The sequence below is a fragment of the uncultured Azohydromonas sp. genome, from assembly GCF_937926365.1.
Lineage (GTDB): Bacteria > Pseudomonadota > Gammaproteobacteria > Burkholderiales > Burkholderiaceae_C > Azohydromonas.
On the sequence record NZ_CALAOH010000252.1, the window covers coordinates 1 to 50,979 of the forward strand.

General features: G+C 66.6%; 34 protein-coding genes and 1 pseudogene. 10 read left to right on the forward strand and 25 right to left on the reverse strand.

Features of this window, described 5'->3' with window-relative positions; all coding sequences use genetic code 11:
* The 6 genes from Q0741_RS27855 to Q0741_RS27880 form a co-directional block, all read left to right on the forward strand.
* Positions 1 to 2,780: SdrD B-like domain-containing protein (locus Q0741_RS27855; RefSeq protein ID WP_298236450.1), on the forward strand; the 2,780-nt coding region annotated here is incomplete at its 5' end.
* A gap of 53 nt (positions 2,781 to 2,833) precedes the next feature.
* Positions 2,834 to 7,099 (forward strand): OmpA family protein, encoded by a 4,266-nt coding sequence (locus Q0741_RS27860; protein WP_298236451.1) that lies wholly within the window; start codon positions 2,834 to 2,836, stop codon positions 7,097 to 7,099.
* Between the two features lie 201 nt (positions 7,100 to 7,300).
* A complete protein-coding gene (locus Q0741_RS27865) occupies positions 7,301 to 8,083 on the forward strand; it encodes an SDR family oxidoreductase (protein ID WP_298236452.1) in 783 nt (260 codons plus the stop codon).
* Positions 8,084 to 8,421: 338 nt separating this feature from the next.
* Complete coding sequence (locus Q0741_RS27870) at positions 8,422 to 11,157, forward strand: calcium-binding protein (protein ID WP_298236453.1); 2,736 nt, start codon at positions 8,422 to 8,424, stop codon at positions 11,155 to 11,157.
* Positions 11,158 to 11,321: 164 nt separating this feature from the next.
* The gene (locus Q0741_RS27875; protein WP_298236454.1) at positions 11,322 to 13,163 is read left to right on the forward strand and encodes a type I secretion system permease/ATPase; all 1,842 of its coding nucleotides are present in this window, start codon (positions 11,322 to 11,324) and stop codon (positions 13,161 to 13,163) included.
* 13 nt (positions 13,164 to 13,176) lie between these two features.
* Entirely contained in the window at positions 13,177 to 14,505 is a 1,329-nt protein-coding gene (locus Q0741_RS27880) for an HlyD family type I secretion periplasmic adaptor subunit (RefSeq protein ID WP_298236455.1), read from the forward strand.
* A 41-nt stretch (positions 14,506 to 14,546) separates the two neighbouring features.
* On the opposite strand, the gene Q0741_RS27885 is transcribed toward Q0741_RS27880, so the two are convergent.
* Both Q0741_RS27885 and Q0741_RS27890 read right to left on the reverse strand, forming a co-directional pair.
* The gene (locus Q0741_RS27885) at positions 14,547 to 15,461 is read right to left on the reverse strand and encodes a DMT family transporter (protein WP_298236456.1); all 915 of its coding nucleotides are present in this window, start codon (positions 15,459 to 15,461) and stop codon (positions 14,547 to 14,549) included.
* The gene (locus Q0741_RS27890; protein ID WP_367184193.1) at positions 15,458 to 15,811 is read right to left on the reverse strand and encodes a DUF2007 domain-containing protein; all 354 of its coding nucleotides are present in this window, start codon (positions 15,809 to 15,811) and stop codon (positions 15,458 to 15,460) included. Before Q0741_RS27890 ends, Q0741_RS27885 begins: the two co-directional genes overlap by 4 nt.
* A 65-nt stretch (positions 15,812 to 15,876) precedes the next feature.
* On the opposite strand from Q0741_RS27890, the gene Q0741_RS27895 reads away from it, so the two are divergent.
* Both Q0741_RS27895 and Q0741_RS27900 read left to right on the forward strand, forming a co-directional pair.
* Positions 15,877 to 16,866 (forward strand): quinone oxidoreductase, encoded by a 990-nt coding sequence (locus tag Q0741_RS27895; protein ID WP_298236457.1) that lies wholly within the window; start codon positions 15,877 to 15,879, stop codon positions 16,864 to 16,866.
* Between the two features lie 119 nt (positions 16,867 to 16,985).
* Positions 16,986 to 17,441 (forward strand): GNAT family N-acetyltransferase, encoded by a 456-nt coding sequence (locus tag Q0741_RS27900; RefSeq protein ID WP_298236482.1) that lies wholly within the window; start codon positions 16,986 to 16,988, stop codon positions 17,439 to 17,441.
* On the opposite strand, the gene Q0741_RS27905 is transcribed toward Q0741_RS27900, so the two are convergent.
* The 3 genes from Q0741_RS27905 to Q0741_RS27915 form a co-directional block, all read right to left on the reverse strand.
* Positions 17,405 to 18,289 carry a DUF2189 domain-containing protein gene (locus Q0741_RS27905; RefSeq protein ID WP_298236458.1) on the reverse strand — a complete coding sequence of 295 codons (885 nt, stop codon included), beginning with the start codon at positions 18,287 to 18,289 and terminating at the stop codon, positions 17,405 to 17,407. The genes Q0741_RS27900 and Q0741_RS27905 overlap by 37 nt on opposite strands.
* A gap of 131 nt (positions 18,290 to 18,420) precedes the next feature.
* Positions 18,421 to 19,827 carry a capsular biosynthesis protein gene (locus Q0741_RS27910; protein ID WP_298236459.1) on the reverse strand — a complete coding sequence of 469 codons (1,407 nt, stop codon included), beginning with the start codon at positions 19,825 to 19,827 and terminating at the stop codon, positions 18,421 to 18,423.
* A 217-nt stretch (positions 19,828 to 20,044) separates the two neighbouring features.
* Complete coding sequence (locus tag Q0741_RS27915) at positions 20,045 to 22,072, reverse strand: capsular polysaccharide biosynthesis protein (protein WP_298236460.1); 2,028 nt, start codon at positions 22,070 to 22,072, stop codon at positions 20,045 to 20,047.
* Between the two features lie 361 nt (positions 22,073 to 22,433).
* Between Q0741_RS27915 and Q0741_RS27920 the strand changes: the two genes are divergently transcribed.
* Positions 22,434 to 23,336: an acyltransferase gene (locus tag Q0741_RS27920; RefSeq protein WP_298236461.1), complete on the forward strand. Its 903-nt coding sequence runs from the start codon at positions 22,434 to 22,436 to the stop codon at positions 23,334 to 23,336.
* Here the strand turns inward: Q0741_RS27920 and Q0741_RS27925 are convergent.
* From Q0741_RS27925 to Q0741_RS28010, 19 genes and pseudogenes are all read right to left on the reverse strand, one after another.
* Entirely contained in the window at positions 23,325 to 24,254 is a 930-nt protein-coding gene (locus tag Q0741_RS27925) for a CatB-related O-acetyltransferase (protein ID WP_298236462.1), read from the reverse strand. The two genes, Q0741_RS27920 and Q0741_RS27925, sit on opposite strands and share 12 nt — an antisense overlap.
* A 65-nt stretch (positions 24,255 to 24,319) precedes the next feature.
* Complete coding sequence (locus Q0741_RS27930) at positions 24,320 to 25,069, reverse strand: GDSL-type esterase/lipase family protein (protein WP_298236463.1); 750 nt, start codon at positions 25,067 to 25,069, stop codon at positions 24,320 to 24,322.
* 480 nt (positions 25,070 to 25,549) lie between these two features.
* Positions 25,550 to 27,040, reverse strand: coding sequence for a hypothetical protein (locus Q0741_RS27935; RefSeq protein WP_298236464.1), 1,491 nt, complete (start codon positions 27,038 to 27,040; stop codon positions 25,550 to 25,552).
* A gap of 179 nt (positions 27,041 to 27,219) precedes the next feature.
* Positions 27,220 to 28,743 carry a hypothetical protein gene (locus Q0741_RS27940; protein ID WP_298236465.1) on the reverse strand — a complete coding sequence of 508 codons (1,524 nt, stop codon included), beginning with the start codon at positions 28,741 to 28,743 and terminating at the stop codon, positions 27,220 to 27,222.
* Positions 28,740 to 29,801, reverse strand: coding sequence for a glycosyltransferase family 4 protein (locus Q0741_RS27945; RefSeq protein ID WP_298236466.1), 1,062 nt, complete (start codon positions 29,799 to 29,801; stop codon positions 28,740 to 28,742). The genes Q0741_RS27940 and Q0741_RS27945 overlap by 4 nt, the downstream gene beginning before the upstream one ends.
* Positions 29,802 to 30,100: 299 nt before the next feature.
* Positions 30,101 to 31,048, reverse strand: coding sequence for a KpsF/GutQ family sugar-phosphate isomerase (locus Q0741_RS27950; protein WP_298236467.1), 948 nt, complete (start codon positions 31,046 to 31,048; stop codon positions 30,101 to 30,103).
* Positions 31,049 to 31,079: 31 nt separating this feature from the next.
* Positions 31,080 to 31,649: a KdsC family phosphatase gene (locus tag Q0741_RS28940; protein ID WP_367184197.1), complete on the reverse strand. Its 570-nt coding sequence runs from the start codon at positions 31,647 to 31,649 to the stop codon at positions 31,080 to 31,082.
* A pseudogene (kdsB, locus tag Q0741_RS28945) lies at positions 31,650 to 32,360 on the reverse strand (3-deoxy-manno-octulosonate cytidylyltransferase); the annotation flags it as partial. It abuts the gene before it with no gap.
* Entirely contained in the window at positions 32,360 to 33,184 is an 825-nt protein-coding gene (gene kdsA, locus Q0741_RS27960) for a 3-deoxy-8-phosphooctulonate synthase (protein WP_298236469.1), read from the reverse strand. The pseudogene kdsB and the gene kdsA, both read right to left, overlap by 1 nt.
* 329 nt (positions 33,185 to 33,513) lie before the next feature.
* Positions 33,514 to 37,140, reverse strand: coding sequence for a hypothetical protein (locus Q0741_RS27965; protein ID WP_298236470.1), 3,627 nt, complete (start codon positions 37,138 to 37,140; stop codon positions 33,514 to 33,516).
* Positions 37,141 to 37,148: 8 nt separating this feature from the next.
* On the reverse strand, positions 37,149 to 38,246 hold the full coding sequence (locus Q0741_RS27970) for a right-handed parallel beta-helix repeat-containing protein (RefSeq protein ID WP_298236471.1): 1,098 nt from the start codon (positions 38,244 to 38,246) through the stop codon (positions 37,149 to 37,151).
* 14 nt (positions 38,247 to 38,260) lie between these two features.
* Positions 38,261 to 40,039, reverse strand: coding sequence for a polysaccharide biosynthesis/export family protein (locus Q0741_RS27975; protein WP_298236472.1), 1,779 nt, complete (start codon positions 40,037 to 40,039; stop codon positions 38,261 to 38,263).
* A 3-nt stretch (positions 40,040 to 40,042) separates the two neighbouring features.
* On the reverse strand, positions 40,043 to 41,152 hold the full coding sequence (locus Q0741_RS27980; RefSeq protein WP_298236473.1) for a capsular biosynthesis protein: 1,110 nt from the start codon (positions 41,150 to 41,152) through the stop codon (positions 40,043 to 40,045).
* On the reverse strand, positions 41,149 to 41,823 hold the full coding sequence (locus Q0741_RS27985; protein WP_298236474.1) for an ABC transporter ATP-binding protein: 675 nt from the start codon (positions 41,821 to 41,823) through the stop codon (positions 41,149 to 41,151). The genes Q0741_RS27980 and Q0741_RS27985 overlap by 4 nt, the downstream gene beginning before the upstream one ends.
* A gap of 7 nt (positions 41,824 to 41,830) precedes the next feature.
* A complete protein-coding gene (locus Q0741_RS27990; protein WP_298236475.1) occupies positions 41,831 to 42,631 on the reverse strand; it encodes an ABC transporter permease in 801 nt (266 codons plus the stop codon).
* Positions 42,632 to 42,892: 261 nt separating this feature from the next.
* Entirely contained in the window at positions 42,893 to 43,357 is a 465-nt protein-coding gene (gene lspA, locus Q0741_RS27995) for a signal peptidase II (protein WP_298236483.1), read from the reverse strand.
* A 92-nt stretch (positions 43,358 to 43,449) separates the two neighbouring features.
* On the reverse strand, positions 43,450 to 46,302 hold the full coding sequence (ileS, locus tag Q0741_RS28000; protein ID WP_298236476.1) for an isoleucine--tRNA ligase: 2,853 nt from the start codon (positions 46,300 to 46,302) through the stop codon (positions 43,450 to 43,452).
* A gap of 273 nt (positions 46,303 to 46,575) precedes the next feature.
* Complete coding sequence (locus tag Q0741_RS28005; RefSeq protein WP_298236477.1) at positions 46,576 to 47,685, reverse strand: J domain-containing protein; 1,110 nt, start codon at positions 47,683 to 47,685, stop codon at positions 46,576 to 46,578.
* A gap of 40 nt (positions 47,686 to 47,725) precedes the next feature.
* Positions 47,726 to 48,688, reverse strand: coding sequence for a bifunctional riboflavin kinase/FAD synthetase (locus Q0741_RS28010; RefSeq protein WP_298236478.1), 963 nt, complete (start codon positions 48,686 to 48,688; stop codon positions 47,726 to 47,728).
* Between the two features lie 129 nt (positions 48,689 to 48,817).
* Here Q0741_RS28010 and Q0741_RS28015 point away from each other — a divergent pair, with 129 nt between their 5' ends.
* Positions 48,818 to 50,017 (forward strand): nitrate/nitrite transporter, encoded by a 1,200-nt coding sequence (locus tag Q0741_RS28015; RefSeq protein WP_298236479.1) that lies wholly within the window; start codon positions 48,818 to 48,820, stop codon positions 50,015 to 50,017.
* A 35-nt stretch (positions 50,018 to 50,052) separates the two neighbouring features.
* On the opposite strand, the gene Q0741_RS28020 is transcribed toward Q0741_RS28015, so the two are convergent.
* On the reverse strand, positions 50,053 to 50,979 hold a 927-nt coding region (locus Q0741_RS28020), incomplete at its 5' end, for an alpha/beta hydrolase (protein ID WP_298236480.1).

Sequence of the window (50,979 nt, forward strand, 5' to 3'; positions counted from 1 at the left end):
AGCCCACGGCGTACCTGCCGGGCAAGGCTGGCAACAACGGGCTGCCTGGCGTGGCCCAGGCCAGCGGCAACCGCATCACCGGGGTGACGCTGAACAACGGCGCCACCACGGTGACGACGCAGGGCGACTACCTCTTCGGTGAGGTGGTGCGCCCGAACGCCACGGTGACGGTGCGCGTGTTCGAGGACCGGGACGACGACGGCGCGCTCGATGCGGGCGAAGCCGGCATCGGCGGCGTGGCGCTGCGGCTGACGGGCACGAGCCTGTACGGCGAGGCGGTGGACATCGCCGCCACGGCGGTGGCGGGCGACCTCGGCCGCTACAGCTTCGCCAACGTGCCGCCGTCCGACGCGGCGGGCTACACGATCACGGAGACGCAGCCCACGGCGTACCTGCCGGGCAAGGCCGGCGTCAACGGCCAGCCGGGCACGGCGCAGGCCGGGGGCAACCGCATCAGCGGGGTGACGCTGAACAACGGCGCCACCACGGTGACGACGCAGGGCGACTACCTCTTCGGTGAGGTGGTGCGCCCGAACGCCACGGTGACGGTGCGCGTGTTCGAGGACCGGGACGACGACGGCGCGCTCGATGCGGGCGAAGCCGGCATCGGCGGCGTGGCGCTGCGGCTGACGGGCACGAGCCTGTACGGCGAGGCGGTGGACATCGCCGCCACGGCGGTGGCGGGCGACCTCGGCCGCTACAGCTTCGCCAACGTGCCGCCGTCCGACGCGGCGGGCTACACCATCACGGAGACCCAGCCGGTAACGTACCTGCCGGGCAAGGCCAACGTGAACGGGCAGCCGGGCAAGGCGCAGCCTGACGGCAACGTCATCACCGGCGTGCTGGTGAACACCGGTGACACGGTGGTGACGACGCTGGGCGACTACCACTTCGGCGAGAAGCGCATCGAGCGCTCCACGCTCAGTGGCCGCGTCTGGCGCGACTCCAACCACAACCGCGTGTTCGAACCGAACGAGCCGGCCATGGGCGGCTGGACGGTGCAGTTGGTAGCCTGCGACGACGGCAGCACGAGTTGCACGTCCACGGGCTTCCTGGTGAAGGCCTCGACCATCACCGCGGCCGACGGCACCTACCGCCTGACGGACATTCCGCCGGGCAAGTACCAGCTGCGCTTCCGCAACCCGGCCGGGCTGATCGTCGGCGGCGTGTGGCCCACCGACCCGTACCTCAACACCGGTGCCAACGCACCCAAGGCGGGCATGGCCTGGATCGACCTCGACCAGGGCCTGCCGGTGGAGGTGATCAACCAGGACCTGCCGCTGGACCCGAGTGGCATCGTGTACGACAGCCGCACCGTTGACCCGGTGGCCGGCGCCACCGTGCGCTTCAGCGGCCCCGGTGGCTTCAATGCGGCCGCGCACCTGCTCGCGGGCACGGACACGGTGGTCACGGACGCCACGGGCCTCTACCAGTTCTTCTTCCTGCCGGGCGCGCCCGCAGGCACCTACACGCTCAGCGTCACGCCGCCGGCGGATTACCGGAACTCGGTGGATTACCCGGCCGAGGACGGGGCGCTGAACATGAGCGACTGCACCAACGCCAGGGGCGAGGTGGTGGACGCCAACACCGCGACGCCTTGCGAGGTGTCGCCGCAGCAGCAGCCCACGTCGCCCTTGCCCAGGTACTTCCTGAGCTTCGCGTACCCGGGTGTCGATGCCCAGGGCCAGCACATGGGGCAGGCGGTGGTGAACAACCACATCCCGCTGGACCCGCTGGTGTTGAACGACACGCTCATCGTGTTGAACAAGACCACGCCCAAGCTGACGGTGAAGAAGGGCGAGCCGGTGCCTTACAGCATCAGCGCCCGCTACACCGGGCCGATGCCGCTGGGCAGCGTGACGCTGGTGGACACCCTGCCGCCGGGCTTCAAGTACCTGGAGGGTTCGCTCACCGTGCAGCCGGTGGTCAACGGCCAGCCCGTGGGCACGCCGCAGCCGGCGCGCGCGGTGGTCCAGGGACGCCAGCTGCAGCTGCAGGACCAGGGTTTCACGGTCAACGAAACCAAGAAGATCCAGATGGTCCTGGCCGTGGGCATGGGTGTGGGCGAAGGGGAGTACGTCAACAGCGTCGTGGCGCGCCGCGGCAGCACCGACGTCTCCAACACCGCCACCGCCAGCGTGCGCGTGGTGCCCGACGCGCTGCTGGACTGCACGGACGTCATCGGCAAGGTCTACGACGACCGCAACGCCAACGGCGTGCAGGACGACGGCGAGCCCGGGCTGCCCAACGTGCGCATCGCCACGGTCAACGGCCTGCTGGTGAGCACCGACGCGGAAGGCCGCTACCACATCGCCTGCGTGGCGGTGCCCAAGGAGGGCACGGGCTCCAACCTGGTGCTCAAGCTCGACGAGCGCACGCTGCCCTCGGGCTACCGCGTCACGTCGGAGAACCCGGCGTCCGAGCGCATCACCCGCGGCAAGGCGGTGAAGGTGAACTTCGGCGCCACGGTGCACCGCGTGGTGCGGCTGGCGCTGCAGTCGGCGGCCTTCGCCGAGGGCGCGGCCACGCTCAAGGCCGAGCACGAGGCGCGGCTGGCGCAGGTGATCGAGGCGCTGGAGGCCCGGCCCTCCATCGTGCGCGTGGCCTACGAGGCCGCCGCCGGCGAGGACGCCGCGCTGGGCGAGGCGCGTGTGGCGGCCGTGCGCCAGGCCTTGCTGGAGCGCTGGAAGGCGCACGGCCGGGCCAAGGGCCTGGCCTTGTTCAACCTGGATGTCGAGGTCGAGCGCGTGCCGGCCTCCACCACGCCCACGCGGCGCTGAGCGGTGGAGCACACGCGATGAAAACCTTCCCTGGCTTCCGTCCCGCCCCTGGCATGACGACTGTTCTCCTGCGCCAAGCGGCGCTGCCCCTGGCCGTGGCCGGCGCCTGCCTGGCCATCGGCCTGGCGGCCCGGGCCGCCGAGGCCACCGAGGCCGATAGCGACAAGGAAAACTGCTCCGCGCAGTCGCGCGGCCGTTTCGAGGACCGCTGCGCCGCCGATGCGCGCGCCGTCGAGATCGACGCCCTGGACCACGTGCCCGCCTCCAGCGAGCGCGAGCTGCCCCGGCTCACCGTGATCCTGGGCGACGAGCGCGCGCCGCGGGTGCAGCGCACCGAGCGCGAGCGCACCGAGCCCGGCGCGCCCGTGCAGCGCAGTGCCCAGCACACGCCGCGCTTCGCCAGCGGCGAGGACCTGCTGCGCGAGGAGGACCGCGCGCGGCTGGACGCGATCGTGGCGCAGTTGCGCGGCCGCCCGGGACTGCGCTTCGAGATCGTCGGCCACACCGACGTGCAGCGCATCTCGCGCGAGCTGCGCCCCCGGTTCCCGGACAACTACGCGCTGGGCCTGTCGCGGGCGCGCCAGGTGGGCCGCTACCTGACGCAGCAGCTGGGACTGCCCGAGAGCGCCTACCAGGCCGCTTCCAGGGGTCCCGACGAGCCCGTGGCCACGCCGGCCGAGGACCGCGCCAACTGGGCGGCCAACCGCCGCGTCGAGGTGCGCGTGTACTGGGAGGAGGCTGCCGCTCCGGTCACCGTGAAGGTGGTGGAGGAAAAGCGCGTCGATCCCACCGTGTGCGGCGCGCTCACGGCCCCCGACGCGGCCGACGTGCCGCTGCGCATCACCGTGGACGGCGAGCCGCTGGACGCCGCCGGCATGTCCAGCGCCGACCACCAGCGCTGCGTGGACGTGCGCCTGGAGCGCGACCACCTGCGCCTGCAGTACGACAACCTCTCCGCGCCGCGCCGGCTCAACGCCACCGCCTGGCCCGCGCCGGTGGTGCCGGGCGAGACGGTGCACTTCGCCGGCTACAGCAACTACCGGCTCCATTTCGAGAAGGCGGAGCTGCGCATCTTCAGCGCCGACAGCGCGCTGCAGCCGCAGCTGCTGGCCACCGTGCCGCTGGACGCCGACCTGCGCGCGCAGTGGCAGGCGCCGGCGGATCTGCTCACGGCCGGCCGCGCCGCGCCGCGGCTGTTCTACCGGCTGCGCGTCTACGACCGCGCCGGCCGCTTCGACGAGACCGACGACATCGCGCTGACGCTGGCCGAGCGCCACGTGCCCAGCACCGAGCCCGAGCCCACGCTGGAGCAGCGGCTGCTGGCCGCCTACGGCGACTCGCGCCTGGCGGTGACCAACATCCCCGTGCGCGGCGGCACCGTCACCGCCAGCGGCGAGGGCATCCGCAAGGACCAGCGCGTGCGCGCGCTGGGCTTCGACGTGCCCGTGGACCTCGACGGCAAGTTCGCGCTGCAGCAGCTGGTGCCGCGGCAGGTCAGCAGCGGCGAGATCGCCGTGATCGACGCCGATGGCCGCGAGCAGGTCTACCGCCGCGACTTCGAGCTGCCCAAGTCGGACTTCTTCTTCGTCGGCCAGGCCGACCTCACGCTGGGCCGCGACCGCACCAGCGGCCCGGCGGCGCTGGTCACGGGCGAGAAGAACCGCTACCAGAACGACGTCTGGAGCGAGGGCCGCATCGCCTTCTACGGCAAGGGCGCGCTCGACGAGCGCTGGAACCTCACGGCCAGCGTCGATACCGAGGAGCGCGCGCTCAAGGACCTGTTCAAGAACCTCGACCGCAAGGACCCCGCCTCGCTGTTCCGCCGCATCGACCCGGTGGACAGCTGGGGCACCTTCGGCGACGACTCCACCACCATCGAGGACGCGCCCACCCAGGGCCGCATGTACCTGCGCGTGGACGACGGCCGCTCGCACGCGATGTGGGGCAACTACAAGCTCGCGCTGGGCCAGGAAACCACGCTGGCGCAGGTCAACCGCGGGCTCTACGGCCTGCACGGGCGCTTCGTGGGCGAGGACTCCACGGTGTTCGGCGAGGCCCGGGTGCGCGTGGACCTCTACGCCGCCGAGCCCGGCACGCTGGCCGCGCGCGAGGAGTTCCGCGGCACGGGCGGCTCGCTGTACTACCTGCGCCACCAGGACCTGAGCCGCGGCGCGGAGAAGGCCTACGTCGAGATCCGCGACCGCGACTCCGGGCTGGTGCTGCAGCGCCGCGCGCTCATCCCCGGCACCGACTACGAGGTGGACTACCTGCAGGGCCGGCTGCTGCTGACCTCGCCGCTGGCGAGCACGGCCGAGGCCGGCGCGCTGCTGGCCAGCGTGGGCGGCTACGCCGGCCAGCCGGTGTACCTGGTGGTGGACTACGAGTACGCGCCGCTGACCTCGCTGGACACGATGGCCGTGGGCGGCCGCGTGTCCTGGTGGGCCAATGACCACCTGCGCCTGGGCGTCACGGCCTCGCGCCAGGACCAGACCGGCGGCGACCAGCGCCTGGCCGGCGTGGACCTGACGCTGCGCAAGACCGAGCTGAGCTACGTCAAGGTCGAGGGCGCGCGCAGCAAGGGCCCGGGCACCATGACGCTGGAGTCGCTGGACGGCGGCTTCAGCTTCGGCGGCGCGGTGCTGCCCGACGGCACCGTGGGCGCCAACGCCTGGCGCGTGGAAGGCCAGGCCGAGCTGCGCGACTTCGACCTGGCCGCCGGCGGCCGGGTCGCGGCCTACGCGCAGCAGCGCGGCGCGGGCTTCTCCGCGCCGGGGCAGATCGCCACCAACGAGACGCGCCAGGCCGGCGTCAGTGTCACGGCGCCGGTGGGCGAGCGCACCGAGGTGCGCGTGAAGGCCGACCACAAGGACGAGGTGCGCGGCTACGACACCGACGCCGCCGAGGCGCAGGTGAGCCACCGCCTGGACGAGCACTGGACGCTCAGCGGCGGCGCGCGGCTGGACCGCAAGAGCACCGACGCGCTCAACACCTCGCCGCTGCTGCCCACCGTGGGCGTGGTGGAGGGCGAGCGCACCGACGCAGTGGTCAAGGTGGACTACGCCAGCACCGAGGGCTGGAGCCTCTACGGTTTCGCGCAGAAGACGCTCAAGGCCACCGGCACGCGGCTGGACAACGACCGCCTGGGCGTGGGCGCGAGCTACCAGGTCAACGACCGGCTCGGCCTCAAGGGCGAGGTGTCGGGCGGCGACGGCGGCACCGGGGGCCGCGCGGGCGTGGACTACCGGCTCGACGACCGCACCAACCTCTACATGACCTACGTGCGCGACACGGGCCGCACCGACGAGACCCTGGCCGCGCGCGGCGGGGTGCTGGTGGGCGGCGTGAAGTCGCGCGTGGCCGACGGGCTCAACGTGTACTCCGAGCAGCGCCAGACCACCGGCGCGCAGGCCGGGCTGGTCAGCGCCTACGGGCTGCAGTGGGCGCCCGACGAGCGCTGGACGCTGGGCGTCACGGCGGAGAAGGGCCGCCTGGAGTTGGAGAACGCCGGCGAGCTCAAGCGCGAGGCGCTGGGCATGACGGTGGGCTACGTGCGCGACGGCCTGCGCTACACCGGCGGCGCCGAGACCCGGCGCGACGCCAGCGGGCTGGAGACGCGGCGCAGCTGGCTGCTCAAGAACGCCTTCACGCTCAGGAACGGCACCGACGGGCGCTGGCTGGGCAAGCTCAACTGGGCCGACAGCGACAGCAGCACCGGCGCGCTGGCCGCCGCCAAGTACACCGAGGCGATGCTGGGCTACGCCTGGCGCCCGGTGGCCAACGACCGGCTCAACGTGCTGGCCAAGTACACCTGGCTGCACGACCTGTCCTCGCCCGGGCAGCTCAGCCCGTCCAGCGCCACGGCCGCCGGCACCACCGGCCCCGTCACCAGCATCGGCACGCTGCCCGTGGCCACCGGCTACGGCGTGGACTACCAGCAGCGCAGCCAGGTGGTGGCGGTGGACCTGACCTACGACCTCAGCGCGCGCTGGAGCGTGGGTGGCAAGCTCGCGCGCCGCGTGGGCGAGTTGCGCTCCAGCCGCGACGACAGCGCCGCCTGGTTCAAGAGCACGGCGGACCTGGCCATCCTGCGGGTGGACTGGAAGGTGGTGCGCCAGTGGGACTGGCTGGTGGAGCTGCGCACGCTGCGCGCCGCGGAGCTGTCCGAGCGCAAGAGCGGTTTCCTGACCGCCGGCTACTACCACGTCAACGAGAACCTGAAGGTGGGCGTCGGCTACAACTTCACGGACTTCTCCGACAACCTCACCGACCTGAGCTACCGCAGCCGCGGCGTGTTCCTCAACGTGCTGGGCAAGTTCTGAGGCCGGGCCGGACTCCCGTTTCGCGGAACAAACGGCGCTGAGCCGGCGCGGCGCTTGCGGCGCCGGCGGGCATGATCCGCCCGCCGACCACCCCCGCGGCGGGGGTGCCGGTCCTGGGTGAAGCTGTCACGCCGGGACCGGCCTCCGGCATGGCGCCGGGCGGGCCGGCATATGGCATCGCTCAACCGTTGGAAGTCACTCATGGATCTTGGAATTAGCGGACGCTGGGCGCTGGTGTGCGCCGCCAGCAAGGGCCTGGGCAAGGGCTGCGCGCAAGCGCTGGCGCGGGAGGGCGTCAATGTCGTCATCACCGCGCGCGGCGCCGAGGCACTGGAGCGCACGGCCGCGGAGCTGCGCGCGCTGGCGCCGGGCGTGGAGGTGCGCGCGGTGGCCGGGGACATCACCACGGCCGAGGGCCGCGCGGCGGCGCTGGCGGCCTGCCCGCAGGTGGACATCCTGGTCAACAACGCCGGCGGGCCGCCGCCGGGAGATTTCCGCGACTGGGACCGCGAAGCCTGGATCCGCGCGCTGGACGCCAACATGCTCACGCCCATCGAGCTGATGAAGGCGGTGGTGGACCCGATGATGGGGCGCGGCTGGGGCCGCGTCGTCAACATCACCTCCGCAGCGGTGAAGGCGCCCATCGACATCCTGGGCCTGTCCAACGGCGCGCGCAGCGGGCTCACCGGCTTCGTGGCCGGGCTGGCGCGCAAGACCGTGGCGCGCGGCGTGACCGTCAACAACCTGCTGCCCGGCCCCTTCGACACCGACCGGCTGCGCCAGACCATGCAGGGCGCCGCGGCACAGAGCGGGCGCGGCATCGAGGAGATCGCCCAGGCCCGCCGCGCCCAGAACCCGGCCGGGCGCTTCGGCACGGCCGAGGAGTTCGGCGCCGCCTGCGCCTTCCTGTGCAGCGTGCACGCGGGCTACATCACGGGGCAGAACCTGCTCATCGACGGCGGGGCCTATCCGGGCACCTTCTGAGTGTCGCTAAGGGCCTGGCCGGGCCGCGCGGGTCCTGAGAGCCCGCGCGATACCCGGCGTGTGGAGTCCGTGGCAGCTTCCGATGATTTGTGGAGTTGTCTCAATTTTTTAGTAATTGTTAAGAACTACACTGCCGGCGCGTCGCTCGGCAGGGATGTCATTTGTCTCCTGCATGGGGGCAGAGAGGGGAACTTCCAATCCCGCGGCACTGCTCCGCGGCGGTCTGCGTGACCTGAACGCGCTCTTGTCCGGCCATTGGCTGCGTCAAGCAGCGGCCTGCGTGGCCGATGTCTGCTGCAGCGACGCTCATCCACACAAACAAATTGATAGGGGTGTTCATGGCCGTTTTCGATGCAAGGTCTTCCGCCTATGGCGTGCAGATGCAGGCGCAGTCGCTGGAGCAGTTCAATTACTGGCTGCCCAACCTGTTCGCGGGCGACACCGCCGTGGGTTACCACGGTGCGACGCAGCTCACGACCATGGACCTTGACACCCAGGCCCGGGCCGTGTTCCGCGGCACGGGCCTGACCTACGGCGATCTCCAGCTGAACGGCACGTCGGTCTGGCTGCGGCCCCTGACCGGCACGATCACCTCGCTGACGGTCTACGCGCCCACGGGCGAGCCGGTCTACAAGCTCAGCGGCATCAGCTTCGACGTGGCCGCCACGCCCGCGTCCAAGAGCCTGCTGGAGGTGTTCTTCAGCGGCAATGACAAGGTGTACGGCGGCGAGGGCAACGACCTGCTGGAGGGCTACAACGGCAACGACACGATCTCCGGCGGCGCGGGCAACGACACGCTCGTCGGCGGCAACGGGGCCGATCAGCTCGATGGTGGCGAGGGCATCGACACCGCCAGCTATGCCGAGCAGACCAATGCCCTGTCCGTGGCCTTCGCCGCGACGGGCGCCTCCAAGCTCACGATCAACGGTGTCATCGACACGCTGGTCAACATCGAGAACGTCATCGGCGGGTCGGGCAACGACAAGATCACGGGCCACGGTACCGCCGTGGTGGACAACTACTTCGAAGGGGGCGGCGGCAACGATTCGCTCAGTGGTGGCGCCGGCAACGACACCCTCAACGGCGGCCTGGGCAAGGATGTGCTCAACGGCGGCCTGGGCAACGACGTGCTCAACGGCGACGACGGCAACGACACGGTCGTGGGCGGCGACGGCGATGACTTCGTCTCGGGTGGCCTGGGCATCGATGTACTGTCGGGCGGCGCGGGCAACGACACGGTGAGCTTTTCCAGCGAGTACGGCGTGGTCGTCGATCTGACCAGCGGCAAGGTGACCATCGGCAAGGGCACGACGGCGTATTCCGAGACGGCCAAGGAGTTCGAGAACGCCATCGGCACCTACACCGGCGACACCCTGATCGGCACCGCGGGCAACAACTGGCTGCGCGGGCTCCAGGGGGCCGATTCGCTGGTCGGTGGCGCGGGCAACGACACGCTCGACGGGGGCGATGCCGTGGCTTCCTACATGTTGCAGGACGAGGTGGACACCCTGGAGGGTGGCACGGGCAACGACTACTACATCGTGCAGTGGTCCTCCTCCGGTTCGAAGTTCGACGTGGTGATCGAAGCGGCCAATGCCGGCACCGACACCGTGCAGGTGAGCTTCAACAACGCCTATGGCTCCACCGTCGGCCGCAGCTACCAGATGACGGCCAACGTCGAGAACGCCGTCGTCCTCGTCGACAACAACTACTACAGCTACGGCCGTGCGACGTTGGTGGGCAATGGCCTGAACAACGTGATCAGTGTCCAGAACGCCACGGCCTCCGGCTACTACTACAACCAGCCGGTGGCGCTGTACGGCGGTGCGGGCAACGACACGCTGCTCGGCAGCAACTGGGACGACATCCTGTCCGGCGGCACGGGCAACGACTCGATGAGCGGCGGCGCGGGCAACGACACCTACATGGTCGATGCCAGCGCCGACGTGGTGGTCGAGGCTGCGAGCGGCGGCACCGACACCGTGGTCTCCAGCCTGGCGACCTACACGCTGGGCGCCAACATCGAGAACCTGCGCCTGGAGGAGGCGCCGGGCGCGCTCAAGGGCTACGGCAACGACCTCGGCAACGTGCTCACCGGCAACAGCCTGAACAACGTGCTCAACGGCAAGGCCGGGGCCGACACGCTGTATGGCGGCGACGGCAACGACTCCCTCAGCGGCGGCGCCGGCAACGACGTGATCCAGGGCGGCAGCGGCAACGACGTGCTCGACGGCGGCGACCACGACGCGTACAGCTACTCCGGCTTCACCGGCGACACCGTTTCCTACGAGGGCGCGACGGTGAACCTCAAGGTGGACCTGAGCCTGACCACGACCCAGGTCACCGGCGCCGGCAGCGACAGGCTGCTCAACTTCGAGAGCCTCATCGGCGGCCTGAAGAACGATGCGCTCAAGGGCAACGCCGTCGCCAACGTGATCGCGGGCGGCAACGGTGCTGACTCCATCTGGGGGGGCGCAGGTGCGGACACGCTGCAGGGCGGTGCCGGCAATGACGTCCTGTACGGCGGCGCAGGCATCGACATTCTCACGGGCGGCGACGGCAACGACCGGTTCGTGTTCGACGCCAAGGAGGCCGTGTCCAGCGGCTCCTATTACTACAACGTGGACAACGTGACCGACTTCGCCAAGGGCGACAAGATCGCGATCTCGATGGCCGCGTTCGGCATCGGCGACAACGACCTGAGCATCGAGTCGGCCCCCGCGGCCGCGCAGACCGCGCCCGGTGGCTTTGCCGCCGCGGCGGAGGTGGTCGTGTTCAGCCCGGGAAGTTTCTATAGCAACGACACCTACTCGGCCGCCTCCATCATCGGCAGCGCCACCTCGAAGTACGCGGTGGGCGACCACCGGCTGTTCGTCGTGAACCACCCCACTTACTACGCCAGCAGCAGCACTGCGTCGCTGTACTACTTCACGTCCGGCGCGGCCGATGCCAGCGTGACGGGCAGCGAGCTGCAGCTCATCGGCACCGTGCAGCTGCAGTCCAGCGGGTCCTTGCCCGGTGGGGTGATCGTGGCGCCCACTCTGGGGGTTTCGGACCTGATGTTCGTGGCCTGAGCCCGCGGGCCGTCCTGCCACGGGACGGCCCGCAGCCGTGCGCGGCGTGTACGCGCACGGCGTGAACAGGCCTGGCGTATGGGCGCCGGGCCTCCTTCTTGTCGTCATTTCCCGAGCTGGCGTGCGTGCAGCAGTGGCCCGGCCTGATTCGAAATCCACTCCACATGAACCGACCCGCTTTGCCTGATGCCTCCGCTGCGGGCGAGATCACGCTGGTGCTGCGCACCCTGCGCGGCAGCATGCTGGCCACCGGCGCCTTCAGCTTCGTGCTGAGCATGCTGCTGCTGGTGCCTTCGATCTACATGATGCAGGTTTACGACCGCGTGCTGGGCAGCCGCAACGAGATGACGCTGCTGATGCTCACGCTGCTGGCCGCGGGGCTCTACGGCATCTACGCCGCGCTGGAGTACATCCGCTCGGCGGTGCTGCAGCAGGTCAGCCATGCGCTGGACATCAAGCTGTCCTCGCGCGTGTTCGAGGCCACCTTCAGCGACGCGGCGCGCTCGCGCGGCGGCAACCCCAGCCTGGCCATCGCCGACCTGACCACGCTGCGCCAGTTCGTCTCCGGCACCGGGCTGATCCTGCTGTTCGACGGGCCCTTCGCCGTGATCTTCATGGCCGCGGGCTTCATGATCGACGTGTGGCTGGGCGTGTTCCTCATCGGCGCCTGCGCCGTGCTGCTGGTGCTGCTGTGGTGGAGCGAGCGACGCACCCACGGCCCGCTGCAGGAGGCCAACCGCCTCAACGCCCGAGCCTCCAGCTACATGAACAACAGCTTCCGCAACGCGGAGGTGATCCAGGCCATGGGCATGCTGCCGGCGGTGCAGCGGCGCTGGCTCAAGCTCAGCGACGAGGCGCTGGACCTGCAGGCCGAAACCAGCGTGGCCGCGGCGCGCATCGGCGCGGTGACGAAGTTCGTGCGCATCCTCTCGCAGTCGCTGAGCCTGGGCCTGGGCGCGCTGCTGGTGCTCGAAGGGCGCATGTCGGGCGGGATGATGATCGCCGCCTCCATCCTGCTGGGCCGCGCGCTGTCGCCGCTGGAGATGCTCATCACGGGCTGGCGCCAGGTCGTGGCCGCGCGCGACGCGCACAAGCGGCTGGAGCAGCTGCTGGCGGTGGCGCCGGTGCCGCCGGAGCGCATGGAGCTGCCCGCGCCCACGGGCAAGCTGACGGTGGAGGGCGTGTCGGTGGCCGCGCCGGGCTCGCAGCAGGCGCTGCTGCGCCAGGTGAGCTTCAGCGCCGAGCCGGGCGAGCTGCTGGCCATCATCGGCCCCAGCGGGGCGGGCAAGTCCACCGCGGCGCGGGTGCTGGCCGGGGTGTGGGTGCCGCAGGCGGGCAAGGTGCGCCTGGACGGCGCCGACCTCGCCACCTGGCCGCGCGAACAGCTCGCGCCGCACATCGGCTTCCTGCCGCAGGACGTGGAGCTGTTCGAGGGCACGGTGGCGGAGAACATCGCGCGGCTGGCCGAGCCCGACAGCACCGAGGTGGTGGCCGCGGCGCAGGCCGCGGGCATCCACGAGCTGGTGTTGCGCCTGCCCCAGGGCTACGACACCCCGGTGGGCCCGGGCGGCGCGGCCCTCTCGGGCGGGCAGCGCCAGCGCGTGGGCCTGGCGCGCGCGCTCTACGGGCGCCCGCAGCTGCTGATCCTCGACGAGCCCAACGCCAATCTGGACGACGCGGGCGAGGCCGCGCTGGCGCAGGCGCTGGCCGGCTGCAAGGCGCGCGGCGCCACGGTGGTGGTGGTGTCGCACCGCACCTCGCTGCTGCGCATCACCGACAAGATGCTGCTGCTGCGTGACGGCCAGACCGCGGCCTTCGGCCCGCGCGACAAGGTGCTGCAGTCGTTGAACCCGCAGGCGGCCCAGGCGGCACCCGCCGCCGCGCCGGCGGCGCCGGCCCAGCAGGCCGCCGGGCCCCACTTCGCGGTCGTGGCCACTGCGCAGGGGCCCTCCGTCGTCCAGGCCGCGCCGGGCCTCACCGTGGCCCGTCCGGGCGCCACCGCTTGATCTGGGATCCGAGATGTTGAACCGATTCATCGACGCGCTGTCGCGCCACTCCCAAGTGCGCCGCGACGGCAATCCCTGGCCGGCGATCCGCATGGGCCTGGGCGTGGGCGTGCTCGGCTTTGGCGGTTTCCTGGCCTGGGCGGCCTGGGCGCCGCTGGACCAGGCCGTGCCCGGCATGGGCATGGTGGCCGTGGCCGACCAGCGCAAGGCGGTGCAGCACGTCAGTGGCGGGCGCATCGAGTCGCTGCAGGTGGCCGAGGGCGACAGCGTGCAGGCCGGGCAGCTGCTGCTCAAGCTGGATGCGCGCCAGCTGCAGGCCGAGCTCGATGCCGCGCAGGCGCAGCTGGCGCTGGCGCGTGCCGCGCTGGCGCGCGTGGACGCCGCGGCCGAGGGCCGCGACCGCCTGCCGGCCGCGACGGTGGCGCCGGCCGATGCGCGCTTCCAGTCCATCGGCCTGGCGCAGCAGGCGCTGCTGCGCGCGCAACTGGGCGCGCGCCAGGCCGAGCTGGAGCAGCTCCAGGCCGGCAAGGCGCAGCTCGAAGCCGAGCTCGAAAGCCACCGCCGCATGGCCGTGGGCTACCGCGAGCAGCTGGCCATCATGAAACAGCAGCACGAGGCGCTGGTGGAATTGGTGGCCGAGGGCAACTACCCCAAGCTGCGGCTGCTGGACCTGGAGCGCTCCATCGCCGAGCTGCGGACCAACATCGCGCGCAGCGAGTCCGATGCCGTGCGCACCTCGCGCGCCATCGAGGAGGCGGCGGCGAGCCTGCAGCGGCGCCGGCGCGAGCAGGTGCGCGACGTCGAGACCGAGCGCGCCACCCTCGTGCACGACGAGGCCACGCTGCAGGCGCGCGTGGCCACGCTGGTCACGGGGCTGCAGCAGACCGAGGTGCGCGCGCCCGTGGCCGGCCAGGTGGTGGGCCTGGCGGTGCACACCGTGGGCGGCGTGGCGGCGCCGGGCGAGAAGCTCATGGAGATCGTGCCGCAGGACAACGCGCTGCTGGTGGAGGCGCGGCTGCCGGTGAACATGGCCAACAAGCTCAAGCCGGGGCAGTCGGCGCAGCTGCACTTCTCCTCCAGCGACAGCGTGCGGCTGCCCGATCTGTCCGGCCACGTGCTGACGGTGTCGGCCGACGCGCTGGAGGACCCGCGCTCGGGCACGCCGTACCTGCTGGCGCGCATCACCATCCCCGACACCGAGCGCGCCAAGCTGCCCACGGTGAACTCGCCGCTGCGCGCGGGCATGCCCGTGGACGTGCTGGTGCGCGTGGGCGAGCGCAGCTTCCTGGCCTACGTGCTGGAGCCGCTGACCGCGCGGCTGCGGCAGTCGCTGACGGAGTGAGGCGCCGGGCCGGCGTGCCCGAAGGGGACACGCCGGCGCCCTCAGCCGCGCCGGCCCGACACCACGATGCCGGCCACGATCAGCGCGAAGGCCACGCCGTGGTACCAGCGCGGCGGCTCGCCCAGCACCGCGGCCGACATCAGCGCCGCGAACAGCGGCGTGAGGTTGCTGAAGAAGGCCGCCAGCGCCGGCCCGGCGGTGGCCACGCCCAGGCCCCAGCAGCGGTAGGCCACCAGCGCCGGGCCCACGGCCACGTACAGCAGCGCGGCCAGCGTCCAGGGGCTGTCCCAGCGCACGGCGTGGGTGCCCGCGGCCTGCTCCAGGCCGGCGGCCGCGCCCGCGCCCAGCAGCCCGAACAGCACCTGCAGCAGCAGCGCCTCGGCCCAGTGCCATTGCGGACGCAACTCGCCGCTCATGGAGCGTGGCGGGCGCGCCAGCAGCCAGCTGTAGAAGGCCCAGGCGATGATGGCCACGATCACGTACAGGTCGCCGCGCACGAAGCGCACCTGCAGCAGCGCGTGCGGGTCGCCGCGCGCGATGACGAACACCACGCCCGTGAGCGAGAACAGCGCGCCCAGCAGCTGCCGCGGCCCCGGGTGCTCGCGGTAGAAGAGGGCGCCCACCGCCAGCATCCACACCGGCATGCTGGAGGCGATGAGCGTGACGTTGATGGGCGTGGAGCTCACCAGGGCCAGGTACTGCAGCGCGTTGTACATGCCCACGCCCAGCGTGCCCGTGAGCAGCAGGTAGGGCCAGCGCCCGCGAAGCTGGCCCGGCGCGCGCAGCACGCGCCAGCCCAGCGGCAGCAGCAGCAGCGCGGCCAGCAGCCAGCGCAGGAAGTTCAGCGTCAGCGGCGGCACGCTGCCCACCATCAGCCGGCCCACCACCGCGTTGCCGGCCCACAGCAGCGGCGGCAGCGTCAGCAGCAGCGCGGTGCGCGGCGTCAGGCGCGTCATCGCGCGTCCTCCCGCGGGCGCAGCGCGCCGCAGTTCCAGCACTGGCCGAAGGGGCCGTCCACGTGCTCGCCGCAGGCGGGGCAGCGCCAGTGCTGCGCGGGCAGCTCGCGCTGCGCCTGCAGCAGCGCGCGCGCCTCCTCCAGCCGCTCGTCGTCGAGCACCCAGACCTCGGGCAGCGCCTGGTCCACCGGGATCTCGCCAGCAATGCTGCTGGCCCAGGCCCGCTGCACCTGCGCCGGCACGCCGGACTGGTTCAGGAGATCGGCCCACAGCGTGGCGATGGCGAGATTGGGAGCGGTGGTGAGGCGGCGCATGACGGGCGGGCCGGGGCGGGCGTGACTGCTGGACATGGCACCATAACCGGCTGCGGCGCCCGCTGCCGGCGCCTCCCACGGCCGAATCACCTGGAGACCCCGTGACTTCTTCCGAACAAGCCATTCGTTTCACCCGCACCGGCGGCCCCGAGGTGCTCGAGCTGCAGCCGGTCAGCGTCGGCCAGCCCGGCCCGGGCGAGGTGCGCATCCGCCACGAGGCGTGCGGGCTCAACTACATCGACGTCTACTTCCGCAACGGCACCTATGCCCAGCCGCTGCCCGGCGGCCTGGGCATGGAAGGCGCGGGCGTCGTCGAGGCCGTGGGCGCGGGCGTGCAGCACCTGCAGCCCGGCGACCGCGTCGCCTACGCCAGCCAGCCCCCGGGCGCGTACTGCACCGCGCGCGTGATGCCCGCGGCCCACGTGGTGCAACTGCCCGACGGCATCGACTTCGAGACCGGCGCGGCCATGATGCTCAAGGGCCTGACGGTGCAGTACCTGCTGCGCCGCACGCTGCCGGCGCAGGGCCTGCAGCCCGGCGACCACGTGCTGTTCCACGCAGCGGCCGGCGGGGTGGGGCTGATCGCCTGCCAGTGGGCGCGGGCGCTGGGGTTGCAGCTCATCGGCACGGCCGGCTCGGCCGCCAAGTGCGAGCTGGCGCTGGCCAACGGCGCGGCGCACGCCATCGACTACACGAAGGAGGATTTCGTTGCGCGCGTCAACGAGATCACCGGCGGCGCGGGCGTGAAGGTGGTGTACGACTCGGTGGGCCGCGACACCTTCGAGCGCTCGCTGCAGTGCCTGCGGCCCTTCGGGCTGATGGCGCTGTTCGGCGCCTCCTCCGGGCCGGTGCCGCCGGTGGACATCGGACTGCTGGCCAAGAAGTCGCTCTACCTGACGCGGCCGACGCTGTTCAGCCACCTGGCCAGCCGCGAGGCCACGCAGGCCATGGCCGACGAGCTGTTCGAGGTCGTCGCCTCGGGCGCGGTGACGATCCCGGTGGAGCGCCGCTACGCGCTGGCCGACGCGGCGCAGGCGCACCGCGACCTGGAGGCGCGCCTGACCACCGGCTGCAGCGTGCTGCTGCCATGAGTAGCGCTTCCGTCCGGGCCGAGCCCGCCGAAGCCCCGTCGCTCGATCAGGCTGCCAGCCCTTCGGCAAGCTCGGGGCGAACGGGGGTGGAATCAGGGCGAACGGGAGAGGGGCCGCAACTGCGCTGGCGCTGCGTGCCCTTCGCGGCCCTGGACGCCGCGACGCTCTACGCGCTGCTGCAGCTGCGCTCGCGGGTGTTCGTGGTGGAGCAGAACTGCGTCTACCTGGACCCCGACGGCGCCGACCCGCAGTGCCTGCACCTGCTGGGCTTCGACGCGGCGGGGACGCTGCAGGCGGCGTTGCGCCTGGTGCCGCCGGGGTTGAAGTACACGGAGGCCTCGATCGGCCGCGTGGTCACCTCACCCGAGACCCGGGGCACGGGGCTGGGCCACGAGCTGGTGGCCCAGGGCCTGCGCGAATGCGCGCTCATCCACCCGGGTCATGGCCTGCGCATCTCGGCGCAGGCGCATCTGCAGCGCTTCTACGAGGCGCACGGCTTCCGGGCGGAGGGCCAGACCTACCTGGAGGACGACATCCCTCACATCGAGATGTCGCGCGCCGCGCCGGCGCTCTGATCCGGCGCCGCCGCTGCCACCGCCGCGGCCTGGGGCTCAGGCTCCACGGCGCCGCGGTAGGCATGCCAGGAAGCGTGTCCCAGCCACGGGCCCACCACCAGCAGCCCGGCGAAGAAGGGCAGCATCGCGGCCACGACCAGCAGCGTGATCAGCGCGCCCCAGAAGATCATCACGCCCGGCTGGGTCAGGCACAGCCGCAGGCTGGTGAGGCCGGCAGTGACGGCGTCGGTCTGGCGGTCCAGGATCATCGGGATCGAGACCACGCTCACGCCGTAGATCAGCCCGGCGAAGACGGCGCCCACGGCCAGGTACGTGACGGTGAAGCCCAGGTGCTCCGGGTCGGCCAGCATCAGCAGCGAGCCCTTGAAATCGGGCATGCCGTCGAAGCTGACGGCGAACACCACCATCGCGGCGCGGCCCCAGATCATCTCCAGCACCAGCAGCACGCCGCCGAACAGGGCCAGCGTGCCGGTGCGGGTATCCCAGGCCAGCAGCGAGTCGCCCAGGTCGGGCCGCTCGCCGCGCTCCAGGTGGCGGCTGGCCTGGTACAGGCCCAGGCACAGGAAAGGGCCCACGAGCAGGAAGCCCGCCGACAGCGCCAGCACGTAGGCCGGCGCCTCCTCGAACACCTTCATGAGCGCGTAGCCCATGGCCACGAAGGCGGCGCCGTAGAACAGGCCCAGGCCGGGGCAGCGGGTGAAGTCGCGCCAGCCCAGGGCCAGCCAGTGCAGCGGATCGGACCAGCGCAGCGTGCGCAGCCGGGTCTGGGAACCCTCGGAAGGGGCGGCGGCCGGGGCCGTACCGGCCGGCGACGGCACGGAGCCCTGGTTGAACGGTTCGGATGCCATGGCGCTTCCTCCAGGTGAGCTGGTGCGAAGCAGGTTAGGGGCGACCCTGACCCGAGTCCATGGGGAGTCCCCTCACGCGCGAAGCACGCTCGCGCGCATCGATCCACGGCACAAGGCGGCGGCGCCCGTGCTCAGTCGCTGCTGGTGTAGGCCCGCTCGGTGGCCGGGAGGCCCGCCATGGGCCGTGCCGGGGGGGACGCGGACGGCCGGTCCGTGGGCTCGAAGCTCCGGGCGGGACGCGCCTCGGAGGTCCGGTGAGCCATGCGCCTGACGTGCGCCAGGTACGCGGTGCGGGCCTCGGCCATGCGCTGCAACTGCTCGAAGGCCGGGGTGTCGGCGTAGAAGCTGGCGTTGAGCTGGGTCTGGCGCACCAGGTGCGCGCGGAAGCGCAGGTACAGCTCATGGTCCACGCTGCCGGGCTGGTGCCAGAAGTCGGCCAGGGTGCCCTGATGCACCAGGCCCGGGATGTCGTAGAGGCAATCGCCCAGCGTGTGCACCGGCGTGCCGTGGTAGAGCGCCTGCAGCCCCGAGGTGCTGTTGACGGTGACCACGCCGCGCGCGTGCTTGAGCAGCGAGGGCAGGTGCACGTCGTGCACGTAATGCACGCGGTCTTCGACCTCCAGCTCCCGCGCCTTGTCGGCGATGAAGCGGCCGAAGTCGCAATAGGCGCGGTCCATGGGATGGTGCTTGAACACCAGGTGCTGGTGACGCGGCGCATGCAGCGCGAAGGAGTACATCACCTCCTCGATCACGGCCGGGATGCTGCGGTAGGGCGAGTGGTAATGGATCTGGCTGTCGTTGTGGACCTGCAGCGGCACCAGGAACCACTGCCGGTCCAGGGCCGGCGCGGACAGCCGCTGCAGCGCGTTGCGCTCGCTCCAGCCGTACCACAGCTTGCGCGCGCCGCCGCGGATCCAGCTCAGCGCCTGCGTCACCGGATGCAGCGGGCGGTGGTACTCATGGTGGGGAAAGCGGCTGCGCTGCAGCAGCATGGCCCAGGAGTACAGCGTGGCGTACAGCGCCATGAGGGGGAAGCGCTGCCGTGTGGGCGTGGGCCGTGCGGGCTGCGACGCCGCCTGCGCCAGGTAGAACTCGGCCTGGCGCGGCAGCGCCGACGCCGCATTGACGCCGCCGGGCTCCAGCGTCACGTAGTTCGGCCGCAGGTAGCCTTCCTCGAACACGTACACCGCCACGCACAGACGGCGCGCCACGGCAATGGCCTGCCGGTGGATGTCGCGGCTCTGCCCGAACAGCACGATGGCATCGATGCGCAGCTCGCGCAGCCGCTGCTCCAGCCACGCAGGCCAGTGCTCGCCGTCCTCACGGAACTGCAGCGCCTGGGGGCCGCGGAAAAAGAAGGCGTCGCCGCCGTTGAAGTTGACCTTCCAGACTTCCTGCCCCTGCTGGCGCAGCACGTCCGCCAACCGGCGGAAGAAGGGGCCCATGGGGCCCTGCAGCAGCATCGTCCTGGAGTAGCCCAGCAGGGAATCGAACGAGGCGGGCAGGGACGGCGCCGCGGCAGCGGAAACGGCTTCCACTGCCGAGGCTCCCAGCGGCAGCGTGCTCGCTGCATCTCCCCCCTTCGATCCCGTTCGATTCATTTACTTTTCCACGGTGATCTGCAACCAAATGCAGAAATCTGGCTGATAAGTAACTGCAATCTTTACATGATAACCCTAAGTTTTGCCCTGAAAAGTGCAAAATTTGCAGCCGCTTCTGCCTATACAGAGGGTTACTTTTCGTGCAAGGCGTTTATTATTTTTTCTTGATCAGCGAGGCAATTTGCAGTAGCGGGCGCAATGCCCAGTGCGTGCGTCGCCGAGTTCCAGTGTCCTGGACGCGCCACCGCGCCAATGCATCTAGGGCCTGCTCAGGCGTGACAAAGTGGCGTGTTTGCCGGTCGATGTAGCTGGGATACAGGATCAGCGCCCCGGCCACCAGCGCATCCAGCGTGAGGCGGCGCGTGCGGCGCGCAACGGGCGCCATGTCCTCGGTCAGGCCCCAGCCGGCATAGAAGGGGCAGCCGTAGGTCCGCACGTGGCGGCCACGCAACAGGGCTTCGAAGCCCGTCAGCGAGGTCATCACATGCACCTCGTCCACGGCTTCCAGCAGCGACTGCATCGGCACGTCGGTGACCACCTCGTTGCAATGCTGGCGGGCCTCGTGCTCGTCCACGCCGGCGCGGCGCAGTTGCGCCAGCACATCGGGATGTGGCTTGTAGACCACCCATGCGTCCGGCGCCGAGCGGCGCACGGCCTGCAGCAGCGCCATGTTGGTGCGCAGCATGGGCGCGCCGTAGGTGATGGAGGCGTCGCTCTCGACCTGCCCGGGCACGAGGATCACGCGGGCCTGTCCCGCGGGACGGCGCCACTGCCCCGTGCCGACGTTGTACTTGGTCAAGCCCAGCGCGAGGACGCGTTCGCGCAGCGCGGCAGCCCGCGCCAGCAGCGCGGGGGTGAATTCGGTGGTGGCCAGCAACCGCTCCAGTCCCGAGGGGGCGGAAGCGTCGTAGTACAGGCCCTGGGCATCCACCACCCAGGACAGGGGCCAGACCAGGTCCGCGCCCAGGCCCACGGAGCGCAGGAAGCCGTCCTCCAGCCGCAACACCTGCGCCGGTGCATGCGGCTGGTCCGCCGAGGGCACCGCGCGCCGGCCCCAGACGGCCAGCGTCGCTCCGGCGGGGACCTGCGACAGCTCTTTCACGAAGCGCACCCGGCTGCCGGCCAGGAAGGCCTCCACGATGGGGCGCTTCCAGCGCGAGAAGCCCAGCGCATGGATCTCCGGGGCGAAGCGCGAGCGCATGCGGCGCTGCAAGGCCATCCATTCCAGCAGGCGCTCGACCTCGCAGCGCCGGCCGGTGTCGGGGTCGATGTAGCGCGGGTACTCAATCAGTGCCGCGTGCACCAGGTCTTCCAGGGTGCGCGGCGGCGCGGCGGCGCGGCGCGCGGGCGCGGGCAGCTCGTCCCGCGTCAGGCCCCAGCCGGCATAGAAGGGCATGCCGAAGCAGCGCACGGGCTTGCCCCACAGCAGCGCCTCGAAGCCCAGTTGCGAGGTGACGGTGTAGACGGCCGCGCAGGCCTCCAGCAGCGCGCAAGGATGGGCCGCGTCGGCCAGGACCGTCACGCGCGCGGCCTGCGCCGGCGTCAGCGATGGGAAGTGCCCCTGCTTGCGCCCGGCCGCCACGTCCGGGTGCACCTTGAGCAGCACCGGCCGTTGCGGATGCTCCCGCAGCGCCGCTTCCAGCATGCGCGCGAAGCTGCCGGCGTCGGCCTGGCCGTGCCGGATGGAGGCGTCCCCGGCGGTCTGGTCCACCACCAGCACGAAGGGGCCGTCCACGGGCGGTGCCGACTCGCGCGCGTGGTTGTACTTGGACACGCGCGCCTGCCGCCATTGCCGTGCCAGGGCCGCCGCGCGCTCGAGCTCGGCAGCGGAGTGCACGCGTTGCGCCAACTGCTCCAGGCGCGAGGGCCTGGCGGCGTCGTAGTAGATGCCCAGGTCATCGACCACCACCGACAGCGGCGGCTCGTCGGCTCCCAGCCCCAGCGAGCGCAGGAAACCATCCTCGACCCGCAGCAGCGGCCGCTTGTGCCAAGCCGCCCAGGCCTCGGCACGGGCGGCTGCGCGCTTGTGGCCCCAGGCCAGCACCGCGTCCACGTCGTGGCTGCGCCACAGCGGCACCACCTCGGCATCGTCCAGCAACAACGCCAGCGTGCGCAGCCGACGCATGCCCAGGGACAGCACGGCACAGCGCAGGGGCTGTGCGCCCGACGGGCCACTGCTCACCAGCGCCATATGCTTGCCGCTGCGGCCATCACGGCCCTGAAATTGCGAGTCAACCCGCTGCGGGGCGCTGTAATGGACACGGTTCAACGAACTTTCAAGACTGCCGGAGCAGTATCTTCACTTTCCATGCTGCCTGGCCAATGCCCATCCTGCAGTAGGCTTCGCCTCGGTGGCAAATTTGTGATGCATTTCACGAAATTTGATTTGGAATTGCGACTTTTTATAGCCCCTACGGTAACAATTCAATTTTGGAAGCGTAATTGCAGGCCTTGTCAAGAACCACCGCCAAGCGGCCGAATTCGACATCATGTTGCAGCCGGCTTGCGAGTGCTCCCTCACCGTACATTGATTGGAAGAAGACATGGTTTTTGGAATTTTCAAGAAAAATCGAAAGAAAGCGTCTTCTGAGGTTGTATTAAAAGTATCTGACGCCTCTGTATCTCCACTCCAGCCCAAAATCAAGGCTAGACCCCAATCCCAATCCCAATCCCAAATTCAAGCCCAGCCCAAAATCAGAGCCAAACTCCGGTCCCAGCCTCAAGGTCCGGCCCAACCCCAGTCTTGCGTTGAAGGTCAGCGAAACGAAATCGATACCGCCGAGGCGGACCTGAAGCGAACCACTATTGCCATCAAAGGTGACGGTAATATTGTCAAGTTTGGAAAATCGAGTTCGGCCAATGATCTCAAAATAAAGATTGACGGGAACGACAACACCGTGATCGTGGGGAAGAAATGCAGAATCCGTGGCATGATTCGCGTATCAGGCAATGCCCAAACGGTTTCCATAGGCAATTTCACCACGTTCACGGAATGCTATCTCCTGGCGGCCGAGAATTGCGACATCAGAATTGGCGAGCATTGCATGTTTTCTCGCGGCATTGAAATCCGCACAACCGACGCTCATTCCGTCATCGATGTGAAGACCGGCCGGAGAACCAATACGCCGAAATCGGTAACCATTGGAAATCACGTGTGGATTGCAGCCAACGTGTTCGTCTCCAAAGGGGTCGTGATCGCTGACGACTGCATCATCGGCGCCGGATCGGTGGTTTTGAAGAGTATTGAGGAAAGCCAGTGTGTGGTCGCTGGAAGTCCTGCCGTACCGATTCGTCGGGGCGTCACCTGGAATCGCGCCGTGAAACCGGAGTTCTCCCAGGCCGAGCTTTACATGTGGCGCGACCAGAGCGCCGCCGGCGCCCAGGCCGAGCTGGAAGACCCGCCGGACCGCGCCAGCACCGGCGCCACGAATGACTCAAGTGCCTGAGTTCGGAGAGGCATCGGGCGCTTCGGTTGACGGCGCATCTTCCGTTGCCTTTGCCTGTGCCGCGGAAGCGCTCGGAGACAATATCTCCTGCACACTGTCGTGGGTGACCAGGAAGCGCCTGGGAGCGATGCGCCTCAGCGTCCTGTTCGCGATTCGTTTTTCGACTTCGTCCATCGCCTTTTCGATGTTGTCGAACGGTACGCCCAGCAGGCTTTCGGCCTCGTAGTTCCACCAGGCCAGCTTTTTCAGCCGCTCGATGATGGGCTCGGGAAACCTGTACTTGATGATTCGCGCCGGCACGCCACCCACGACCGCATAAGGCGGCACGTCCTTGGTGACCACCGCGCCGGCCGCGACCACGGCGCCGTCGCCGACGGTGACGCCCTTGAGCACGATGCATCCGGCGCCCAGCCACACGTCGTTGCCGATCACGACGCGGTCCTTTTGGTTATTGGGCGCCAGGAAATCAGTCGATAACCGGACCTGCCTGGGCAGCACCAGGGTATCGCCCCACTGGAAAGGATGGGTGGAGAGCCAGTCCAGGGGATGCGGACCGTCGCCCGCCACGACGCCGGGCGCGAACGAACAATAGCGGCCGATCTGTTTGACGCCGGCCAGGCGCCCGTCGCCCCGAATGTAGGTGTAGGCCCCGATCCTGCCGCGCATCAGGATTTTTCCGCCCAGCGCCACGGGCGCTTCACAAATGATTTGCGCCTTGCGGTCAATGTCGATGTTCTTGTAGAACCTCACCAGCTCATTGGTGGACGGGGTAGCGGTTTTCACGGGCATCCTTGCTTTTTTCTGCATCACGATCAACTTGCGGGATAAATCCTGCTTCTGTTCAAGCGTATCCTTTGGTAGCAGGCGGGCCAAATAGGCCGCCATGCTGCGGAGGGTCCGGTTTTTCAAGAACTTCATTCAGATCAACAGCTTGCCGGCCATCGCCGGCATTCATGAATGGCGGGCCCTGATGGTTCTACGCGCTATTTTCCTGGCCCCGGCCGTGCCAGGGCAGGTTGCAATATCGGCTGCAAAAGGCTCCAGAGCCGTTCATAACCGGTGGGTGTCAGGTGCAGCATGTCGTCCAGGTAGTACCCGCAGTCATTGCTCCGATTGCAAAGAAAGGCCTCCGTCGGATCCACGAAAGTGAAATTTTCGCGGCGTGCGGCTGCAGCCAAACCGTCGTTGACCAGTCGGCGGCTGGCCTCGTGGACTCGCAGCGATTTTCCGCGAGGGAGAATGCCGACCACCGTCAGGTGCATCCGCGGCCAGGCCTGGCGCAGCGTGGCCACCAGCTTTTCAATGCCCGCCAGCACGTCGCAGGCGGGCAGGCGATGGCTGAGGTTGTTGGTGCCGGCCAGCAGAACCACCTCGCGCGGCTCGATGCTGCCGAGCGGCAGGTGTTCGAGGCGCCAGAGCATGTTCTGGGTCTGGTCGCCGCCGACGGCGATATTCAGCAGCGCGCTTTGCCTCAATGGCTGTGGCAATTGCTCCGCACGGAAGCGGGCCAGCAGGCTGTCGCCAACGAGTACCAGTTCAGCCTTGGGCGAACCGACCATGCGCTTGTTGATGGCCTGGTGCTCGCTGAGCCATTTGTCCGTCAGCGATGCACGCATGGCGGGCTGGGCGGAAATTGCCGCTTCCGTCGGAACGGGGCAATCGGCCGCCATGGCTGCGGCGTGCATGGCCATAGCCATCGCCATACAGGTGAGCAGGCACTGCAAACGCTTCATGTGGGACGACGGAGACGGCTTGTGTCGGTTGACCAAGGGCGTGAATCTGCCATCAGATCTGACCTCCCGCCTGCATTGGTAGAGAAAAACATGGAAAAGGTAGACCTAATCGTGGTGGATTGCACCCTTGTCACTCCGTAGTAACGGGTGGCTTCCCGAACTGCGGACTTTGCATCAGCTGCTCCAAGCGCGAGGGCCCGGCGTCGTCGTAGATGCCTAGTCATCGACCACCACCACCACCACCAACAGCGGCGGCTCGTCGGCTCCCAGCTCCAGCGGGCGCAGGGAGCACGGTTTACTAAGGATTCTGCTGTGTTTTCTCTTTAAAAATGGTTTGCATTAAGCGAAATCTCGGCGCCACGGCGCTTGTAACTGCTTGGGCTGTAAGGATGTCACTGTTGAAAAACGCTTTATGCAGAGGATCCTAAATGGCGCTCAAATCTAGATTCAAGCAAAATTCAGAACTATGTACGGCAGCCATCAATCCAATCCCATTGGGAAGTATCCAACATTCAATCTAATGTTGCGCAGGCGTACCATTTTCGGTTTGCCGTCAGATGCAAAATTGGCCCTGACGAACACCGCGTCTTTATGATCTGAATCTATCGACAAGAACTGCTCACAGACAAACATGCTCTTCCACACGCCTGGTTCGCATTTACCAGAGTTTCTATGGTGATACCCGGAATCCCCATACCCGCCAAGGGTCAGGTAAGCCTCCCCGATGCTCACGAACATCTCGGCAGAAAGCGTCATGTATTTTCCGTGCAACGATCTGCAGCACTCCGCGCTCAGACTCAAAGACGAATTAATAAAAATATTCCTAGAATTAACCAGTCGAAGATTCAAAGTAAATTCACTATTTGAGCCTTCCACATCAATCTCCGACTCCTTATCATTTCTGATCCACCATTTATCATTGATAAGACCATTATTTCCAATTTGAGACAAGACGCCTCTCGTTTCACAGTGGCTTTGAGCCATTAAATTATCATTTATCGTCGGACGGGGAGATACCAGTCTCCAGCGCTCGCCATCATAGAAACAATAGGCTCCCGTGAGGGAGCCATTGGCGTAAAAACCAACATTAGAAAAAAAGACTTGCCTGCCTGGTGCTTCGTGCAAATATCTGTATTGCCAAAGCACCTCCTCACCGGTTGATTTCAATGAATGAAACGGGTCAGCAATGTTGACCAATGCTCTTTCCATTCTTCTTTGTCGTTTATTGGTTTTATCTTCTGGCATCAATTCGCTGATTACTTTCTTAAGATCGAGTCGATCTCGGAACCTCCCTAAGAGATCCATTGCCTCATATACATAGGTCACTTTCTTTCCAAAAAACATAACGTGAGTATCCAGATCCAGCGTCTGAATAATTATTTTCTTGTTTGGTGGGGCTGACCTCAAGAACAGGTCCGCATTAATTGTGTCAATATCGTCGTGACCATGGATCAAATAAATTGCAGAATCGCGCCACAATTTGGCGGCAACTTCATCAAGGTTGACATGGCGCCTACCCAGCTCCTCAATATGCAATCTCAACTCATCCCAGGCATAATCCTTGCTAATGTTCAGGTTAATTTGAGGGTTGGAAGCTATTGCATTAGCATTGATTTGCAACGCATGATAAATGGCGCCATATCCTGACATTGACGATCCAAAAAAACATACGGAACCTTCTTCATATCGAGAAGAGAAGTGCTTAATCACTTTTTGATATGTTTCGCCAAAATCATCATCAAGATACCAAGAATTATTGGGGTCGGTGATAAACAACAAATCGCATATTTGGTTCTCCAGGAAAGAGCGGAGTGCCATATATTTACCGCCTTGATTGTGTGCGCTCATTACAATCAAAAGCTGTCGCGAACTATTATCTCTGTCAAATGGCACATAAAGCACCGTTTTTCCAAAAACTACCTGTTCATTGTTGGCTACAATACCTTTGACATCGTCGAGAACTGTTTCCATAAATTCAAGAGTATTGATTGATTGTTAATGTCAGCCAGCAAATAACAAATGCCCACAAGCATGAGGGTCGGCTCTGCTGCTCATTTGCGTTGCTGCTGATTAAATTGGGTGGTCGCAACATTTCCAGGTTCTATTGCCGAATTTGTTGCGACCACTGCTTTGATGTTGTTTCGCGAAACCTACGCCGAAGGCGTTATGGCTTCTTTGATATTGTTTTTTGCTTTGACGGCGTCATTTAAGAGTGCAGTTGTGGCTTTCTTTGCCTTGGCTTTGGATTCTGTTTTTGCAGGGGCGCTGATGCCATTTGCAGCGTTCGCTGCCGCCTGCTTGGGTTTGCCTTTCACAAGCCCAATGTGGGCGGGCAGTGAGAATAATTCCGTTAATCGAGATACACCGGAGTCGTGTACGGAGACAAGCTGACGCTGCAATAGTCGGGTTGAGAATTCCTCAAAGCGACGGAACTCGCTAAGTGTTAAAGTGCCTTGAATATTTCCTGCGCTAATATCGCTGACGAATCTACTGATGTCGTGCAGTAGGTAGTCATGCGTGAAGCCTTTTTGGCCAAAGAACGCGTTTCCGAACTGCACAGGCTTCAGTCCCTCGAAAGCCGCTTCCAACAGGCCTTGAGAGTTTAGTCCCGTGACGAATGTGCACTCTTCAAACAAGGCCTTGAGCGGGTAGTGATCGACAATTGCGATGCGATTTTGTAAGGTTTCAGGCAGAGACCTCACATAATCGGCAATAACGTCACGAGTCAACGAATGACGGATGTTGATTTTTTTCTCTTCCCAGGGATGGGCCTTGAAGACAACATTAAGCCCCGCGCGCGTTAGCTCAAGAATTAGATTCTTGTAGAAAGCGATGGAAGCAAGGCCAAGCTGCTTGTATTCAAGTAAAGAAAAATCGTTTACAACCTGTCCCAGAATGGCAACGACTGGCGCATTGGGATCTGTGAACTTAATTGGCGCAGCTTGTTCCGGTTGCTGAACGTTCTTATTTTCTCTCAACAATATTTTGTTGATGGCTTTGGTGCGTTCGCGTTCATGTACATCCTCAGAATCGTACCCTCCCAAGGAATTGAAAACCGCTTTGTGGCGAATACTGCAATTGTTTGCGATCGGTTCGTATTTTTCTTCGCAATAGTAATCATTGCCTGTGAAGAAGCTTTCCATGACCAATACTTTGGTCGGTGTGAGTCGCAAATATTCCATCAGCGATCGCTGATAGATTAACGAGCCAGAGAAGATACAGGCGTGTGTGTGAACGGGTTGGCTTGCGAGGCGGGAGGACCAAAAGTCCAGCCAGTCCCAGGCGGCTGCCATGTTTTGCAATAAGATTGCTCTGTTGTTTTGATATAGTTTTTCAAAAATGGCTTTGGCGGAGTCAGGGTAAGCATTGTCATACCAAGTACTGCTGGTGGAGACAAGTGCGAGCGTCTCAGCTCGGGCAGCTTTGAAGAGGTTTACACCTTTGACGGTGTATTTGAATAACACCGGGGAACTCAGGTGTGACAGTACGCGGTAGCGCTCATAAAGAACAGACGCCTTTGACTCATAGTTGCCATACAAGGCAATCCAGTCTTTGCGCTCTGTTTCGAAATGAGCGCTTGCTCCGCTTTTTTCCAGAAACTTGTGGAAGGAAGTAAAATTTTTCTGGTTAATGTGCAGATTGTCGGGAATAAAAATGGAAATTTTGCTGGTCATGCCGCCACCATTGCTTCGGGTTCAAGAGCGCTGCTTTCATTTTTTATAGATATTTCCCTGTCGAAGTTTTCAGATTCGATTGTGGGCGGCTTTAGCAAGTCTGTGCCAAGAATGTTGGAGTAGGCGCGCAAATTGCCTTCAACGGATTGACGCCAAGTTAGCGCACTGCTGGCTTTCGATAGGCTGCGCCGCTTTAATGCATTTAAACTGGCTCGATTGTCCTCACAAAGAGAGTTAATCATGTCCGCATCCGTCTGCGGATCCAGTGTCAAGAACATTCCGTTATGCCCGTGGCGAATAAGATCTTTAGCCATTCCGATAGGAGATGAGAGCACGGGTGTTCCGGTAGCAATTGCTTCAGGAATGTTGGCTGGGCCTCCTTCATGGCTGCTACACATCAGCAGCGCATCGATGGCCTCGTAATAGCTTTGAAAAACGCGATAAGGAAGGCGCTCAAATACAGTGACTTCAAAACCCAAGCGCCGAAACGCAATTGCGTCAATGCTCCTGTCTTGTCCTACGAAGGTGAAGCTGAAAAGATCCGGGTCGAGCCGCTTGACCAGTTCAGAAAGATATGCTTCTCCCTTGACCCGTCTTGCATATCTGCGGGAAGCGATGCCTAGGTTGACTTTGTCTGAAGCAGCGCCCGTGTTGATATTGCTGCGCAGTCGAAGCACCTTATCGTTGTAGCCATGAGGCACCACGTACAGTTGATCCTCAGCAATTCCATCGGCGTATAGGATTTGCTTCTGAGTCTGATTCAGGCATATGACGCCAGCGGCTTCCATGTAGCGCGGCAGGAATCGTGGCTTGCTGTGCCATACGTCCGGATCATCCAAATCATGGTGTACCGTGCAGACGCTATTGCTCACTAATTTTTTTTCAAGGTGCGGTCTATGGTAGTGATGAATGGCAGCGCCTTCTATTGGCAGTATGGACACCTCATGTCTGACCCAGTTCGGACTGTATTCCTTGAAGTATTTCATGATTGCGGAAAATATTCCGCTTTCGACGTCTTTCGACATCACATGGTTGATCAAGTAGCCGTCACTTTTCATGTTGAATATCTGGTTTATGCGCTTGGTAAGAACGTGGTTGACTGCCAGCCTATTTTGTGACAACCGCATCAAACTCGCGCGGACAAGAAGACCGAGAAAGTATTGCAAGACTCGTGTCGATCTATCCGTGGTGTCGAGTATTTAAGGACGTGGGCCAAGCCGACAAGGAGAGCGGTAAGGCTGTATTGCGTTCATGCCTGTACCGCTAGTTCATACCGGATTGGTATATATCTGGTTCAGATTGATATGCAGTCCTATAAATGTTGATGTCAACGACCGTTGCTTATTGTAGCCTGCCCTTAGGCAATGTCGTAAATCTGCAGCACGCCCACCACGTGTCCCTCGGGTTCGCAGACGACCAGCGAATTGATCTTGAGCTCGCGCATGCGCTCCTCGGCCACGCCGAAGCGCTCGTCCGGGCCGATCCATGCCGGGTGCATCGTCATCATGTCGTGCGCCTGCAGGCCCATCGGGTTGTCGTGGCGGTCGAAGGCGCGGCGGATGTCGCCGTCCGTGATCACGCCGCGCAGCCCGTCGTCGTCCACCACCAGCGCCAGGCCCAGCCGGCCCGTCGTGATCAGGTGCACCACGTCACGGAAACCCATGTTCGGCGAGCACAGCGGCAGGTTGTCCTTGTGCATCACGTCGCGCACGCGCGTGAGCAGTCGCCGCCCCAGGCTGCCGCCCGGGTGGAAGCGCGCGAAGTCCTCGGGCTGAAAGCCGCGCACCGTGGACAGCGCCACCGCCAGCGCGTCGCCCATCACCAGCGTCGCCGTGGTGGAGCTCGTGGGCGCAAGGTTGTTGTTGCAGGCCTCGCGCGACACCGACACGTCCAGCACCACGTCGGCGTGGCGCGCCAGCGTCGAGTTGGCCTTGCCCGTCATGGCGATGACCTTGTTCTGCTGGTGCTGCATGAAGGGCAGCAGCCGCACCAGCTCCTCGGTCTCGCCGCTGTTGGAGATCATCAGCACCACGTCCATCGGCCGGATCATCCCCAGGTCACCGTGGAAGGCCTCGCCCGGATGCACCGAGAACGACACCGTTCCCGTGGAGGCCAGCGTGGCGGCGATCTTCTTGCCGATGATCCCGGACTTGCCCATGCCCACCACGACCACCCGGCCGCGCGTGCTCATCACGATGTCCACCGCCTTGGCGAACTCCGTGTCGAGCCGCTGTGCCATGTCGGCCAGTGCCTGGCGCTCGATGTCGATCACCTGACGGGCGATCTCGGTCACATTCGTTGTCATTGCTACTTCTCCAGACTGATTTCGGATGGAGTCACTGCGCCATGCGGTGCATGAGCTCGGCGTACCCGCTCGCCGAAGTCGCCACACGTTCCTTGCCCTGCGCCTGCAGGATCGCGTCGGCCAGCTCGCGCAGCGCGCCCTGGCCGCCGCCGAGCTTGAGCACCCCGGTGGCCGCGCGTTGCACGTAAGCCGGGGCATCGGCCACGGCGAACGACAGCCCGCACGCGGCAAAGGCCGGCAGGTCGATGCTGTCGTCACCAATGCACGCCGTCTGCTGTGCCGTCACGCCGGCCTGGTCCATCAGCGCCGCGCAGGCCGCGGCCTTGTCCTTCACGCCGAACTGGTGCAGCGACACGCCCAGGTCCGCCACGCGCTTGCGCAGCACCGGCGAGTCACGCCCGGACAGCACCGCCACGCGCACGCCGCTTTCCTCCAGCAACCGCATGCCCAGGCCGTCGCGCACGTGGAAGCGCTTGAGCGCCTCGCCGTGCGCGTCGTAGAACAGCCCGCCGTCGGTGAGCACGCCGTCCACGTCCGTGATCAGCAGCCGCACCTGCGCCAGGCGCTGCTCCAGGGTTTGCGGCTCGGGCTGGCCGGCCATGAGCGCACGCACGCGCTCCAGGCACGCTGGCGTGTCCACGCCCGGCCCGGTGGGCTCCACCACCCAGGCCCGAATGCGCAGTCCGGCGGCCAGCAGCCGCAGCTGCTCCAGTTGCTCGGCGCGCTCCATCATCGGCTGGCGCAGCGTCGCGTAGCTGGCCAGCACCTCGCGCCGGTAGGCGTACACGCCCACGTGCTTGAGATAGCGTGCCGTGTCGCCGCCGTCGCGCGGGTAGGGAATGGGGGCGCGGCTGAAGTACAGCGCGTCGCCGTTGTCCGCCAGCACCACCTTGACGGTGTTGGGGTTGGTGGCTTCCGCCGCGGGCAGCGGATGGCACAGCGTGCCCACCTGTACCGCGGCATCGGCGCGCAGCCCCGCGATGAGCTTGGCCACGTCGCCCGGACGCACCAGGGGCTCGTCGCCCTGCACGTTGACGAACACGTCGCCGTCCACGCGCTGCATCACTTCCACCAGGCGGTCCGTGCCGGTGGGATGCCCGCTGGAGGTCATCTCCACCCGGCCGCCAAAGTCCCGCACCGCCGCGGCCACGCGCTCGTCGTCGGTGGCCACCAGCACGTCGCTGGCGCCCTCGATCTCCAGGCAGCGTTCCCAGACGTGCTGGATCATCGGCTTGCCCCACAGGTCCGCCAGCGGCTTGCCGGGCAGGCGCGAGGAGCCGTAGCGCGCCGGAATGACGATGACCGCGCGCATCAGGCCTGCACCGCCGAGTGGATGGTGGTGAGTTGCTTGAGCAACTTGGGCAGGTCGCTGAAGGGCAGCATGTTCGGGCCGTCGCACGGGGCCTTCTCGGGCTCCGGGTGGGCTTCCATGAACAGGCCCGAGACGGCACCGGTGGCCACCGCCGCGCGCGCCAGGTGCGGCACGTACTTGCGCTCGCCGCCGCTGGACGTGCCTTGCGCACCGGGCAGCTGCACCGAGTGCGTGGCGTCGAAGATCACCGGCGCGCCGGCGGTCTCGGCCATCACCTGCAGGCCGCGCATGTCCACCACCAGGTTGCCGTAGCCGAACGAGGTGCCGCGCTCGCACACCATGAAGTGGTCGTCAGGCACGCCGGCCTCGCGCGCGGCCGCGCGCGCCTTGGCCACCACGTTCTTCATGTCCCAGGGCGCGAGGAACTGGCCCTTCTTGAAGTTCACCGGCTTGCCCGCGCGCGCCACCGCCGCGATGAAGTCGGTCTGGCGGCACAGGAAGGCGGGCGTCTGCAGGATGTCCACCACCTCCGCCACCGGCTTGGCCTGTTCGGCCTCGTGCACGTCGGTCAGCACCGGGACGCCGAACTTCTCGCGCACCTCGGCCAGGATCGACAGGCCCTGGTCCATGCCCACGCCGCGGAAGCTCGACGCCGAGCTGCGGTTGGCCTTGTCGAACGAGGATTTGTAAACAAAAGGCAAACCGGCCTTGTCAAAAATGCCCTTGAGTTCCTCCGCGGTTTCCAGTGCGAAAGAGCGGGATTCGATGGCGCAAGGACCGACGATGAACAGCAGCCCGCCGGGCGGAAGAATGGACTTGGTCATGAACGTGTTCCAGGATCAGTTGGCCCCGGTCGCCGCGGAAGGTTTTGTCGCGGACTTAACCTGTGGGCATGGAGCCGCCAGCCCGGGTATGAGCCCAGGGGTGAACGGCACGGACTTATGGACCAGGCGGATTTTCCCTCAATGACAAGTGCAGGGAAGAGCGGCCTGGAAATGATTTCAGGAGCGCGGGAGTTGTTGGCAGTTATCGGTGAGTTCGGTCGAGCGAGCCCTGTGCCGCACGGCAATAAGGGCTTTGTCGTGATATCGCAAAACAGCCAAGGGAATTTTTCACGCTTTTGGCGACTGCTTGTCGAATCGAGGTTCAGGCTTCACGCCAATTCCGGCTCCCGCACACTCTTGCGGAGCTGGCCGATGTCATGGCTGAGCTGCCTGAGATTCTCGCGAAGCTGGGGCACCTCGCTGTTGAGCGCTTGCTGGCTGAGCTGGAAACGCAGGTTGGCCAGTTCCAGCCGCAGCGAGCTCAATTCCTCGCGCAGCGCCGGTTCCAGCAGTTGCGTCGCAGCCTCGGCGGCTGGCACCCCCATTTCGTCGCCCGTGGGTTCGGCCTGGGCCTCGGATACCACGGTGGCGTCCTCCACCGCCGCCTCGGGCGTCGGGGCCGGCTTGGCCATGCGCTTGAGCGCCAGCAGCCGCTCCACGGCCTGCTCGGAGGTAATGGGCAGCTTGTAAAGCGGATCGAAATACTTCGGATACAGCAGGTAGGCGGCGGCCAGAACCTGCTGAACCGTAAGCTTGCGCTGGCGCCGGGGATTGGGTTGACGGTCGTCGGTCAGGCCCCAGCCGGCATAGAAGGGGCAGCCCAGCGTCGTGACGTGAATACCGCGCAGCAGCGCCTCGAAACCCGCCTGCGAGGTGATGGTGTAGACGTGGTCCACCGTCTCGAAAGCCTGAGCCAGCGGCACGTCCTGTTCCAGCACCATGCACAAATGCCGTACGTCGTCGGGATTCGACACCATTTCCCGGTGCTTGTTGAGCACGTCCGGGTGCGGCTTGTAAATGATCTGGGCGTCCGGATTCTCCAGCGCGGCGATCATCACGGCATCGTTGTTGGTGTAGGGGCGCGCACTGCCGAATTGGATCGACGCGTCGCCTTCGACCTGGCCCACCACCAGCACCCGCTTGCGTGTCTTGGGCCCATAAATGGCCTCGATATCCACCGGCTGGGCGTGGTTGTACTTGCTCAGACCGGTGTTGAGCAGGATGTCCTGCAATTTCCGGGCACGCTCCATCAAGGCTGGGTCGGCTTCGAAGTCATGGCTGTTGAGCAGATCCTCCAGGTCAGAGGGCTGCCGGGCATCGAAGTACGGCGTCTGGCTGTCCAGCGACAGCGAGAAAGGCGGCGTGTGAGCCGCGCCCAGCGCGATGGAGCGGATGAAACCATCCTCCATGAAATAGCGCTTGATGCCGCGCTCGCGGGCGAAACTCGTGACGAATTCCGGCACCTTGAAGCCCCAGACGAAGAATTCCGCCCCCGGGCTTTGCAGAATCTGGGGTTTCCACTTCTTCTCGAAATCCTCGCGCTTGAGCGCGATGGGCAGGAAGTGCATTTCCCGATCAGGGAACCACGAGGTCAGGAATTGCTTCCACTGGTTGAAGCCGAACATGAAGGTCGGGATGCGCCCGGGTGCTGCGGCGACGTCGGCAGCGACCACGGCTGGGGCTTGAGCCGGCTCAGGCACCACCTCGATGCGCTTCATGTCCAGCAGGCGGGGGATGGCCTGCTCGATGCTGATCTGTTTCTTGTAGACCGGATCGAAATACTTGGGGTAAAGCAGATACGCCGCCGCAAAGAGCTGTTGCACCGTCAGTTTGCGCGTGCGCCGAGGGATTTCCTGCCGGTCATCCGTCAACCCCCAGCCGGCATAGAAGGGGCAGCCCAGCGTGGTGACGTGAATGCCACGCAACAGCGCCTCGAAACCCGCCTGCGAAGTGTTGGTGTAGACGTGGTCCACCGTTTCCAGGGCCTGGGCCAGCGGCAGGTCTTGCGTCAGAACCGTGCACAGATGCTGCACCTTGCGCAGGTCCGAACTCCTGGTCTTGAGTTTCTTGTCCAGCACCGCCGGGTGCGGCTTGAAAATGATCTGTGCCCCCGGGTTCTCCAGGGCGGCCATGATCACCAAATCGTTGTTGGTATAGCTTCGGATGCTGCCGTACTTGACGGAAGGGGCATTCTCATCTTGCCCCAGCACCAGCACGCGCTTGGTCGTCTTCGGTCCGTAAACGGTTTCCAGGTCTGCTGCCGGTGCCGCATGGTTGAATTTGCTCAACCCGCTGTCCAGGAATACATGCATGACCCGGTCGGCCTGCTCCATGAGAGCGGAATCGGCGTCGAAATCGTAGGTCGCCATCAGGGTTTCCAGAGCCGAAGGCCGGGCCGCATCGATATGGGGTGCCTGTGCGTCGAGTACCAGCGACAGCGGTGGAGCTTTGCTGGGGTCGAGCGCGATGGAGCGGATGAAGCCGTCCGCCATGAAATAGCGCTTGATGCCGCTGGCATCTGCGAAACGCGCGATGAAGTCCTTCAGCTCACAGCCATACACCAGGATCTCGGAGCGCGGATCCTTGAGGATGCGGGTTTTCCACTTCTTGTTGAATTCTTCGGCCGTGAGCTCGGGCGGGAGAAAAAAGAAGGTGCGCTCGGGAAACCAGGAGCTGATGAACTGCTTCCAGGCGCCGAACCCGATGACATAAGTCGGCACTGGGCCGGAGGTCGCCAAGGTATTTTCCAGGAACGAGCCGGTGGACGGCGCGCCGGGTTTTTGAGGCGACAGCGACCGGCCACCGGCCGGCGCGGACAGTTGCTTCAAACCGTTGAGACGATCAACGGCCTGCTCGGCCGAGATTGGCGTCTTGTAGACCGGGTCGAAATACTTGGGATACAGCAGGTAGGCCGCCGCGAACACCTGTTCCACGCTGAGCTTGCGCGTACGCCGTTCGTTGGCCTGCCGGTCGTCGGTGAGGCCCCACCCGGCATAGAAGGGGCAGCCCAGCGTCGTCACATGAATACCGCGCATCAGGGCTTCGAAACCCGCCTGCGAGGTGATGGTGTAGACGTGGTCCACGGTTTCGAAAGCCTGTGCCAGCGGAATATCCTGCGTCAGCACCTGGCACAGGTGGCTCACGTCGGCCGGATTGGAAACCATTTCCCGGTGCTTGTTCAGCACATCGGGATGCGGTTTATAGATGATTTGCGCGCCCGGGTTCTCGAGCGCGGCGATCATGACCGCATCATTGTTGGTGTAGGGCCGCGCGCAGCCATGGATGATGGAGGCGTCGGTTTCCACCTGTCCCACCACCAGGATACGCTTGGCCGTTTTCGGGCCATAGACCCGCTCGATATCGATGGGCTTGGCGTGGTTGTACTTGCTCAGGCCCGTTTCGACCAGCATGCGCATCAGCGTCCTGGCGCGTTCCAGGAGTTGCGGGTCCGCATCGAAATCATAGGTGTTGAGCAGCACCTCCAGATCCGACGCCTTGTTGGAATCGAAATAAGGCGTGCGGCTGTCGAGCGTCAGCGAGAACGGCGGCGTGTGCGCCGCGCCCAGCGCGATGGAACGGATGAAGCCATCCTCCATGAAATAGCGCTTGATGCCATGCTGCTCGGCAAAGCGGGTCACGAAGGGCTCGACCTTGAAACCCCAGATGAACATCTCGGAACGCGCGTCCTTGAGGATGCGCGGCTTCCATTTCTTTTCGAAAGTGTCGGCCTTGAGCGCGATCGGCAGGAAATACATCTCGCGCTCGGGGAACCAGGAAGTCAGGAAATGCTTCCAGCTGTTGAAGCCGAACATGTAGGTCGGAATCCGGTCCGTGCGGCCTTCGGTCGCCACGTCCGAAACCCTGCCGAGCGTCGCCAGGTGGCGGCGCTGCCGATTAAGGGCCGCGTCCTTGAAGAACAGGACGGGATTCTTCATCAGCTTGGTAAGCTTGCTCATGGCGATATTTAATATTTTGAACAAAGATTGTCGCCGTCACGGCCGGCATCGTATTGGTTGCCCATCGGAGGGCGGCCGAGCAGTTCGCCGCGCTTGGTGCGCGGAATCTCGACCCGTTGGCGGGTTTTATTGTCGAATTGATTTTCCCGGACCTGGTTGTTGTCGCCTTCAATCCGGATGCCGACCCGGGCGGCGCAGAACAGGTTTCGTTCCACGGTATTGTGGTTGGCAAAATCCTCGAAATACTGACCCCGTCCGTCCATCGAGCGGTCGGAACAATCAATTCTTTGCAGGTTGCGGCTCTGGCGGGAAGCGATCCAGACACCGACGTTTTCACGGATGAAGCGGTTCCTGGCGATGACGTTGTCGTCGCTGTGCTGCGTGCGCTTCACGGAGCGCCCGGACGAGACATGCTCACCGCAGTTCTTGTACAGAAAGATGCCACCCAGGCGGTTGTCCATGAAGGTGTTGTCCACGATCGTGTTCCGGGACGAGGAGTCCACGGCCAGTGCTTCCCGGTTCAACAAGTGGCCGTTGTGTCGGAACTCGTTCTGGCTGATCACGTTGTTTTGGCTGTCGAATTCCAGGTACAGCCCGACGCCGCCCGAGTCCTCAATGACGGAATTCTCAAGGATGGAGCCGCTGACGAAATCGTCGAAATAGACCCCAACTCGCCCTGTGTTGAAGACTTTCAGGTTGCTCAGCCGCACTTGGCGGGGCGTGCGCCGGCGCCGTTCGGCCGGATCCGTGGGCTTGTCGATGTCCTCGCCGGACCAGGCGATGCGCACGGCATTGCCGGTGAAGTTGCGGATCACGCAGTTGCGCACCGTGACCTGGCTCAACGGCCGGCCCTCGGAGTTGATCGTGATGCCGACGTTGAGCCGGTTTTCGCCGTCGATGGTCGCGCCCTGGCAGTCCAGCGTGGTGCCGCTGGCGGTCAGCATGAACTGCTGCCGGTAGGTGCACGACGCATCGAGCGTGATATCTCCGGACAGGCGCTTGGGCAGCGTGCAGGCGGCTTCGTTGCCGGCCATGACTTGCTGCGTGCCCAGCAGCGCCAGCCCGGCCAGTGCCGCCCGCATGGCGCGGCGCGCGGCGCCTGCCAAGCGAGGGACGGGGCTCATAAGCCGAACACGACCTTCGCCGCCACGGCAATCTGGTAAATGATCTGCGTGATGCCGCGCGTGATCTCGACTTTCTTGGTGTCGATGCGCGGCAGCACCATGATCTCGTCGCCGGGTTGCAGCGATTCGCGCGTGGCGTCGCCCACGCTGCCGTCCTGGTGCAGCACGACGAGCTTGGAGGCGTCGGCGTTCTGGGTGTAGCCGCCGACGCGGTTCACGTAGTCCTCGGCGGCGGCGCGCGGGTCGTGCACCAGCGCATTGGGAAACAGCACCTCGCCGCTGACCAGCACCAGGTTGCTTTGCTCGGGCAGGCGCAGCACGTCGCCGTCCTCCAGCAGCGTCGCTTGCGCGGTCGCGGCGTTGGCGAGCACGACCTGTCCCTTGGGCTGCACGTTCTTCGCGCGCTCGATGAACTGCAGCAGCAGTTCGGCTTCGCGGGTGCGCAGCGCGGCCTCCTCGCTGGTGGCCGAGCGCGCGGTGAGCGCATAGGTTTCCAGGCTGCGCAGCGACGTGTCGAGCATCTCCTTCTGCCGCACCGCCACGGACTTGCGGTAGAGCTGCAGCGCCGCCAGGTTGGCCTGCGGAGCGGGTTGCAACCGCGCCATGGCGTCCTTGAGCCGCGAGCCGTAGGGCAGCACCAGCGTGCGCTCGCCCAGGTTGGCGCCTTCCACGCGCACGAGGATGGTGCCGGGGTACTTGTCCGCGGTGAAGGTCACCTCGTCGCCGTCTTGCAGCTGCACCTGGTCGGCGGCGGACAGCGGGAAGTACTCGCTGCGCCGTTCGGTGCCGATCTTGCGCACGATGCTCAGATGCGTGGCATTGGGCGTGGGGCGCGCCATGGCCAGCAGTTGCGAGGCGGGCAGGGCCGGGGTGTCAAACTCGAACACGTAGGGATTGAAAGCTTCGCCGCCGACTTGCACGCTGTGCCGGCGCGGGCCCACCACCACGGTGTCGCCCTGCTGCAACTGCAGCGGCGCGATGTGCCCGTTGAGCAGGAAATCGTAGAGATTGAACTGGGCACGCGGCCGGCCGGCGCGCAGCACCTGCACGCTGAGGTAGCTGCCGCGATCGGGATCGATGCCGCCGGCGCGGTCGAGGTAGCTCAGCACCGAGTCCGACGACAAGCCGCCGTAGAGTCCTGGCGCGCGCACGAAGCCCGTGACGTACACCTTCACCGGCTGCGCCGCCTCCAGGGTGGCGTACACGCCGACGTTGGCCCGAAACACGCGCTTGACCTGTGCCTCCACCTGCGCATTGAGGTCGCCATTGCGCACTCCCGCGACCTTCACCGCGCCCACGTTGGGCACAAAGATGTTGCCTTGCGCATCCACCGGCTGCACGCCGTCGAACGTGAACGCGCCCCACAGTCGCACGTTCACGCGGTCGCCCACGGCGAGCTGGTAGTCGCTGTTGAAGCCGCTGAAGCCTTCGGCGGCGAAACGGCCGCTGAAGATCTGCGAGCCAAACACCACCGGCTGCGCGGCGGTGGCGGGATTGGGCGGCAACGGCGCGGACACCGTCGCGGCCGGCGCTCCTGGTGCGGCCTGCACGGCCAGCCCGGTTGCGGGCGCAGCGGTGCCGGGTGCCGCGGTGGCGGCGCTCGTGCCGCGCAGCGGTGCCAGCTCGGTGGCGCCGCGCACGGCGCCCGTGCTGAACAGGCTGCTTGGGGTGGCCGGGTCTTGGCGCTGCGTCGCGGTCTGCGCATGGGCGGGCAGGCCCAGCGCCAGCGCCAGCGCCGGGGCCACCGAGCGCAGGAGAAAGGATCGATGCTTCATGGCTCAGTCCTGGTGGTCGCGGATGGTGGCCACCACGAGGCGGGCCACGCCGTACAGCAGCACGCACAGCGCAGCCAGCGTGAGAAGGTTGTAAATGCGTCGCGGGTACTCGGCGATCTCGGGCTTCGAGGGCGCGGCAATCACGGACACGACCTTGATCTTGCGGCTGGCCTCGATGCGCGCGTTCTCCATCGACGTCAGCGCCACCTTGTAGGCGTCCTCGGCGAAGCCGGACTCGAACTTGAGTTCCTGGAAGCGCGCGGCCTGGGCGTTGAGCTGCTGGCCGTTGGCCGGACCGTTGGTGGCGCGGCGCTGCTCCAGTTCGGCCTGGCTGCGCAGTGCCCCGATCTGGCCGCGCAAGGCCTTGATTTGATAGGAATCCTCGTTGAGGAAGGTCTGCGCCTGCTTGAGCTCGGCTTCCTTCATGCTCAGCTGTGCCTGCAGTTCCGCCGCCAGCGTGCCCGTGGCCTGCGCCTGGGCCAGCGGGTCGAGTTGCTTGTACTTGTTCTGGAAGGCCAGCAGGTTGCGCCTGGCCGCTTGCAGCCGCTCGCTGGCGCGGTCGAGCTCGGTCTGGGCGAAGTTCATCTGCTCGCGCGCCATGTTCTGCGACATCGCGTTGATGAAGCGCTCGCTCTGCTCCAGGATCGCGAAGTTGAGCTTTTGCGCGAACTCCGGATCGAAGCCTTGCACCCTCACCGTGAGCACGCCCGAGTTGTCGTCCATCAACAGCTCGACACGGTTGCGGTAGTAATCGAGGAAACGTTCCTGCGAAAAGAATCCGTAGAGGCGGTACAGGGGGTCGCGCCCGGCCTGCGTGGCGAAGTGTTCGCGCACGTGCAGCTTCTCGTCGAGCAGCTTGAGCAGGTCCAGCGACTGGATGTACTGGCGCAGGTACAGCGTGTCCTCGCGCGAGCTCGGCGTGACCCCGGCCAGCAGCAGCGCGGCGCCTGGAACGGTGCCGGAGGACTGGTTGGCCTGGCGCACCACCACGGTCGCCTCGCTCACGTAGCGGTTTGCGGCCAATCCGACGAGGTACGCCAGCGCCAGCACCAGCGGCAGCACCAGCAGCGTCAGCCGCAGCCGCCGGTCGTTCATCCAGTGGATAAGCCTCATGAGGCCTCCACGTTGGCTTTGCCTTGGTAGGCGGAAATACCGGCGCGCACGTCTTCGTAAAGCGTGGCCGTGCCGCGTTCGAGAAGCACCACGACGTCGCAGTACTCCTTGATGTCATTCATGTTGTGGGAGACGAGGATCATGTTGGACTTTCGCAGGCGGTGCCTGAACATGGCTTTGCACTTGACCCGGAATTCCGCGTCGCCCACGGCCATGACTTCATCGATGAGGTAGTAATCAAAGTTGAATGCCATGCTCAGGCCAAACGCTACGCGCGAGCGCATGCCCGAGGAATAGGATTTGAGCGGCAGGTCGAAGTACTCGCCGATATCAGCAAACTTCTCCACGAACCTCACCCTGCGCCGCAATGCCTCGCCCTGTGCGCCGTGGACGTGGCAGACGAAGCGCACGTTGTCGCGCGCGCTGAGCGAGCCTTGGAAACCGCCGGCGAGCCCCACGGGCCACGAGATGCGGGCGTCGGTGTGCACGCTGCCGCTGTCGGGCGTGTCGATGCCGCCGAGCAGCCGCATCAGCGTGGATTTGCCCGCGCCGTTGCGTCCGATGAGTCCGATGTTGACACCATCGGGAAAGTGGAAGTTGAGGTCACGAAACACGTAGCGCCGCCCATGGGCGGTGCGGTACGACTTGGTGAGGTGGCGCAGCTCAAGCATTGAAGGCTCAGGCCAGGGTGATCAGTTGTTGCCGCCGCACCCGGTACAGGCACAGTCCCAATACCAGGAAGATCAATGTGAAGGCGGTCACGTAGCCTGTATTGACCTCTGGCAGCACCGGGTAGGTCGGGAAGAAGCAGCCGCGCGTAAGCTCCAGCAGGTGCAGCACCGGATTCCACAGCAGCCACTTGCGCAACTCCTCGGGCAGCGCGTGCACCGCGAATATCACCCCCGAGAGGAAATACAGCGGTGCGCGGCAGACGCGGATGAAGGCACGCACGCGCGGCACGCCGTGGGTGGCCACGGCGAAGAACAGGCCCATCGAAAAGCCCAGCAGCACCAGCAGCGCGCTCACGCCCATGAGCTCCAGCGGCCGGGCCGGCAGCACGTCGTAGCCCAGCGCCATCAGCACCAGCAGTGTCAGCGCATAGACGACGCTCAGCAGCACCACTTCCAGCATTGCCCGGGACACGATCGCGTCCATGGGCTTGACCTGGCGGTATACGAACAACCCGAGGTTGGCGTCGACGGCATCCATCAACCGGAAGGCCAGATTGCGGAACAGGAAAAAGGGCAACATGCCCGTGACCAGGAACACTGGGTACGCGATGCTTGGAGAGAATGTGTGGTGCAACGACCCCAGGAGCAGGCTCATGACCAGCACGTAGCCCAGGGGCTCCAGCAGCACCCACACGAAGCCTGTCCAACTGCCTTCGAAACGGGTTTTGAGCTCCCGCACGAACAGCGCGAACAGCACGGCACGCTGGATTTCCAGCGGCGAACGCTTGCCTCGGCTCAATGCAGACATGGACGTGGGAATACTCCAGCTCCTCACATGACGTGTCTGATGCAGGAGGCAGGTAATTGATTAGGGAAACTACGATCTTATCAGCGGGCCCCAGGTGTTCCCGTGAAGCGGATCACGTTGACCGAAGCAACCAGAATGCTCCGTGCCTGGCGGCGCTGAATCGTGAATAGATCACGAATATCGGCCTAAAGATTGGCCGGCGGTGGTAATTGCGTGGGCGGCGCCTGGCGTGCAGGCGGCATGTCCCACGCCGCCACGAACCTAAGGGTTCGAGCGCACCCTTCTCAATTCGTCCACGATCAGGCAGATCGCGCCCAGCGTGATGGCGCTGTCGGCCAGATTGAAGGCGGGGAAGTGGCGCCCGCCGAGGTGGAAGTCCAGCATGTCCACCACGTAGCCGTGCAGCAGCCGGTCGATGACGTTGCCCACCGCGCCGCCCAGGATCATGCTGATGGCGAAGCAGAAGAGCTTCTGCGCCGGGTGCTTCTTGAGCATCCACACGATGAAGGCCGAGGCCACCACGCCCAGGGCGGTGAAGAACCAGCGCTGCCAGCCGCCGGCGTTGGCCAGGAACGAGAAGGCCGCGCCCGTGTTGTGCGCGCGCACGAGGTTGAAGAAACTCGTGATCTCGCGCCCCTCGCCGTACTGGAACCAGCCCAGGATCAGCGTCTTGCTGAACTGGTCCAGCACGATCACTAGCAGCGCCAGTCCCAGCCACAGCAGCAGCGAGGGCGCCCTGGCGGAGGCGCCGGCGCCCGCCGCCGCGGGCTGCTTGACGGGCTTGACCGGCTTCACGCTTGCCTTGCCGCCCGCCATGCTCAGGCCACCGTGCGCGGCTCGCCCGCGCCGAAGAGGTTGCTCACGCAGCGGCCGCACAGCGTCGGGTGCGCCGCGTCGGCACCCACGTCCGCGCGCCAGTGCCAGCAGCGCTCGCACTTGGTGTCGCCCGACGGCGTGACCTCGATGGCCAGCTCCTCGCCGCGCGCCAGCTCCACCACCGAGACGATCAGCACGAACTTCAGATCGTCGCCCAGCGAGGCGAGCAGCCCGTGGTCCTCTTCATTCACCGTGAGCCGGACGTTGGCCTGCAGTGAAGAACCCACGCCGCCGGCGCTGCGCACCGCCTCGATGGCCTTGTTCACCGCGTCGCGGATCTCGTGCACGCGCTCCCAGCGCGCCAGCAGCGCCTCGTTGGCCTGGGTGAAGGGCCAGTAGGTTTCGGTGAAGATGGTCTGGCCACCGTCGAAGACCTTCCAGGCCTCCTCGGCCGTGAAGCTGAGGAACGGCGCCATCCAGCGCAGCATGGCCTGCGTGATGTGCCACAGCGCGGTCTGCGCGCTGCGCCGCGCGTGCGACTTGGGCGCGGTGGTGTAGAGCCGGTCCTTGAGCACGTCCAGGTAGAACGCGCCCAGGTCCTCCGAGCAGTAGACCTGCAGCTTGGACACCACCGGGTGGAACTCGTAGCGGTCGTAGTGCGCCAGGATTTCGCTTTGCAGCTGCGAGGCGCGGGAGAGGGCGTAACGGTCCACCTCCAGCAGTTCCTCCAGCGGCACGGCGTCGGCCTTGGCGTCGAAGTCCGAGACGTTGGCCAGCAGGAAGCGCAGCGTGTTGCGGATGCGGCGGTAGGCATCGACCACGCGCGCGAGGATCTTGTCGTCGATGTTGAGGTCGCCCGAGTAGTCGGTGGAGGCGCACCACAGCCGGATGATCTCGGCGCCGAGCTTGTTGCTCACCGACTGCGGCTCGACGATGTTGCCCAGGCTCTTGGACATCTTGCGGCCCTGGCCGTCGGTGGCGAAGCCGTGCGTGAGCAGCCCCTTGTAGGGCGCGCGGCCCTCCAGCGCGCAGGCGATCAGCAGCGAGCTGTGGAACCAGCCGCGGTGCTGGTCGTGGCCTTCCAGGTACAGGTCGGCCTCCGGGCCGCTGCCGTGGCACTGGCCGGCGTGGCTGCCGCGCAGCACGTGGAAGAAGGTCGAGCCCGAGTCGAACCACACGTCCAGGATGTCGGTGCTCTTGGCGTACTCCTCGGCTTCCGCGCCCAGCCACTCGGCCGGGTCGAGCTTGCTCCAGGCCTCGATGTTGCCTTGCTCAACGAGCTGCGCCGCGCGCTCCACGAACTCCAGCGTGCGCGGGTGCAGCTCGCCCGTGACCTTGTGCAGGAAGAAGGGCAGCGGCACGCCCCAGCTGCGCTGGCGGCTGATGCACCAGTCGGGGCGGTTGGCGATCATGTCGCGCAGCCGCGCGCGGCCGTTCTCGGGGTAGAAGCTGGTGGCGTCGATGGCCGCCAGCGCCGTCTGGCGCAGCGTGCCCGGCGCCTTGTTGACCGTGCACACGCCATCGCCCTCGTCCATGCGAACGAACCACTGCGCCGCGGCGCGGTAGATCACCGGCGTCTTGTGGCGCCAGCAGTGCGGGTAGCTGTGCGGCAGCTGCGAGGTGGCCAGCAGGCGGCCGGCGTCCTGCAGCGCCTGGACGATGTTCGGGTTGGCCTTCCAGATGAACTGGCCGCCGAACAGCGGCAGCTCCGCGGCGTACACGCCGTTGCCCTGTACGGGGTTGAGGATGTCGGTGGACTTCATCCCGTGCGCGAGGCAGGAGTTGAAGTCGTCCACGCCGTAGGCCGGCGCGGAGTGCACGATGCCGGTGCCGTCCTCGGCGGTGGCGTAGTCGGCCAGGATCACGGGCGACAGCCGCGCGTAGCCCGGGTCCACGTCCGCGAAGGGATGGTGGAACTGCAGGCCCGCCAGGTTTTTGCCGGCGGTGGTGGCGGCGACTTCGCCTTCCAGGCCGTAGCGCGCCAGGCACTTCTCCACCAGCGCCTCGGCCAGGACCAGCAGCCCGCGCGGCGTGCGCACCAGCGCGTAGGGCAGCTCGGGGTTGAGGTTCAGCGCCTGGTTGGCGGGAATCGTCCAGGGCGTGGTGGTCCAGATGACGATGAAGGCGTCCTGCTCCAGCGCGGGCAGGTCGGGATCGCTCAGGCCGAAGGCGGCGGCGAGCCGGGCCGGGTCGGCGGCCTTGAAGGCCACGTCGATGGTGGGCGAGGTCTTGTCGGCGTACTCGATCTCGAACTCGGCCAGCGAGCTGCCGCAGTCGAAGCACCAGTACACGGGCTTCAGGCCGCGGTAGACGTAGCCGCGCTCCATGAGTTTGCCCAGCACGCGGATCTCGCCGGCCTCGTTGCCGCGGTCCATGGTGCGGTAGGGGTGCTCCCAGTCGCCGATGACGCCCAGGCGCTTGAAGTCGGCCATCTGCTGCGCGATCTGCTCGCCGGCGTAGGCACGGCTCTTGGCCTGCACCTCGTCGCGCGGCAGGCCGCGGCCGTGGGTCTTCTCGATCTGGTTCTCGATGGGCAGGCCGTGGCAGTCCCAGCCCGGCACGTACAGCGCGTCGAAGCCGGCGAGCTGCTTCGACTTGACGATCATGTCCTTGAGGATCTTGTTGACCGCATGCCCGATGTGCAGCTTGCCGTTGGCGTAGGGCGGGCCGTCGTGCAGCACGAAGCGCGGGGCGCCGCAGCGCGCCTCGCGCAGCCGCTTGTAGATGCCCTGGCTTTCCCATTCCTTGACCCAGCCCGGCTCGCGCTTGGGCAGGTCGCCGCGCATGGGGAACTTGGTGTCGGGCAGGTTGAGGGTGGCGCGGTAGTCGGTGGCAGCAGCGGTGGAGTCGTTCATGGCGGTGGCGCCGTCGCGGCCGGCGCTAGGAGGTTGGGGCGGCGGCAGTGCCGCCGCGGCTCGGTCGGGGAGGGGGACGGTGCGGGGCGGGCGGCTCCTTCGGCGCAGCCGCCCGGCGCGCGTCAAGCGGCCGAGCTTTGAATTCGATCGCGCGTGGCCTGGCGCCGGGTGCAGGCATGCCAGCGGCGCAGCGGCGTCAGGAAGAGGCAAGAGGGCATCCCCTGATTTTAAGGGGCGGCTTTACCGCCCCGCCCGGCGCGCGGTCGCCGCGCTTCAGAAGAAGTCGAAGCCCATGGGCCCGCTGCGCAGGCGCCGGCGCTCGGCCTTGAGCCAGCGCTTGGTGACGGCCTTGTCCTCCAGCATGCGGGCGTCGAGCGCCGCCTGCGCCAGGTCCGCGCGCAGCTCCCGCAGCTGCCGCTCCAGCAACGGGCCCAGCTGCCGCGGATGGCTCACCGCGCCGGGCATCAGCCCGAACTCCATGCCGAACGCCGCCTCGGCATGCAGCAGTTCGTCCTTGAGCTCTTCGAGCTGCTCGGCCAGCACCTTGTTGTAGTGCTTCAGGCGCTGCGGGTCGGCCCGGGCGGCGTGGTCGGCGTCGATCTGCTCGATCTGCAGTTGCAGCTCCAGCAGCGTGAGCAGGTCGCCGGCCTCGTGGGCCTGGTTCACCTTCTGCATCAACGCGGTCTTGGCCTCGCGCTGGGCGGGGTCGGTCTCGCGGTCCGGGTGCAGCGCGCTGGCGAGCTTGCGGTAGATCTCGCGCACCGATTGCGTGGCCTGCTGCGCCTCGGCCTCGCGCTTGCGCTGCGCGGCGCTCTGGCGGCGCGCGGGGCGGACCGGTTCGACGTCCTCGGCGGCCTGCTGCGCGGCGGCCTGCTGCTGGAAGCCCTGGCGCACGCGTTCGAACAGGTCTTCCTGGCTGCGGATGTCGTCGTCCTGGCCCAGGTCCAGGCCCGTCATCAGCTCGGCCATGTCCTTCATGGCGCGCATCGACTCCTGCTGCTCGGTATCGAAGTCCACCTCGGCGTAGCGGTCGAACAGCGCCTTGAGCTCCGCGTCCTCCACACCCATGTCGAGCAGTCCGCCGGCGGCCTCGCACAGCAGCTCGGCCAGCGTCTCGCGCTCGGTCTTGGTCCAGCCGCGCTGTTCCAGCAGGTCTTCCAGCGCGAAAGCCCAGGCCCGCTGCGCGGCATCGCGCGATTCCAGCAGCGGCTGCAGCAGCTGCGCATGCGATTGCCGGTACGCGGCGACGGCGGCGGGCCAGGCCGCCAGGGTCTGCCGGGCCTGCTCGATCTGGCGGATCAGGCTGTTGAAGCGCTTCTGCTGCGGCGACAGTGCCGCGCCGGCTTGGTTGGGGGACATCTGCAGGGCACGGGCAGCGGACACGGATCGCCTCCGGGGTATTCGTGTTGAAAGGAGCGCAGGCTCAGACGGAGGGGTGCGCCGCGAGCCAGGCCCGCGCGTCGGCCTCGTCCTGCGCGATGGCCTCGCGCAGCGCCTCCAGCGAGGGGTAGCGGCGCTCGTCGTGCAGCTTGTGCAGCAGCTCCACCCGGATGCAGCGGCCGTAGCCGGCGTCCAGCGCCAGCGGCCACTCCAGGCAGTGCGTTTCCAGCAGCACGCGCCCGGCGTCCTCCACCGTGGGGCGCACGCCCAGGCTGGCCACGCCGGGCAGGGGCCGCTCGGTCAGGCCATGGACCCGCACCACGAAGATGCCCATGACGGCCGGCTTGGGATGGTCGAAGCGCAGGTTGAGCGTCCTGAAGCCCAGGTCGCGGCCGAGCTTGCGCCCGTGCATCACGTGGCCGCTGACGCTGTAGGGACGGCCCAGCAGCACGGCGGCTTGCTCCAGGTTGCCCTGCGCCAGCGCCTCGCGCACGGCCGAGCTGGACACGCGCAGCCCGTGCACCTCGTAGCTGAGCATGCGCGCCACGTCGAAGCCGGCAACGTCGCCCGCGGCGTCGAGCGTGGCGTAGTCGCCGGCGCGGCGCGCGCCATAGCAGAAGTCGTCGCCCACGAGCACGTAGCGCGCGCGCAGGCCCTGCACCAGCACCTCGTCCACGAAGGCCTGCGGCGACAGCGCGGCGAAGCGCTGGTCGAAGCGCAGCACCACCGTTTGGTCGATGCCGCAGCGCTCCAGCTCGGTGAGCTTGTCGCGCAGGTTGGCGATGCGCGCCGGCGCGAGCTGCGGCTGCCCCGTGCGCTTGGCGAAGAAGTCGCGCGGGTGGGGCTCGAAGGTGAGCACGCAGCTGGGCAGCCCGCGATGGCGGGCCTCGTTGGTGAGCAGCGCCAGCATCGCCTGGTGGCCGCGATGGACGCCGTCGAAGTTGCCGATGGTGAGCGCACAGGCGCTCGCAATGCCGGGATGGTTGAAACCGCGGAAGACGCGCATGGGCCGATTATCGCGGTCCAGGCAAACCCGCTCCCGCACCGGCAGGGCCATGGTGCCGCGCCGCGCCCGGATCGCGGTACGGCGCCCGGTACGCGGTGCTCATGCATTTCCCGCATAAGCTGCCGCGCCATGGCCTCGACTCCCGCTTCGACCCCGCTTGTCCTGGACGCGCCCGTGCCGCGCCGCATCCTGCCCGTGATCACCGTGTCGCAGTTCGCCGGCACCTCGCTGTGGTTCGCCGTCAACGCGGTGATGCCGGAGCTGCAGCGCGAGCTGGACCTGCCGGCCTCGGCGGTGGGCAGCCTGACCTCCGTGGTGCAACTGGGCTTCATCGCCGGCACGCTGGTGTTCGCGCTGCTGGCCATCGCCGACCGCTGGTCGGCGCGGCTGGTGTTCCTGTTGTGCGCGCTGGCTGGCGCGGCCTGCACGGTACTGGCCGCGGTGCTGCCGCCGTCGTGGACGGGGCTGCTGGTGCTGCGGGGCCTGACCGGCTTCTGCCTGGCCGGCATCTACCCGGTGGGCATGAAGATCGCGGCCAGCTGGTGGACGCGCGGCCTGGGCAACGCGCTGGGCCTGATGGTGGGCGCGCTGATGCTGGGCACCGCCGCGCCACACGCGCTGCGCGCGCTGGGCACGCACTGGCCGTGGCAGCAGGTCATGCTTTGCGTGGCCGCGCTGGCGGCCGGGGGTGGACTTCTGCTGTACACGCTGGTGCCCGATGGTCCGGGGGTACGCAAGCCCGCCGGGCTGCATTTCACCGGCCTGTCCTGCATCTGGCGTGACGTGAAGGTGCGCGCCTCGGCCGGCGGCTACTTCGGCCACATGTGGGAGCTCTACACCTTCTGGGTGCTGGTGCCGGCCATCGTGGGCGCGCGCTGGGCGGGGGCGGCGCAGTCGTGGCGTTCCTTCGCGGTGATCGCGCTGGGCGCGCTGGGTTCGGTGCTGGGCGGGCTGGTGGTGCGGCGCTTTGGCAGCGCGCGGGTGGCGGGCTTCTTCATCGCGGGCAGTGGCGCGTGCTGCTTCCTGGCGCCCTGGGCGCTGCACGCGGGCGATGCGGTGTTCATGCTGTGGCTGCTGGCCTGGGGCTTCACCGTCTCGCCGGACTCGCCGCAGTTCTCCGCGCTCACCGCCATGAACGCCCCGCGCGAGGCCGTGGGCAGCGTGCTGACGCTGGTGAACTGCATCGGCTTTTCCATCTCGGTGCTGAGCATCGAGCTGTTCGTGCGGCTGGCGCAGAGCTTCCCGCTGGAGCAACTGCTGCCGTGGCTGGGGTTGGGGCCGGTGGTGGGGCTGGTGTTGCTGCGGCCGCTGGTGAGGGCCGGCAGTTGACGGCGACCGGCACGGCTTCGTGAGCCGGCCGCGGCCTACTGCGGCGGCGCTTGGAAACACTCCTCCGGCCACTGCCAGCCCGCCCGCGCCAGCCGCTCCAGCCAAGTCCACACACTTTGCAGATGGTCGCGCCCGGGCGCGCGCAGCTCGTGGTCGGCGTCCGGGAAGGTGAGGGCGCAGTAACCGCCGGCGCGATGCCGGGCCGCGTCGGCGAACTCGGCATAGGCCCGCGCCGGCATGAGCGCGTCGCGCCCGCCCCAGGCGTGCAGCAGCGGTCGCGGATCGGCCAGCAGCGGCTGGCGCAGCGGCCAGTGGCGCAGGTCTCGCCAATAGCGCCAGTGCCGGCCATGCAGCACCGCATCCGGCGTGTCGGGCACCTCGGCCGCGGCCATCAGCGCGCCCCAGGCGGCGCCGGCGTCCAGGCGCTCGGCCTGCAGCCGGCCGGCCACGGCCGGGTCCAGGCCGGCATGGCCCACCATCACCAGCAGCTTCACTGGCGGCAATGCCGCCGCCAGCCCGGGCAGCAGCTCGGCGCCTTCCGAAAGGCCCATCAGCACCAGTGGCAGCGGCTCGGGGCGCCGTTGCAGCGCCTGCGTGGCGAGTTGGCGCGCCCGTTCCAGCCACGCGCTCAGGCGGTCGGCCTGCACGAAAGCCACGGGGCAGGGCGACTCGGGCAGGCCCGGGTCCGGCGCGGGTGGGAGATGGGGTTTCTGCAGCAGCAGCACCTCGGCATGCAGCAGCCCGGCCGCCAGCCGGTCGGCCGAGGGGGCGAGCGAATGGCAGCCCGAGCCCGGCACCAGCAGCACCCGGTAGCGCGCGGGCGGCAACAGGGCCGGCCGCAGCAGCACCTGGCCGAGGGCCGGGTGCGCCAGCAGCTCGGTGAAGCGCGGCGCCTGGTCGGCGGTCGCCGGGCCCCACGGCAGCGCGGCCAGTGCCAGCGCCGCCAGCAGCCGCCGCGCGTG

Bases quoted from the DNA above. Each gene is read 5' to 3' on its own strand.
- Q0741_RS27925 (WP_298236462.1), bottom strand. From the start codon at position 24,254: ATGAAGTTCTTGAAAAACCGGACCCTCCGCAGCATGGCGGCCTATTTG.
- Q0741_RS27880 (WP_298236455.1), top strand. From the start codon at position 13,177: ATGTTGAACCGATTCATCGACGCGCTGTCGCGCCACTCCCAAGTGCGC.
- Q0741_RS27975 (WP_298236472.1), bottom strand. From the start codon at position 40,039: ATGAAGCATCGATCCTTTCTCCTGCGCTCGGTGGCCCCGGCGCTGGCG.
- Q0741_RS27990 (WP_298236475.1), bottom strand. From the start codon at position 42,631: ATGTCTGCATTGAGCCGAGGCAAGCGTTCGCCGCTGGAAATCCAGCGT.
- Q0741_RS27890 (WP_367184193.1), bottom strand. From the start codon at position 15,811: ATGTCCAGCAGTCACGCCCGCCCCGGCCCGCCCGTCATGCGCCGCCTC.
- Q0741_RS27980 (WP_298236473.1), bottom strand. From the start codon at position 41,152: ATGAGGCTTATCCACTGGATGAACGACCGGCGGCTGCGGCTGACGCTG.
- kdsA (WP_298236469.1), bottom strand. From the start codon at position 33,184: ATGACCAAGTCCATTCTTCCGCCCGGCGGGCTGCTGTTCATCGTCGGT.
- Q0741_RS27935 (WP_298236464.1), bottom strand. From the start codon at position 27,040: ATGGAAACAGTTCTCGACGATGTCAAAGGTATTGTAGCCAACAATGAA.
- Q0741_RS27930 (WP_298236463.1), bottom strand. From the start codon at position 25,069: ATGAAGCGTTTGCAGTGCCTGCTCACCTGTATGGCGATGGCTATGGCC.
- ileS (WP_298236476.1), bottom strand. From the start codon at position 46,302: ATGAACGACTCCACCGCTGCTGCCACCGACTACCGCGCCACCCTCAAC.
- Q0741_RS27945 (WP_298236466.1), bottom strand. From the start codon at position 29,801: ATGAAAAGTGACGGCTACTTGATCAACCATGTGATGTCGAAAGACGTC.
- Q0741_RS27905 (WP_298236458.1), bottom strand. From the start codon at position 18,289: ATGGCATCCGAACCGTTCAACCAGGGCTCCGTGCCGTCGCCGGCCGGT.
- Q0741_RS27885 (WP_298236456.1), bottom strand. From the start codon at position 15,461: ATGACGCGCCTGACGCCGCGCACCGCGCTGCTGCTGACGCTGCCGCCG.
- Q0741_RS27940 (WP_298236465.1), bottom strand. From the start codon at position 28,743: ATGACCAGCAAAATTTCCATTTTTATTCCCGACAATCTGCACATTAAC.
- Q0741_RS27860 (WP_298236451.1), top strand. From the start codon at position 2,834: ATGACGACTGTTCTCCTGCGCCAAGCGGCGCTGCCCCTGGCCGTGGCC.
- Q0741_RS27950 (WP_298236467.1), bottom strand. From the start codon at position 31,048: ATGACAACGAATGTGACCGAGATCGCCCGTCAGGTGATCGACATCGAG.
- Q0741_RS27865 (WP_298236452.1), top strand. From the start codon at position 7,301: ATGGATCTTGGAATTAGCGGACGCTGGGCGCTGGTGTGCGCCGCCAGC.
- Q0741_RS27920 (WP_298236461.1), top strand. From the start codon at position 22,434: ATGGTTTTTGGAATTTTCAAGAAAAATCGAAAGAAAGCGTCTTCTGAG.
- Q0741_RS28010 (WP_298236478.1), bottom strand. From the start codon at position 48,688: ATGCGCGTCTTCCGCGGTTTCAACCATCCCGGCATTGCGAGCGCCTGT.
- Q0741_RS28015 (WP_298236479.1), top strand. From the start codon at position 48,818: ATGGCCTCGACTCCCGCTTCGACCCCGCTTGTCCTGGACGCGCCCGTG.
- Q0741_RS27985 (WP_298236474.1), bottom strand. From the start codon at position 41,823: ATGCTTGAGCTGCGCCACCTCACCAAGTCGTACCGCACCGCCCATGGG.
- Q0741_RS27965 (WP_298236470.1), bottom strand. From the start codon at position 37,140: ATGAGCAAGCTTACCAAGCTGATGAAGAATCCCGTCCTGTTCTTCAAG.
- Q0741_RS27870 (WP_298236453.1), top strand. From the start codon at position 8,422: ATGGCCGTTTTCGATGCAAGGTCTTCCGCCTATGGCGTGCAGATGCAG.
- Q0741_RS28940 (WP_367184197.1), bottom strand. From the start codon at position 31,649: ATGGCCGGCCAGCCCGAGCCGCAAACCCTGGAGCAGCGCCTGGCGCAG.
- Q0741_RS27875 (WP_298236454.1), top strand. From the start codon at position 11,322: ATGAACCGACCCGCTTTGCCTGATGCCTCCGCTGCGGGCGAGATCACG.